Origin of the sequence: Halovivax asiaticus JCM 14624 (assembly GCF_000337515.1) — an archaeon.
In the GTDB taxonomy this organism is placed as follows: Archaea; Halobacteriota; Halobacteria; order Halobacteriales; family Natrialbaceae; genus Halovivax; species Halovivax asiaticus.
Genome location: NZ_AOIQ01000006.1, coordinates 6,265 through 63,582, shown reverse-complemented (window position 1 = coordinate 63,582; position 57,318 = coordinate 6,265). Strand labels below are relative to the sequence as shown.

At 63.6% G+C, this 57,318-nt stretch carries 54 protein-coding genes and 1 tRNA gene (2 of these 55 cut by a window edge); 26 read left to right on the top strand and 29 right to left on the bottom strand.

From position 1 onward, the window contains the following. Positions 1–1,618, bottom strand: partial view of a DNA topoisomerase VI subunit B gene (locus C479_RS01380; RefSeq protein ID WP_007696710.1) — the 5' portion only. Its footprint begins 806 nt before the window's first position; the window shows 1,618 of its 2,424 coding nt (coding positions 1–1,618); it begins with the start codon at positions 1,616–1,618; its stop codon lies off the left edge, out of view. A gap of 317 nt (positions 1,619–1,935) precedes the next feature. Here C479_RS01380 and gyrB point away from each other — a divergent pair, with 317 nt between their 5' ends. After that, positions 1,936–3,867 carry a DNA topoisomerase (ATP-hydrolyzing) subunit B gene (gene gyrB, locus C479_RS01375; RefSeq protein ID WP_007696706.1) on the top strand — a complete coding sequence of 644 codons (1,932 nt, stop codon included), beginning with the start codon at positions 1,936–1,938 and terminating at the stop codon, positions 3,865–3,867. Positions 3,868–4,102: 235 nt separating this feature from the next. Then, the gene (gyrA, locus tag C479_RS01370) at positions 4,103–6,580 is read left to right on the top strand and encodes a DNA gyrase subunit A (RefSeq protein WP_007696703.1); all 2,478 of its coding nucleotides are present in this window, start codon (positions 4,103–4,105) and stop codon (positions 6,578–6,580) included. A 164-nt stretch (positions 6,581–6,744) separates the two neighbouring features. Here gyrA and C479_RS01365 read toward each other — a convergent pair whose 3' ends face one another. Together C479_RS01365 and C479_RS01360 are read right to left on the bottom strand one after the other, a co-directional pair. Further along, entirely contained in the window at positions 6,745–7,275 is a 531-nt protein-coding gene (locus C479_RS01365) for an Rrf2 family transcriptional regulator (RefSeq protein ID WP_007696701.1), read from the bottom strand. A gap of 212 nt (positions 7,276–7,487) precedes the next feature. Then, on the bottom strand, positions 7,488–8,168 hold the full coding sequence (locus tag C479_RS01360; protein WP_007696698.1) for a metal-dependent transcriptional regulator: 681 nt from the start codon (positions 8,166–8,168) through the stop codon (positions 7,488–7,490). 127 nt (positions 8,169–8,295) lie between these two features. On the opposite strand from C479_RS01360, the gene rocF reads away from it, so the two are divergent. Continuing rightward, a complete protein-coding gene (gene rocF / locus C479_RS01355) occupies positions 8,296–9,216 on the top strand; it encodes an arginase (protein WP_007696695.1) in 921 nt (306 codons plus the stop codon). A 126-nt stretch (positions 9,217–9,342) separates the two neighbouring features. After that, positions 9,343–10,512 carry an NAD(P)/FAD-dependent oxidoreductase gene (locus C479_RS01350; protein ID WP_007696693.1) on the top strand — a complete coding sequence of 390 codons (1,170 nt, stop codon included), beginning with the start codon at positions 9,343–9,345 and terminating at the stop codon, positions 10,510–10,512. A gap of 57 nt (positions 10,513–10,569) precedes the next feature. On the opposite strand, the gene C479_RS01345 is transcribed toward C479_RS01350, so the two are convergent. The 4 genes from C479_RS01345 to C479_RS01330 form a co-directional block, all read right to left on the bottom strand. Beyond that, on the bottom strand, positions 10,570–11,154 hold the full coding sequence (locus C479_RS01345) for an acyltransferase (protein WP_007696689.1): 585 nt from the start codon (positions 11,152–11,154) through the stop codon (positions 10,570–10,572). Between the two features lie 140 nt (positions 11,155–11,294). Then, the gene (gene purD, locus C479_RS01340; protein ID WP_007696685.1) at positions 11,295–12,584 is read right to left on the bottom strand and encodes a phosphoribosylamine--glycine ligase; all 1,290 of its coding nucleotides are present in this window, start codon (positions 12,582–12,584) and stop codon (positions 11,295–11,297) included. A gap of 103 nt (positions 12,585–12,687) precedes the next feature. Continuing rightward, positions 12,688–15,402 (bottom strand): DEAD/DEAH box helicase, encoded by a 2,715-nt coding sequence (locus tag C479_RS01335; RefSeq protein ID WP_007696680.1) that lies wholly within the window; start codon positions 15,400–15,402, stop codon positions 12,688–12,690. Further along, positions 15,402–16,994, bottom strand: a complete 1,593-nt coding sequence (locus C479_RS01330) for a ribonuclease H-like domain-containing protein (RefSeq protein WP_007696678.1) — start codon at positions 16,992–16,994, stop codon at positions 15,402–15,404. Before C479_RS01330 ends, C479_RS01335 begins: the two co-directional genes overlap by 1 nt. A gap of 249 nt (positions 16,995–17,243) precedes the next feature. Here C479_RS01330 and thyA point away from each other — a divergent pair, with 249 nt between their 5' ends. From thyA to C479_RS01315, 3 genes are all read left to right on the top strand, one after another. Continuing rightward, on the top strand, positions 17,244–18,260 hold the full coding sequence (thyA, locus tag C479_RS01325) for a thymidylate synthase (RefSeq protein WP_007696675.1): 1,017 nt from the start codon (positions 17,244–17,246) through the stop codon (positions 18,258–18,260). Between the two features lie 2 nt (positions 18,261–18,262). Beyond that, positions 18,263–18,862: a dihydrofolate reductase gene (locus C479_RS01320; RefSeq protein ID WP_007696671.1), complete on the top strand. Its 600-nt coding sequence runs from the start codon at positions 18,263–18,265 to the stop codon at positions 18,860–18,862. Between the two features lie 83 nt (positions 18,863–18,945). After that, positions 18,946–20,157, top strand: coding sequence for a potassium channel family protein (locus tag C479_RS01315; RefSeq protein WP_007696668.1), 1,212 nt, complete (start codon positions 18,946–18,948; stop codon positions 20,155–20,157). Between the two features lie 40 nt (positions 20,158–20,197). On the opposite strand, the gene C479_RS01310 is transcribed toward C479_RS01315, so the two are convergent. Further along, positions 20,198–20,773, bottom strand: coding sequence for a magnesium transporter (locus C479_RS01310; protein WP_007696664.1), 576 nt, complete (start codon positions 20,771–20,773; stop codon positions 20,198–20,200). Continuing rightward, the gene (locus C479_RS01305) at positions 20,773–21,345 is read right to left on the bottom strand and encodes a magnesium transporter (protein ID WP_007696661.1); all 573 of its coding nucleotides are present in this window, start codon (positions 21,343–21,345) and stop codon (positions 20,773–20,775) included. The genes C479_RS01310 and C479_RS01305 overlap by 1 nt, the downstream gene beginning before the upstream one ends. 152 nt (positions 21,346–21,497) lie before the next feature. On the opposite strand from C479_RS01305, the gene C479_RS01300 reads away from it, so the two are divergent. Next, complete coding sequence (locus C479_RS01300; protein ID WP_007696658.1) at positions 21,498–23,780, top strand: thioredoxin domain-containing protein; 2,283 nt, start codon at positions 21,498–21,500, stop codon at positions 23,778–23,780. A gap of 65 nt (positions 23,781–23,845) precedes the next feature. On the opposite strand, the gene C479_RS01295 is transcribed toward C479_RS01300, so the two are convergent. Beyond that, positions 23,846–24,226 carry a TlpA family protein disulfide reductase gene (locus tag C479_RS01295; protein WP_007696655.1) on the bottom strand — a complete coding sequence of 127 codons (381 nt, stop codon included), beginning with the start codon at positions 24,224–24,226 and terminating at the stop codon, positions 23,846–23,848. A 175-nt stretch (positions 24,227–24,401) separates the two neighbouring features. Here C479_RS01295 and C479_RS01290 point away from each other — a divergent pair, with 175 nt between their 5' ends. Together C479_RS01290 and C479_RS01285 are read left to right on the top strand one after the other, a co-directional pair. Beyond that, a complete protein-coding gene (locus C479_RS01290) occupies positions 24,402–25,394 on the top strand; it encodes a PLP-dependent cysteine synthase family protein (RefSeq protein ID WP_007696652.1) in 993 nt (330 codons plus the stop codon). A 92-nt stretch (positions 25,395–25,486) separates the two neighbouring features. Further along, positions 25,487–25,897, top strand: coding sequence for a hypothetical protein (locus C479_RS01285; protein ID WP_152415776.1), 411 nt, complete (start codon positions 25,487–25,489; stop codon positions 25,895–25,897). A 141-nt stretch (positions 25,898–26,038) separates the two neighbouring features. Here the strand turns inward: C479_RS01285 and C479_RS01280 are convergent, their stop codons facing one another. Beyond that, positions 26,039–26,662 carry a hypothetical protein gene (locus C479_RS01280; protein ID WP_007696647.1) on the bottom strand — a complete coding sequence of 208 codons (624 nt, stop codon included), beginning with the start codon at positions 26,660–26,662 and terminating at the stop codon, positions 26,039–26,041. A gap of 716 nt (positions 26,663–27,378) precedes the next feature. On the opposite strand from C479_RS01280, the gene C479_RS01275 reads away from it, so the two are divergent. Then, positions 27,379–27,789, top strand: a complete 411-nt coding sequence (locus C479_RS01275) for a type IV pilin (protein ID WP_007696645.1) — start codon at positions 27,379–27,381, stop codon at positions 27,787–27,789. 786 nt (positions 27,790–28,575) lie between these two features. Here the strand turns inward: C479_RS01275 and C479_RS15955 are convergent. Both C479_RS15955 and C479_RS01270 read right to left on the bottom strand, forming a co-directional pair. Beyond that, positions 28,576–28,751, bottom strand: a tRNA-Trp gene (locus C479_RS15955). A gap of 60 nt (positions 28,752–28,811) precedes the next feature. Then, entirely contained in the window at positions 28,812–29,033 is a 222-nt protein-coding gene (locus C479_RS01270; RefSeq protein WP_007696644.1) for a hypothetical protein, read from the bottom strand. Between the two features lie 517 nt (positions 29,034–29,550). Between C479_RS01270 and C479_RS15950 the strand changes: the two genes are divergently transcribed. After that, positions 29,551–30,003 carry a hypothetical protein gene (locus tag C479_RS15950; protein ID WP_152415775.1) on the top strand — a complete coding sequence of 151 codons (453 nt, stop codon included), beginning with the start codon at positions 29,551–29,553 and terminating at the stop codon, positions 30,001–30,003. A gap of 247 nt (positions 30,004–30,250) precedes the next feature. Here C479_RS15950 and C479_RS01265 read toward each other — a convergent pair whose 3' ends face one another. Further along, positions 30,251–31,177, bottom strand: coding sequence for a DUF5794 domain-containing protein (locus C479_RS01265; RefSeq protein ID WP_007696643.1), 927 nt, complete (start codon positions 31,175–31,177; stop codon positions 30,251–30,253). A 327-nt stretch (positions 31,178–31,504) separates the two neighbouring features. Between C479_RS01265 and guaB the strand changes: the two genes are divergently transcribed. Together guaB and C479_RS01255 are read left to right on the top strand one after the other, a co-directional pair. Further along, positions 31,505–33,007 (top strand): IMP dehydrogenase, encoded by a 1,503-nt coding sequence (guaB, locus tag C479_RS01260; protein ID WP_007696642.1) that lies wholly within the window; start codon positions 31,505–31,507, stop codon positions 33,005–33,007. Positions 33,008–33,129: 122 nt separating this feature from the next. Further along, positions 33,130–33,540 carry a hypothetical protein gene (locus tag C479_RS01255; protein ID WP_007696641.1) on the top strand — a complete coding sequence of 137 codons (411 nt, stop codon included), beginning with the start codon at positions 33,130–33,132 and terminating at the stop codon, positions 33,538–33,540. A gap of 47 nt (positions 33,541–33,587) precedes the next feature. On the opposite strand, the gene C479_RS01250 is transcribed toward C479_RS01255, so the two are convergent. From C479_RS01250 to C479_RS01225, 6 genes are all read right to left on the bottom strand, one after another. Then, positions 33,588–35,321 carry a YcaO-like family protein gene (locus C479_RS01250; protein ID WP_007696639.1) on the bottom strand — a complete coding sequence of 578 codons (1,734 nt, stop codon included), beginning with the start codon at positions 35,319–35,321 and terminating at the stop codon, positions 33,588–33,590. Between the two features lie 98 nt (positions 35,322–35,419). After that, entirely contained in the window at positions 35,420–35,857 is a 438-nt protein-coding gene (locus C479_RS01245) for an RNA-binding protein (protein ID WP_007696635.1), read from the bottom strand. Positions 35,858–35,947: 90 nt separating this feature from the next. Then, complete coding sequence (locus C479_RS01240) at positions 35,948–36,139, bottom strand: hypothetical protein (RefSeq protein WP_007696633.1); 192 nt, start codon at positions 36,137–36,139, stop codon at positions 35,948–35,950. 167 nt (positions 36,140–36,306) lie between these two features. Further along, complete coding sequence (locus C479_RS01235; RefSeq protein ID WP_007696632.1) at positions 36,307–37,305, bottom strand: DHH family phosphoesterase; 999 nt, start codon at positions 37,303–37,305, stop codon at positions 36,307–36,309. A gap of 44 nt (positions 37,306–37,349) precedes the next feature. Next, on the bottom strand, positions 37,350–37,868 hold the full coding sequence (locus tag C479_RS01230; protein WP_007696629.1) for a hypothetical protein: 519 nt from the start codon (positions 37,866–37,868) through the stop codon (positions 37,350–37,352). A 104-nt stretch (positions 37,869–37,972) separates the two neighbouring features. After that, complete coding sequence (locus C479_RS01225) at positions 37,973–38,761, bottom strand: enoyl-CoA hydratase/isomerase family protein (protein ID WP_049907037.1); 789 nt, start codon at positions 38,759–38,761, stop codon at positions 37,973–37,975. Between the two features lie 135 nt (positions 38,762–38,896). Here C479_RS01225 and C479_RS01220 point away from each other — a divergent pair, with 135 nt between their 5' ends. After that, positions 38,897–40,273, top strand: a complete 1,377-nt coding sequence (locus C479_RS01220; RefSeq protein ID WP_007696622.1) for an NAD(P)/FAD-dependent oxidoreductase — start codon at positions 38,897–38,899, stop codon at positions 40,271–40,273. Between the two features lie 444 nt (positions 40,274–40,717). Here the strand turns inward: C479_RS01220 and C479_RS01215 are convergent, their stop codons facing one another. Then, positions 40,718–41,338 (bottom strand): plastocyanin/azurin family copper-binding protein, encoded by a 621-nt coding sequence (locus C479_RS01215; RefSeq protein WP_007696620.1) that lies wholly within the window; start codon positions 41,336–41,338, stop codon positions 40,718–40,720. Positions 41,339–41,524: 186 nt separating this feature from the next. Here C479_RS01215 and C479_RS01210 point away from each other — a divergent pair, with 186 nt between their 5' ends. From C479_RS01210 to C479_RS01200, 3 genes are all read left to right on the top strand, one after another. After that, positions 41,525–41,743 carry a hypothetical protein gene (locus tag C479_RS01210; protein ID WP_007696618.1) on the top strand — a complete coding sequence of 73 codons (219 nt, stop codon included), beginning with the start codon at positions 41,525–41,527 and terminating at the stop codon, positions 41,741–41,743. Between the two features lie 44 nt (positions 41,744–41,787). Next, complete coding sequence (hisD, locus tag C479_RS01205) at positions 41,788–43,065, top strand: histidinol dehydrogenase (RefSeq protein WP_007696615.1); 1,278 nt, start codon at positions 41,788–41,790, stop codon at positions 43,063–43,065. Between the two features lie 169 nt (positions 43,066–43,234). Beyond that, positions 43,235–43,603 (top strand): HesB/IscA family protein, encoded by a 369-nt coding sequence (locus C479_RS01200; protein ID WP_007696611.1) that lies wholly within the window; start codon positions 43,235–43,237, stop codon positions 43,601–43,603. A gap of 102 nt (positions 43,604–43,705) precedes the next feature. Here the strand turns inward: C479_RS01200 and C479_RS01195 are convergent, their stop codons facing one another. Genes C479_RS01195 through C479_RS01180 form a run of 4 tightly spaced genes read right to left on the bottom strand, consistent with a single transcriptional unit; the run spans position 43,706 to position 46,348 of the window. Further along, the gene (locus C479_RS01195) at positions 43,706–43,906 is read right to left on the bottom strand and encodes a dodecin (RefSeq protein ID WP_007696610.1); all 201 of its coding nucleotides are present in this window, start codon (positions 43,904–43,906) and stop codon (positions 43,706–43,708) included. Positions 43,907–43,954: 48 nt separating this feature from the next. Then, a complete protein-coding gene (locus C479_RS01190) occupies positions 43,955–44,605 on the bottom strand; it encodes a hypothetical protein (protein ID WP_049907003.1) in 651 nt (216 codons plus the stop codon). After that, positions 44,598–45,212 carry a hypothetical protein gene (locus tag C479_RS01185; protein WP_007696608.1) on the bottom strand — a complete coding sequence of 205 codons (615 nt, stop codon included), beginning with the start codon at positions 45,210–45,212 and terminating at the stop codon, positions 44,598–44,600. Before C479_RS01185 ends, C479_RS01190 begins: the two co-directional genes overlap by 8 nt. Before the next feature lie 53 nt (positions 45,213–45,265). Beyond that, positions 45,266–46,348: a metal-dependent hydrolase gene (locus C479_RS01180; RefSeq protein ID WP_007696606.1), complete on the bottom strand. Its 1,083-nt coding sequence runs from the start codon at positions 46,346–46,348 to the stop codon at positions 45,266–45,268. 234 nt (positions 46,349–46,582) lie between these two features. Between C479_RS01180 and C479_RS01175 the strand changes: the two genes are divergently transcribed. Beyond that, positions 46,583–47,788, top strand: coding sequence for a pyridoxal-phosphate-dependent aminotransferase family protein (locus tag C479_RS01175; protein ID WP_007696605.1), 1,206 nt, complete (start codon positions 46,583–46,585; stop codon positions 47,786–47,788). Between the two features lie 200 nt (positions 47,789–47,988). On the opposite strand, the gene C479_RS01170 is transcribed toward C479_RS01175, so the two are convergent. Together C479_RS01170 and C479_RS01165 are read right to left on the bottom strand one after the other, a co-directional pair. Further along, positions 47,989–48,294, bottom strand: a complete 306-nt coding sequence (locus C479_RS01170; protein ID WP_007696604.1) for a DUF7116 family protein — start codon at positions 48,292–48,294, stop codon at positions 47,989–47,991. Between the two features lie 74 nt (positions 48,295–48,368). Then, positions 48,369–48,608: a DUF5816 domain-containing protein gene (locus C479_RS01165; RefSeq protein ID WP_007696603.1), complete on the bottom strand. Its 240-nt coding sequence runs from the start codon at positions 48,606–48,608 to the stop codon at positions 48,369–48,371. 158 nt (positions 48,609–48,766) lie between these two features. On the opposite strand from C479_RS01165, the gene C479_RS01160 reads away from it, so the two are divergent. Next, on the top strand, positions 48,767–49,177 hold the full coding sequence (locus tag C479_RS01160) for a universal stress protein (protein ID WP_007696602.1): 411 nt from the start codon (positions 48,767–48,769) through the stop codon (positions 49,175–49,177). Positions 49,178–49,232: 55 nt separating this feature from the next. On the opposite strand, the gene C479_RS01155 is transcribed toward C479_RS01160, so the two are convergent. Further along, entirely contained in the window at positions 49,233–50,201 is a 969-nt protein-coding gene (locus C479_RS01155) for a mechanosensitive ion channel family protein (protein WP_007696601.1), read from the bottom strand. 183 nt (positions 50,202–50,384) lie between these two features. Between C479_RS01155 and C479_RS01150 the strand changes: the two genes are divergently transcribed. The 6 genes from C479_RS01150 to C479_RS01125 all read left to right on the top strand — a co-directional run bounded on the left by C479_RS01150 (position 50,385) and on the right by C479_RS01125 (position 56,833). Then, complete coding sequence (locus C479_RS01150) at positions 50,385–51,446, top strand: Gfo/Idh/MocA family protein (protein ID WP_007696600.1); 1,062 nt, start codon at positions 50,385–50,387, stop codon at positions 51,444–51,446. Between the two features lie 127 nt (positions 51,447–51,573). Beyond that, positions 51,574–52,551, top strand: a complete 978-nt coding sequence (locus tag C479_RS01145; RefSeq protein ID WP_007696599.1) for a sugar phosphate isomerase/epimerase family protein — start codon at positions 51,574–51,576, stop codon at positions 52,549–52,551. Positions 52,552–52,631: 80 nt separating this feature from the next. Next, positions 52,632–53,762 (top strand): Gfo/Idh/MocA family protein, encoded by a 1,131-nt coding sequence (locus C479_RS01140; protein WP_007696598.1) that lies wholly within the window; start codon positions 52,632–52,634, stop codon positions 53,760–53,762. Positions 53,763–53,838: 76 nt separating this feature from the next. Continuing rightward, on the top strand, positions 53,839–55,065 hold the full coding sequence (locus C479_RS01135; RefSeq protein WP_007696597.1) for an HD domain-containing protein: 1,227 nt from the start codon (positions 53,839–53,841) through the stop codon (positions 55,063–55,065). 139 nt (positions 55,066–55,204) lie between these two features. Continuing rightward, positions 55,205–56,248, top strand: a complete 1,044-nt coding sequence (locus tag C479_RS01130) for an amidohydrolase family protein (protein WP_007696595.1) — start codon at positions 55,205–55,207, stop codon at positions 56,246–56,248. A gap of 93 nt (positions 56,249–56,341) precedes the next feature. Next, entirely contained in the window at positions 56,342–56,833 is a 492-nt protein-coding gene (locus tag C479_RS01125) for a universal stress protein (protein ID WP_007696592.1), read from the top strand. A 117-nt stretch (positions 56,834–56,950) separates the two neighbouring features. On the opposite strand, the gene C479_RS01120 is transcribed toward C479_RS01125, so the two are convergent. Continuing rightward, positions 56,951–57,318: the final stretch of a biotin--[acetyl-CoA-carboxylase] ligase gene (locus C479_RS01120; protein WP_007696591.1), read on the bottom strand. Its footprint extends 550 nt past the window's final position; the window shows 368 of its 918 coding nt (coding positions 551–918); the start codon falls outside the window, past its right edge; it ends in the stop codon at positions 56,951–56,953.

Sequence of the window (57,318 nt, the reverse complement as noted above, 5' to 3'; positions counted from 1 at the left end):
AGAAGTCGGCGTCGAACTCCTTCTTGAGTCCGGCTTCGATCAACTCGTCCGTGATCGGGGCGAGGCATCGTGTCGGCGGGGCCATGATGTCGGTCGAGCGCATCGCCTCGACAAGATCGCTCGTGCCGTCTCGATCGTCCGCGAGTTCGCGCACGAGCGGCGGATCCGTTGGGACGGTCGCCATGAACTCCCAGAGTTCTTCGGTGACGTTCTCGCGTGCCGTGTCGCCGAAGCTCGTGTCGTCGCGATCTTCGGTCAACTCGGCGGCCCGGTCGACGTGCGAGCGAAGCGTCGCCCGCGTGAGTCGGTGGCGGTGGTCGTCTTCGTCTGCGAGCTTGCCGGCCAATCGTGTGGCAAAGGCGTCCAGCACGGCGTCGTCCTTGCGAGAACTGGTCGCGTCGTTGACTCGCCGGTAGAGATCAGCGGCCGTTCGCGTCTCGTCGATCGACAGGTCGTCGTCCGTCGCGACAGGTGCCAGTTCCAGCCACGTCGCTTCGACGGCGTTCTCCCTGACGGTCGTCCCGAACGTCGTACCGTGTGCCTCCTCGGCCGCTGTCGCCGCATCGTCGACGATTTCCTCGACATCGTGGTAGGCGACGCGTCCGGCGTCGTCGATTTCGGCGGCGATGGTCGTCGCGAATTCCTCCGTCGCGCTGGCACCTTTGTTCGCCGTCGCTTCTGTCACTGCAGCGACGACGTCGACGTCCTCACCCGAAACGGGTGCCGGCCAGGTCATCCCGCGACCGAAGTGCCTGTCGCGGAACGCCTCGATGACTGACTCCGCCGTCTTCTTGCCGACCCGGGTAAATTCGTTCTGGAGGAAGCCGGAGATGGAGTGGGAGTCGGTCGATTCGAGCATCTTGAGGACGGTCCCGAGCTCTACACCGTGTGGATGCGGTCGGATCTCCTCGGTCTCGTCGGGTAACTGGTCGGTCACCCGCTCGAATTTGAAGTGCTCGGACGGCTCCTTCAACTCAATCCGCGCATGGGGATTGACGACCGCCGTGTGTTTGATGTAGTCGTGGAGTTGCTGGCGGGCGCGCATGTTGGCTTCCATCTCGATTTCGATGCGCGTCCCGTGGGGCCGATCCCACGTTGTCTGCTCGTCGACGCTGATCTCCGGTTCGTTCTCGTCGGTGTCGACGATGAGTTCGTAGTACTGTGCGTCCGCCGATCCCTGTGTGCGGCTCGTGATCTTGGCTGGCTTCCCGCTGGTCAACTGCGAGTAGAGAACGGCGGCAGAGATGCCGATCCCCTGCTGTCCGCGGCTCTGTTCTCTGGCGTGAAAGCGAGAACCGTAGAGCAGTTTCCCGAAGACTTTTGGGAGGGAGTCCTTGGTGATCCCGGGACCGTTGTCCTCGACGATCAGCCGGTAGTACTGATCGTCTTCCTGGATCTCGACGTAGATATCCGGGAGAATAGCGGCTTCTTCGGCGGCGTCCAGCGCGTTGTCGACGGCTTCTTTCACAGCCGTGACGAGGCCCCGGGCACCGCTGTCGAAGCCGAGCATATGCTTGTTCTTCTCGAAGAACTCGGCGATCGAAATCGCCCGTTGGCTCTCCGCGAGCTCCTGGGCGATTTCTGATTCGTCACCGAGGGACGACTGAAGCGACGTCATTACGGAATCGATAGCAGTGGTACCCTTAAAACGTTCCCGCTACCCGGGTGAAAGTGAAATCTGGCTGGGATCCACCAATTCAGTGTGGTCTCGACGGCTGCTGAATCAGCTAGCAGAGAATTCTGGTGTGAGTGCCTCTACCAATTGATGTCGAGAATATGGGCCAAGAGATCAGGCCAGTTGTCTGGACGTGCGCGTCCTCCCAAAATCGCTCCGTGCTAGCAGGACATTCCGAAACGCGTCGGGCGGCTGACCCGCGCTCGCGCGCGTACGTGACTTTTATAACTACACAGCCGCTACCCGAAGACAGGTTTTCCATGTCACAGGAACGCGAGTACGGCGCTGGCCAAATTCAGGTCCTCGAAGGACTCGAGGCCGTGCGAAAACGGCCGGCGATGTACATCGGCTCTACTGACTCACGCGGACTCCATCATCTGGTCTACGAGGTCGTCGACAACGCTATCGACGAAGCACTCGCGGGCCACTGTGAAGATATCACCGTCACGATCCACGAAGACGGCTCCGTCAGCGTGGTCGACGACGGCCGCGGGATACCCGTGGACATACACGAAGAGTACGACCGTCCCGCCCTGGAGGTTATCCTGACGGTGCTTCACGCCGGCGGGAAGTTCGACAGCAAATCCTACCAGGTCTCCGGTGGCCTCCACGGCGTCGGTGTCTCCGTCGTCAACGCGCTCTCCGAACGACTCGAAGTAACCGTCACACGCGATGGGGGTATCTACGAACACGGCTTCGATCGCGGTGAACCCGACGGTGAGATGGAGCAGGTTGGCGAGCCCGACGCCTCGAACGAGACCGGAACGTCGATCCGGTTCTGGCCGGATGACCAGATCTTCGAGACGCTCGAGTTCTCGTACGCGACGCTCTCGAATCGTCTCCGGGAACTCGCGTTCCTCAACTCCGGCGTCGCGATCACGCTCAGAGACGAGCGCGAGGTCGACGACGAGGGCGTAATCGTTCAGGAGACGTTCGAGTACGACGGCGGCATTCGCGAGTTCGTCGAGTATATCAACGAGACTCGCTCACCGCTCCACCGTGACGTCGTCTACTTCACGGACGAGGACCAGAGTATCCAGGTCGAGGTCGCCATGCAGGCCACCGAGGAGCTGCAGGGCTCGATCCACGCGTTCGCCAACAACATCAACACACGCGAAGGTGGGACCCACCTCACCGGGTTCAAGACCGCGCTCACGCGCGTCGTCAACGATTACGCGAACGAGAACGACCTCCTCTCCGATCTCGACGAGAACCTGAAGGGAGAGGATATCCGCGAGGGGCTCACCGCCGTCATCTCGGTCAAGCATCCCGACCCGCAGTTCGAAGGCCAGACGAAGACCAAACTCGGCAACAGCGAAGTCCGCGGCATCGTCGAAGGGGCCATGCACGACGGCCTCGCGACGTACTTCGAAGAGAACCCCGACACGGCCCAGGCCATCGTCCTGAAAGCCGTCGAGGCGGCGAAAGCTCGCAAGGCCGCGAAACAGGCGGAGGAACTCACCCGCCGTAAATCCGCGCTGGACTCGACCGCGCTCCCCGGCAAACTCGCAGACTGCCAGACCCGGGACCCGGACGAAGCCGAACTCTTCATCGCGGAGGGTGACTCCGCGGGCGGCAGCGCGAAACAGGCCCGGAACCCGGATTATCAGGCGATCCTCCCCATCAAAGGGAAGATCCTGAACGTCGAGAAACACCGACTCGATCGCATCCTCGAAAACGACGAGATTCGAAACCTGATCACCGCGATCGGGGCCGGGATCGGCGACGAGTTCGACCTCGACGAAGTCCGGTACAAGAAGATCATCATGGCGACCGACGCCGACGTCGACGGAGCCCACATCCGTACCTTGCTGTTGACGTTCTTCTACCGCCACATGCGGCCACTGATCGAGCACGGGTACGTCTACGCGACCCAGCCGCCGCTGTACCGCATTCGCTACCGCGGTGAGACCTACGACGCGATGACTGACGCAGAACGTGACGAGATCGTCGCGGAGAAGTGCGACGGCAATCCCTCCCAGGTCCAGCGCTTCAAGGGCCTCGGGGAGATGAACCCCGAACAGCTCTGGGACACGACGATGAACCCGGAGAACCGCATCCTCAAACAGGTCTCCATCGAGGACGCTGCGGCCGCAGACCGCATGTTCTCGGTCTTGATGGGCGACGCCGTCGAACCCCGCAAACAGTTCATCAAAGAGAACGCCCCCGAGGCGGAGTGGGTGGATATATGACGACCTTCTGCCCTGCAAACTTTTGCGCTGCGTGCGGTCGCGAAGCGACCGCACTCGGCAAAACTTCGATGAAAAGCACTCCTCCCTCCCCTCCGGCGCGGCGAGGCCGCGCGCTCCTGGTCGGTCGTCGGCCCGCTCGCGCGGCCGCGAAGCGGCCACGCTCGCGGTGTGATGCAATGGTGACTACCGCTACCGCACGTGGGAATCTGACTATCGAACCCCTGGTAACTGAGACATGAGTTCTGAAGCCCCCGATCCGAGCGACGTCGAGGCGCGGACCGTCGAGACCGTTCGGATCGAAGACGAGATGGAGCAAAGTTACATCGACTACGCGATGAGCGTCATCGCGGGACGTGCCCTGCCGGACGTCCGTGACGGGTTGAAGCCCGTCCACCGGCGCATCCTCTATGCGATGCACGAGATGGGCGTCACCAGTGGGTCGAGTCACCGCAAGTCCTCGTCCGTCGTGGGCGAGACGATGGGTGACTACCACCCCCACGGTGACAGCCCGATCTACGACGCGCTGGTACGGATGGCCCAGGACTTCTCGATGCGCTACCCGCTGGTCGATGGCCAGGGGAACTTCGGGTCGATGGACGGCGATCCGGCTGCAGCGGCTCGGTACACTGAGGCCCGGATGGCACCCCTCGCGGAGGAGTTGCTGACCGACATCGAGAAGGATACCATCGACTTTCAGCCCAACTACGACGATCGCCTGCAGGAACCGACGGTCCTTCCGTCGGCGTTTCCCAACCTGCTCGTCAACGGGTCGTCCGGGATCGCGGTCGGCATGTCGACGAACATCCCGCCGCACAACCTGGGCGAGGTGATCGACGCGACGGTCGAACTCATCGAGAATCCTGAGGCCACTGTCGAGGACCTGATGGAGCACGTCAAAGGGCCCGACTTCCCGACGGGTGCCAACATCGTCGGTCGCGACGCCATCTATTCGGCCTACAAGACCGGCCGTGGACGCATTCGCGTCCGTGCCGAGTTCGAGGTCGAAGAGTGGAAGCCGGACCGTGACCGCATCGTCATCACCGAAATTCCTTATCAGCAGAACAAGGCGAAGCTAGTCGAGCGCATCGCCGAGGACGTCAACGAGGGCGAGATCGAGGGGATCTCCGACCTGCGCGACGAGTCCGACCGCAACGGCGTCCGTATCGTCGTCGAACTCAAACGCGGCGCGAACACCGAGATCGTCAAGAACCGTCTGCTGGAGAACCATCTGGAGCGGACCTTCGGCGTCATCAACCTCGCACTGGTCGACGGCCAGCCACAGGTGCTGACGCTGAAGGAGACGCTGGAAGAGTACATCTCCCACCGACGCGAAGTCGTTCGCCGGCGCTCAGAACACGACCTCGCCGAGGCCGAAGACCGTGCCCACATCCTTGAGGGACGGTTGAAGGCCCTGGACATCATCGACGACGTCGTCGAGCTCATCCGTAACTCCGAGGATCGCGACGAGGCCCGGACCGGCCTCGAGAACGAGTTTGCCTTCTCCGAGGCACAGGCTGCCCACATCGTCCGGATGCAACTCGGGAGCCTCACCAACATGGAGGCGGCCGAACTCGAAGCCGAGTACGAGGACGTACAGGACGAAATCGAGTATCTGACTTCCGTTCTCGAAAACGAGTCGAAGCTCCTCGGCGTGATCAAAGACGAACTTCGGGCGATCAAAGACGAGTACGACGACGACCGGCGCACGTCGATCATCGAAGACGTCGGTACCGTCACTCACGAGGACCTCATTCCGGAAGAGGAAGTCCTCGTCGTCATGACCGAAGACGACTACGTCAAGCGCATGCCCGTCTCGAACTTCGACCCGCAGGGTCGTGGAGGCAAGGGTATCATCGGCTGTGACGTCAAGGAAGACGATCGGGTGACGACCGTCTTCCAGGCCAACACGCACGACTACCTGCTCTGTTTCACCAATCAGGGCCAGGTCTACCAGCTCAAAGCCTACGAGATCCCGGAGATGGGTCGGACGGCACGCGGCAAATCCGCCGTCAACATCCTCGATCTCGATCCCGGGGAGGAACTCACCGCCATCGTCGACACCGACGCGTTCGGCGACGACGAGTTCGTCACCATGGTCACTCGCCACGGGTACGTAAAGCGGACCCGCGGTGACGAGTTCGACAACATCCTCACTACCGGCATCATCGCCGCCTCGCTGGAAGACGGCGACGAACTGGTCGACGTCGAGGTCACCGACGGCACGAACGATCTCGTCATCGGCACGGAACAGGGAATGACGATTCGTTTCGACGAGACTGAGGCCCGTGCGATGGGGCGCAACGCCCGCGGAGTCAACGGGATCAAACTCGAGGGCGACGACGCGGTAGCTGGCCTGGTCGCCACCACCGAAGCCGACGAACGGGCCCTGCTTACCGTCACGGAGAACGGCTACGGCAAACGGACCCTCCTCTCCGAGTACCGCACTCAGTCACGGTACGGCAAGGGACTCATCGACATCAAGACCGAGGAGCGAAACGGACCAGCCACCGCGCTGAAGGCGGTGGCACCCGACGACCAGCTCGTGATCATGAGCGAGCGTGGTCAGATCATGCGGACGCGCGCCAGTGAAATCTCGACGGTCAGCCGGAACACGATGGGAGTGACGGTCATGGACGTCGAGGCTGGCGACGCGGTCGCGAGCGTCGACGTCCTGTCCGACGAGGCCGAATCCGACACCGAGGAGTCTGACTAAGGCATCAGTCGGAGTCGTTTTCCTACGTACCGAAATCGAAAGACCAGTCGGCTTACTACTCCGTTGTCGGGACTCGTCGCACGCAGTGGGGACTCGGTGAACAGCTGTCCCAGTTCCAAGGGTACCTTCGCAAAATCGGCCGGAAGTGATGCTACCTGGATTAGTCAGTGCGTTGGCTCTTCAGCTGGGGCGATCATCTCCTCGATCTGAAGGATCAGTACGTTGTTCGTGTCGTCTTTACCGTCGAGCGTTCCCTCGACGACGAGTTTCGAGAGCGGCGTCGGCCCGACACGTATCAGATCCTCGTCGCTGACGTGGAGTGACCCCTGAATGTGGATCTCGGCTCGACACAGGTCGGGGTGGTGAACGCTCGAGAGGTCGATCTCTTCGACGACGATGTCCTCGACTGGTTCGCCGTCGACGGCGAGTGGGACCGAGGCTGGTTCGTCGAGTTGTTGCACGCCGAGGGCCTCGAATGCTTTCGCCGTCGGTTTGTACCCGCCCTTGGGGCCGGGCACACCTTCGACGAGCTGGAGGGCTTTCAGGCTCTGCATCTGATTCCGGATCGTCCCCGGGTTCCGGTCGACCTGTTCGGCGATGTCCTCGCCTTTGATCGCGTCCTCGGCTCCAGCGTGGAGGTTTGTCAGCGCCCGCAAGATCATCTTCTGGCTGGAGGTAAGCTCGATGGACGACATACCAGACGTTCGCAGCAGTTTTTCTTAAATCCGAGGGTCTCGGTATCGCCACGGGAGGCCGGCTGGGCCCCGGACCCCTCTCAATCTCGACAGCTCTCGGTCGTAGAAACTGACCACATTGGACAATCGCAAATTCCAGTTGACCAGGTCTTCGCCACTCGACTCGTTTCGTCTCGGTCCGTAACCGGATTTGGCCGTGCTGTCTGACCGGCTCAGTGTTCCGCGTCGACGGGCCGTCGGACGCGCACGTGTGCGGCGACATCTTCTGGCAACGAAATCGTTCGATCCGCGCCGGCAGCCTGGGCCGTGATCATCCCGAACGGGGCGCGTTCGATGATCTCGAGTTCGACGCCCGGTTCGACGCCGCGGTCGGCGAGGTACGACAGCACGTCCGGATCTTCGTCGGCGACCTCCTCGACGACGACGGTGTCACCCGGTTCGAACGCGCTCACCGACTCGCCGGGGCGCGCACAGGGAGCGTCGAGATCCGCGTTCGGGATGGGTGAGCCGTGTGGATCCACGTTAGGGTCGTCGAGGGCGGCGGCGAGGCGTGCCTCGAAGTTCTCGCTGATGTGGTGTTCGAGTCGGTCCGCTTCGTCGTGGACTTCCGCCCAGTCGTAATCCAGATGTTCGGCCAGGTAGGCTTCCAGAAGCCGGTGATGTCTGACAACCTCGATAGCGACGGTCTCGCCCTCCTCGGTGAGTGTGACGCCGTTGTACTTCTCGCGATCGAGCAAGCCGCGCTCGGCGAGGCTTTCGAGCATACTCGTCACGGTCGGCGACGTCACGTCCAGCTCGTCTGCGATCTCGGAGGTCCGGATCCGATCGTCGCGACCTCGTTCTAGCTGGTAGATCACCTTGAGGTAATCCTCCATGACGTCGCTCAGCATCATCCGGGTGAATCGTCGAGCCATCGAACCCTAAAGCTGTCGTCGTCCGACCCCGCCGTCGACCTTCCTCAGCCGTTCGAACGGGCAGCCATTCAGCACCAATTTAAGGTCACGCCACGGAGACGAACGTATGAGTCGAACCGTACGCATTATCGGTGCCCCGGTCGACTATGGGGCGAATCGGCGCGGCGTAGACATGGGGCCGTCGGCGATCAGATATGCGGGCCTGGCTGAGACGCTGGCGGCTGCAGGGATCGAAGCGCGAGACGACGGCGACCTCTTCGTCCCGCGGGCGGAAGAACGGGATCCGGACGCCGGCACGCTGGATCACGAGAATGCAAAATTCATCGACGAGGTCCAGCGTGCCTGCGAGCGCCTCGGTGATCGCGTCGAGGAAACGCTAGCAGATGGGGAGTTTCCGCTCGTTCTCGGCGGCGATCACTCGATTTCGATCGGTACGATGAACGGCGCTTCGAGAGACGCCGACCTGGGCGTCGTCTGGTTCGACGCCCACGCCGACCTTAACACGCCGTCGACCTCGCCGAGTGGAAACGTTCACGGGATGCCGCTTGCAGCCGCCCTCGGCTACGACGAGTTCGGCGACTGGGACTGGGCGAACGCACCAAACGTCCGGGAAGAGTCGGTCGCCTACGTCGGCCTTCGGAGCGTCGACGAGAAAGAACGCGAGGCGATTCGCGACAGCGAAATCACGGCCTTCACCATGGCGGATATCGACGAGCGGGGAATTACGGCGGTCGTTGAGGATGCGCTCGCCGCCGCGACCGACGGGACGGACGGCTTGCACGTCAGTCTCGACCTCGACTGGCTCGACCCGTCGGCCGCACCAGGGGTCGGCACACCGGTCCGCGGTGGTGTCACGTACCGTGAGGCACACTCGGCGCTCGAGGTTGTCGCCGAACACGCCGAGGCACACGACTCGTTGCGATCGATGGACGTCGTCGAAGTGAACCCGATATTAGACGAGTCGAACGAGACCGCCTCGGTTGCGACAGAGATCGTCGCCAGTGCGTTCGGAAAGCGGACTATCTAACGAGCCGTTCGGTATATTTGGGCGCTGAAGCCAGCCACTCAGTCGTCCTGGGCCACGCGAGAGATCCGCACACACAGCGCTGTGGCTTTCAACAGCTTTGTATTGGAGCTATCCCGAGTCCTCTGTATGAGTACCGACGTTGTCGTACTCGGATCCGGATACGCCGGAGCCGGTGCGGTCAAGTCACTGCAATCGTCACTCGGCTCGGACGCCGACCTGACCTGGATTTCCGACACCGACTATCACCTCGTGCTCCACGAGGTCCACCGCGTGATTCGTGACCCGGCAGTGCAGGCCGACATCACGATTCCGACCCGCGACATCGCCGATCGGTCCACGACGTTCGTCACCGACACCGTGGTCGCCGTCGACACGGACGACCAGACTATCGAACTCGAGGACGCCGAGGCTGTCTCCTACGATTATCTCGTCGTCGCACTGGGAAGCCAGACGGCCTACTACGGCATTCCCGGCCTCGACGAGCACTCGCTCACGCTGAAGAGTCTCGACGACGCGCTCTCGATCCACGAGGCCGTCGACGCGGCCAGCGAGGAGGCCACCCGGAGTGAACCCGCCCAGATCGTCGTCGGGGGTGCCGGGCTGTCTGGCATTCAGACCGCGGGCGAACTCGCCGAGTTCAGAGACGATCGTCGGGCCCCGCTCGAGATCCACCTCGTCGAAGCGATGGAGGAGATCTTCCCCGGTCACGATCCGTCGATCCAGGGCGCACTCCGCGAGCGACTCGAGGATGCGGGCGTGACGATTCACACCGACGATCCGATCACGGAAGCGACCGAGGATGCGATCAACTTCGACGAGGGCGACCCGCTCGAGTACGACGTGTTGATCTGGACCGGTGGCATCACCGGTCAGGACGCACTCGACGAGACAGCCCTCGACAACCAGCACAACCGGGTCGAGGTCGAGTCGAACTTCCAGACCTCGGACGAGAACGTCTTCGCCATCGGTGACTCTGCCATCGTCGATCAGGGAGACCAGCCGGCGCCGCCGACCGCCCAGGCGGCCTGGCAAGCGGCCGAGGTCGTCGGTCGAAATGTCGCTCGAGCAATCGAAGGACGTCCGCTCGAAACGTGGGAGTACGATGACAAAGGAACCGTCGTCTCGATCGGCGAACGGGCCGTCGCCCACGATGTCAAACCCGCGCTCGGCGTCGGGCTCCCTGTCTCGACCTTCGGCGGCTTCCCGGCGCGCAACCTGAAGAAACTGATCGCCGCCCGGTGGATCGCCGACCTGATCGGCTGGAACGCTGCCCGAAAACGCTGGTCGTCGCTGTAAGAGTTGTTCGTCCTTTTTCGCACCGAGTCGGTTGCCGGGTAGTACCACGCTGTCCGATCAGTCCGCTGAATGCGCTGAGTCGTCCTCGTCGTCACGATCGGTTTCGGTACCGTGAGTGGTCTCGCCGCCGTGGACGTCCCCGCTCGACATGGGGCGGGCGGGCACACCGGCGACGACAGTTCCTGCCGGAACGTCTCTGGTGACGAGCGAGTTCGCCGCGACGCTCGCCCCGGGACCGATTTCCACGCCCGGCAGGATGATCGCCCCTGCCCCGATCATCGCTCGTTCACGGACGACGACCTCGCCGGTCCGGTACTCGTCCTGGAGAAACTCGTGGCAAAGGATCGTGGCGTCGTACCCGATGAGTGCGTCGTCTTCGAGGGTGATGAGCTCCGGCCAGAAGACGTCCGGCGTCGCCTCCAATCCCCAGGAGACGCGTTCCCCGACGGTCACGCCGAGTCGGCGGAGGAGCCAGCGTTTCAGTTTCAAACTCGGAGAGAGTCGAACGAGCCAGACGACGACGTAGGAGACGGCGACACGAACGGGGTTGCGTTCGCCGGGCCAGCCGGACAGGGAGTTCCCGGGACCCGGTGTCGGGTGGCGATCGATCCGGTCGTGGCGTGAGGGATCGTCGGAAGGCACTGTCCCCGTGTTAGCTTCGCGGGTACAAGAACGTATTCGACGGTGACCGCTTCAATGTTTCACCACTATCGAAAACCAGCGGCCTCGATACGCGTTGGTCTTGCGTGACGAGCTAGATCCGCATTGTCTCGCGCGTCGACTTACTCGTCGCGGAGTTCGGTCATGTGGTCGATCCGCCGCTGCACTAGATCTTCGGTCCCGATGTCGTGGCGGATGTGCAGTCCGTCCTCGCCGGCGATGGCGAGGGCGTCCTCGGCGATGGTCTCAGCGTCGGCGATCGAGTCGGCACGGCCGACGACGGCGAACGATCTGGAGGTCGTCGTGTAAATGCCGTCGTCGCGCTCGTCGACGCTTGCGTAGTACAGCAGGGCGTCCGCGCTTTCTTCGTCGACTTGTACCTTCGCCCCGGCTTTCGGATCGGTGGGATAGCCTTCTGGCACGGCGTACTTACAGACCGTCGCTCGCTCGTCGAAGGAGAGAGCGGGAAGTTCCTCGCCGTTTCTGGCTGCGGTCAGGACATCGAGGAAGTCGGTTTCGAGGACCGGAAGCGTGTTCATCGCCTCCGGGTCGCCGAAGCGAGCGTTGAACTCGACGACCTTCGGTCCGTCGGCGGTGAGCATGAACTGGCCGTAGAGGATGCCCTTGTAATCGTCGAGGGCCTCGACCGTCGCCTCGACGATCTCGACGGCGCGGTCGTAGTCGCCCTCACGCATGAATGGGAGGTCCACGCCGGGCGCCGAGTAGCTGCCCATTCCGCCGGTGTTTGGTCCCTCGTCGCCCTCGTAGGCGCGCTTGTGATCTTGCACGGCGGGTGCCGTTCGAACAGACCCGTTGGCGACGAACGCCTGGACGGTGAACTCCTCGCCGACGAGGCGCTCTTCGAGGACGATCCGGTCGTAGTCGGACTCGCGGATGTACTCCTTCCCCTCCTCGGCAGTGACCTGATCGCCGATGACCTTCACGCCCTTGCCACCTGTGAGCCCGGCCGGCTTGATCGCGAGGTCGCCGTCATACTCATCGATATACTCGCAGGCGGCTTCCGAGTCGTCGAACGTCTCGAAGTCAGGGCAGCCGGGAATGTCCTGTTCGGCCATGAACCGGCGCTGAAAGGCCTTGTCCGTCTCGATCCGGGCGTCGGCTTCGCGGGGGCCGAACGCGTAGACGCCCGACGCTTCTAGCTCGTCGACGACGCCCTCGGCGAGCGGGCCCTCCGGCCCGACGACGGCGATCGTCGCGTCGATCTCGTCGGCATAGTCGACGACGGCGTCGGTGTCGCTGGTGTCGAGCGTCTCGAAATCCGTCGCCAGGGCGGCGATTCCCGGATTACGATTACCCGCACAGGCGTACAGGTCGACCTCGCTGTCGGCCAGACTGCGGGCGATGGCGTGCTCGCGGCCACCACCGCCGATGAGGAGTACGATGTCGCGCATATTTGACCACGGGAGCGGCCGCCGTGTAAACGTTACCGTTTCGATCACTGAAATTTCGATCGACGGCGGATGCTCGCGGTGTCGATCTCCGAGGCGGAATCACTCACGAGTAAAACAGGGTCGGCCGTCGCCCGCGTTCGTCTGCGACGGCGTCGGCCGACCCCGCTGACGTCGATTCCTGGTCAAGTAGTGCGTCGAGGACGTCGATCGCCGCCTCGCCGTGGAGCGGTCGGTTGTCGTTGCCGCACTGGTCGTCCATGATGCAGGCCGGACAGCCGTCGATCCGGCCGCAGTCACAGCCGGCGATCAGCGACCGTGCGCGTTCGGCGATCGCCTCGAACTCGTCGTATATCGCCCGCGAAAACCCGAGCCCGCCCTCGACGCCGTCGTAGATGAACCAGCCGCTGGCTGGCGGGCGATCGAGGTCGTCGGCGCGCGAGCGAATCGTCGCTTCGGCCGCCGCGATCGACTCCGGCGCTCGGGTCGTCTCTCCGACGGCGTCGTCTGATTCCGCAGGATCGTCCGTCGACGCCGCCTGATGGGCGTCGAGCGAGAGCGTCGCGAGCCCGCCGAGATCTCGTTTGTCGACCATTAGTTCGAGCGGTGCGACGCCGATGGTGGCGTGTTCGGCGGCGTGCAGTCCCCCAGCGTAGCCGACGTGGACGCCCTCGCCGAATTCGCCGTCGAGTTCGGGCACCGTGAAGTCGCTGTAGCGGTCGACGAGTCTGGCTTCGACGGCCGGCGGAACTTCGAGCCAGCAGAGCTGGGTCTCCATCGGGAGTGCCGGCAGACCGGTCGGGACGTTCTGGCGACGCTTCTGGCCGCCCTCGATTCGCACCTGATCGAAGGAACCGTAGTACGAGAGGACGGTCCCGGTGCCGTGGTGCAGGACGAAGTCGCCGATCTCCCGCGACCGTTTGGAGTCGGCGTCGATGACGGTCACCTCGCGGTTGGTCCGCGTGTAGTAGTCGACGTCGACCGGCTGGATCACGACGTGTGGCTGCGGACCGTCGTGGACGACATCCGTTACCTGGTACTGTCGGCCCTCGTGGAGCCTGACGGCGCCCTCGTGGAAATCGCGGAAGACCCGTTCGCGAGCGAGCGGCTCCATCTCGGGATCGTGCTGGGCGTCGACACCGTCGGCGAGGCGAACCTCGTACTCCTGGCCGGCGGTGGCGTACATCGACACCGACGATTGCGGTCGTGGCGGGCCGGTATAGGAGACGCCAGTCTCCAGTCGGCCGGAGAGGTCCCCTGCGCGTCGCCAGAGTTCGACGGCGGATTCCAGGCGCTCGCGGTCGGCGAAGTTCTCGGCGTCAGTCTCGTCGAGTGAGAGTTCGTCGGCCGCACAGCGGACGTGCGTCGCGAAGACGGCGTCGTTCTCCGTGTCGACGACGGCATCCTCCACGTCGGACTCGGTGAGGTACGAGGGGTTGGAGACGACGTACTGGTCCAGCGTCCGGTGGTCGGCGACGAGCACCGAGAGTGCGCGCTCTGTCCCCCGGCCAGCCCGGCCGATCTGCTGCCAGAACGCCTGACGTTGGCCAGGGTAGCCCAGCTGGACGGTCGCGTCCATCGCGCCGATGTTGAGCCCGAGTTCCAGCGCGTTCGTCGAGGCGACGCCGTCGAGCGACCCCGTCTTCAGCCCCTGTTCCGTCGCGTGTCGAGAGTTGCGCGCGTGGCCGGCGTGATAGGAACGGAGATCGCTGCCGCGGTCAGGTGCTGTATAGTAGCCCGACCACCGCTCTCGACCGCGTTCGGCGCGCTCGATCGAGAGTTCGGCGAGCTTTCGCGATGGGGTAAACAGCAGCGTCTGGGCGCCGTGGTAGGTGAGGTGGCTGAAGAGTCGCGGGGCTTCCACGGAGGCCGGGAGGCGATCGGCACGTTCCTCGTCAGCGTCGACCGAGTCGATATCATCGTCCCGCTCCACGGATTGATCCCCGTCGGCTGACGCGCGAGGCGGGTTCCAGAGTACCAGCTCCCGTGGGCCACGCGGCGAGCCGTCCTCGTCGACGACGGTGACGGGTTCGTCGATCAGGGCCTCGGAGTGGGCGGCCGGATTGCCGATTGTCGCACTCGTCAGGACGAATCCCGGGTCGGCCCCGTAGTAGGTGAGCACTCGTTTGAGGCGGCGGATCGTCCAGGCGACGTGCATGCCGTGGACGCCGGTGTACGTGTGGGACTCGTCGATCACGACGAGATCGCACGCGCCGTAGAAACTGGCCCAGCGATCGTGGTCGTGGAGGTAGGTGTTCACGCCCGCGAAGTTGGTGACGATCACGTCGGCCGTCTCGCGAATCTCGCGGCGGGCCTCTCCGTGGTCGGTGTCACCGTCGTAGACCCGGACGGTGACGTCGAGCCCGAGGGTCTCGTAGAGGTCGTTCAGTTCCCGTTCCTGGTCACGGGAGAGGGCCTTCGTCGGGTAGACGACGAGTGCGGTCGACCCTCGTTGACTGTGTTCCTCCCTGCTCTCATACGGTCCCGGGTCGCCAGCCAGGTAGTGTCTGGCGATCTGTAGGCCGTAGACCAGTGTCTTCCCCGAGGCAGTACTCGTGGTGACGCAGACGTTCTCGTCGCGGGCGAGTGCCACGAGTGCGTCGGCCTGGTGGGCGTAGAGGTCGTGATCGAGCGGGCTGGCGAGCGCCGCTTGGAGCACGTCGCGAGCGGGGATCGTCGTCGCCTCGCGTGCGGGAACCTCGACGACGGTCGCGTCGCCTGGCGCACCGGGATACGTCTCGACGACGCCCTTGCCCGTGATCGGGATGCCATCGCTGTCGGTCGATGCGTCCGTTTCGGACGTCCACTCGTTTCGGGTCATCAGGTAAAATCACCCAGGCCGGTCTGGCTGGCTGGTGTTCGATCGCAATCCTGTGCTGCTATGGGGGCGTCCATCAGTGCGTCGTAGATCGACCACAGCGCGCGGCAGTCGTCCTCGCAGTAGCGTTCGTGGCGATCCCAGTCGAGGGGTTCGCCCGTGCGGACGAACCGCGAGTAGGCGGCTGCCGTCGTCGCCCCGTCGAGACCGGTCCCTGCGCGCTCGTACCCCAGAGCCTCGGCGACGGCCGTCAGTTTGTTCGTTCGCCCCGGAAGTACGGCGTTTCCGTCGGTAACCGCCCAGCGGTACAGATCACGTTTCGCGAGCGATCCCCAGGAATCCCGGTACGCCGGTGCGTATCGCTCGGTGAAGACACCGAGGTGTTTGTAGTCGAACCGCCACCCGTTCCACGTGAGCAGGGTTCGATCCGCCTGGGACTCGACCAGCCACTCGACGAACGTTTCGACAACGGCTCCCGGGTCCGAGGGATCGCGTCGTTCGACGAACGCGCGATAATTATCTGTTGCAGGATCGTAGACGCCGATCTGCCAGATGATCGACGGCGAGAGACCGTCCGTCTCGATGTCGAGACACAGCGGCGGGTCAGCGTCTCCACTCCCCGGGAGCGGTTCTTCCGTCACACGACACGGTTCGCCGGTTTCTATGACGCGTGCGTGCTGTCGCATGCGATCGGCGGCACTGGCGCCGATTCCCGGGAGGGCTGTCAGTTCGGAGATCGGAGTCTCGAGGAGGTCGGCCCTGCTTCGAACGTCGCGGTCGACCAGCGCCTGCGCCGTCTTCGGACCGACGCCGTCGACGGCACGAATGCCGAACGCGTCGCTCCCGATCGAGTCGACGGAACGGATCGGCCAGTGGTCGGCGACCCCGGTTCCATCGGTTGCGTCATCGCCAGCGTATTCTTGGGGGGTATCGTGCCCGAGACGCATGGTAACGACGGTCCCGCTATCGCCGTAGTCGTCGATCGACCCGACACCGCGGAGACGCAGCGAGACGGTCGTGCTCCCCTCGTTTTCCGACCGGTCGTCGTCTAATCGGATCGCAGACGGTTCGCGAACGTCGCGAATCGTGCCATCTGCGCGGTCGAGTACCCAGCATCGATCGTATTCGGCAGGCAAGCGACCGGTCAGGATCGTCACCCGGGACCGACCGGCGGGAACGACGTCCGCGAGGGCGTCGGCGTGATCGAGCGATGCCTCGAGCGTCGTCTGATCGACCGAGACGCCGACGTCGTCGCAGACGAGAATCACGGGTCTGTTGGGCGCATCGGCGTGGATCTCGGCCACCGTCGAGGCGGCTTTCGAGAGTGCGGTGGCTCTCTGGACCGAGACGATCGAGGCGTCGCCGACGGCGTGGTGCTGTACGGCGCCGTCCGCACCGCCGAGTGGCGGGTGGATAACCGGTCCCTCGAACACCTGTCGTGCGCGAGCGACGGCCTGTGGGCGTCGGTCGGGGCCGGGGAGCAAGACGAGGTCGGGCTCGACGTGCGCTCGAACGTCGGTCAGGGCGGTTGAATCTCGCATTACCGCCATCTCAGCGGGTATAGCGAGCACGGTCGACCCGACGGCGGCATCCATCGCACGGGGGAAGGTGGGCCCGTCTCAAGAGGGTTCCGAGACCGGGGCGAAAGTGAACAAAGGGAGCGCCCAGTTTTGCCGTGTAGTTGGATCGATGGCGCGTTCCTCCCGGGCGTGACCAGCTAACCTTCGATATTCTCGCCGAGCCAAAATAGTTCTTGATAGGTTCTCCCTGCTCTTTTCCAGTGCTACAGGGCCCAGAAGGACGTATCATCGGACTTTATGCTCTCCCACGCAGAGTACCGCACAATGCAACAGTATCTGGATCTGGTTGACGACGTCCTCACCTCCGGGACGTACAAGCCTAACCGGACGGGCGTCGACACAATCTCGCGCTTCAGTCGCCACTACGAGGTCGACTTACAGGAGGGGTATCCACTCTTGACGACCAAGCAGATGGATGGCTACCGCTGGAACTCGATGATCCACGAGGTCTGCTGGTACCTCTCCGGCGAGGAGCACATCCGGACGCTCCGTGAGGAGACCAAGATCTGGGACGCCTGGGCCGACGACGAGGGGCGGCTAGACACTGCGTACGGTCGCTTCTGGCGTCGGTTTCCGGTTCCGGAGGAGTTGGCGCAACTGGACGGCGAGTCCTGGCCCGACGATGCACAGCGCTGGGTGACCGAGGAGGCCGACGGCCGGACGACGTTCGACCAGTTGCAGTACGTGATCGACACACTCTCGGACAGCCCGAACTCGCGCCGACTCGTCGTCAACGCCTGGCATCCGGCGAACGCGGCCGTCTCGACGCTTCCGCCGTGTCACTACACGTTCGTCTTCAACGTACAGGGCGACCGGCTCAACTGTCACCTGACCCAGCGCTCGGGCGACGTCGCGCTCGGCGTTCCGTTCAACGTCGCCGCCTACTCTCTGCTCACGAAAGTGATCGCCAAACAGACCGGCTTCGAACCCGGAACCTTTGGACACACCATCGTCGACGCACACGTCTACTGCGGAACGGGCGAGCGCGGCGAGTGGTACGCGGACAACCTGGACGCCTTGCAGGACCGACTGGGCGACGTGGACGACAGAGCGGCGTACCGAGACGTTCGTGAGTGGATCGAGTCGACTGCACCCGCAGAAGCTGCGGGTGACGAGAACATGGATCACGTTCCCGGATTGCTCGAACAGTGCGCCCGGGAACCGCTCTCGCGACCGGCGCTCTCGGTGGCCGACGTGTCGATCGACAACATCACCGCGGACGACGTCGAACTCCGCGACTACGAGAGCCACGACGGACTGACGTTCGGCGTGGCGGAGTGAGCATGCCTGAAACCGACGCTGGCGAGGACGACAACGGGTCCGAGGACGCCCACCGATCCGATCTCGGCGGACCGGCGATCGAGACGGCCCTCGAACTCGTCGCGATCGTCGCCGTCGCCGAAAACGGCGTCATCGGCGTCGACGGGGAGATGCCCTGGCACATTCCCGAGGATCTGGCGCACTTCCAACGAGAGACGACCGGGCACCCGGTTATCATGGGTCGAGTCACCTACGAGAGCATCGTCGCGGGACTCGGCGAGCCGTTGCCCGATCGCACCTCGATCGTCCTCACCTCCCGTCCGTTCGAGACGCCCGAGAACGTGCTGGTGGTCGGCGGGATCGACGAAGCCGTTCGCGCGGCCGAACGGGCCGACCGCGAGCGCCATGACGGATCGGGTCGCGCCTACGTCGCCGGCGGTGCGTCCGTCTACGAGCAGTTGCTCCCGGCCGTCGACCGGCTCGTCGTCACCGAGGTTGGTCGGGCGCCGGAGGGCGACGCTTTCTTCCCGGAGATCGATCCCGCCGTCTGGCGTGAGGTCGCGAGAGACGAACGCGAGTCGGTCACGTTTCTCGAGTACGAACGTATCGGCTCGAAAGCGTAGTATTGCGGGCTATCACGGCGTCGTCGCGGTCGTTCCAGTCCGTGTGAGGAACGTTTTTCAGCCCGCGAGTGTTCACTCAGGCTATGGACCCGTTCGAGGGCGAGATCTCGCCCGGTTCGATCGAGTACGAACCGGTCAGCGTGAAGGACGTCCTCGTCGAGATGAAGGATACCGCGGAACTGTTGATCGACCTCTCGTTTTCCGCCATCCTCCACCAGCATCACGATCTCGCCCGGGAGGTCCTTCGCTTAGAAGAGCGGATGGACCTTCTCGAACTGCGAGCCCGGATGAGCCTCCTGATGGCCGCTCGAAATCCGGACGACGCCGAACAGCTTGCTCCGGTGCTCGGGATCGTCGCCGCGACGGACCAGATCAGCGACGCGGCCGGCGACATCGCGAAGATCCTCGTCGAAGACGCCGGGTTACCGGACGCGATGCGAACGACGCTCCCGGAGGCGATCGAATCGCTCGAACGCGCCGACGTGACAGAGGCGTCGGCATACGCGGGGCGAACGCTGGTCGACATCGATCTCGAATCGGAGACAGGCGTCCGTGTCATCACGCTTCGGCGCGGCGACGAGTGGATTCTGGATCCCGGTCCGGAGACGGTCATCGAGGCCGGCGACGTGGCGTTCTTACGCGGGACCGAGACGGATCTTGGGCCGGTCGTCGCGACGCTCACAGGCGAACCCTACGAACTCCCGGATCCGGAACCACCCGCCATTGCCGACCTCGAACGAGCGATCGACACGATCGTGCTCATGAAGGATCTGAGCGAACTGGCCGTCGACCTGGCCTACAGCAGCGTCCTCTTCGACAGTCAGGACCTGGCGGAGGAGGTCCGCAATCTGGAGATCGAAGTCGACGCGTTACAGTCGCGCTTTTCGGCGTGGGCCCTGAAGGCCGCGAGCGAAGCCGACGATCCGGTTCGGATTCGGGGGTTGATGATCCTCGCGAGTGCCACCGAGGAGATCAGCGACGCGGCGATCGACATCAGCGAAGGGATCTTCCGCCAACTCGACGTCCACCCCGTCGTCCAGCTGGCCGTCCAGGAGTCCGACGAGATCATCACCCGCATCGCCGTCGAACCCGGCAGCGATCTCGTCGGCGTGGAGATAATCGACGGTCGCCTGGCAACTGACGCCGGAATGGGCGCCATCGCGATCCGTCGCCCGGACGACGGCTGGCTGCTGATCGCCGACGACGACGCGCAGCTACACGCCGGCGACGTCCTCATCGCGAAAGGGACGCGAAACGCGGAGGAGTCGGTCCAGTCACTCTCGCAGTCCGAGTGATCCATCGGAGTGTCGAGCGCTACGTACCGGCTTGGGTCTCTCACAGCCCAACGACGAGCGAAGCCACCGCGAGGAAGATGACGACGCCGAAGACGTCGATCAGGCTCGTGATGATCGGGATCGTCGTGTCGTCGGGATCGACGCCGAGTCGATACGAGCCGTAGGTCGCCGCGAAACTGAACACGACGACGAGTATCGCGATGGCGGTGCCGCTGCCGATCGAGATGGCGAGTAACACCGGGAGCGAGAGCGTCGATCCGATCATGAGTCCGACGAGGAACGCCCCCACGCCGAGGAGGGTGAAGATGGTGAGCGCTAGCGTGACGATCGCCACGACGTTCGCCCAGAGGTCGGGGTCGCGCACGTCGAGGTCGGTCATCCCCAGGTGAAACCGGGTCGTGAGCCGCGAGCTCAAGATGGCGCCGAGATTGCCGCCGGTCCCGATGATCGTCGGGACCATCACGGCGAGTAAGCCGTACTCCGCGAGGAGTTCCTCGGCCTCTTCGAGGGTGAGACCGGCCCAGAGGACGATCGCCGAGAGGACGACGAGCAGGGGAAACATCGTGCGGACGATCGATCGCGTCGACCAGGTATCGAGCTCGCCGTCCGCGCCCATCACGGGACGAGCACCTCCACGGCGACCACTGCGAAGAGGAGAAAGAGCATGCCGAAGATGTCGCCGAGAGTCGTCACGACTGGCCCGACGAGATTGTCGGGATCGTAGCCGCGTTCGAAGCCGACGAAGATAACTCCCAGCAGCCCGGCGACGAGGACGACGGCGGTCAGCACACCCGAGATCAGCATGATCGCAACGAGTTCGAAGAGTGTGGCGACCTCTCGGCCCAGCCCGTGGAGGACGAGCCACGTGAGGACCGCGATGACGATCGAGATGCCGATCGCGTTGACGAGCGAGGCCACGACCGCGTTGACGAGTCGATCGTCACGAGCGAACCGCGGTTCGATCACCCCCTGATGGAGGCCGCTCGAGATCCGCCCGCCGAGGGCGCCGTAGACGTTCCCGCGCGTGGCGAGGAACACGGGGATCATCACCAGCAATCCGGGAAAGTCAGCGACTTTCGGCACCATCTCCTCTAAAACCAGTCCGGCGAAGAGGCCGCCGAGCAGCGAGACGAGCAGGATCGGGAGTGCCTGGCGATAGATCGTCCAGGCCTCCGACCGAACAGACATAGCGGATTCACTCTCAGTCGGCTGTTAAACGTACCGGAGTCGAATGTCCATGTGCCCGTGAACGTGACCGGCGAAACGGTTTCACACGATCGTCGTCCGGTGGTGCTGGCCGCGAGGCCACTCCTTTTGAACGCGCTGCGTGTAGGGAGGATATGACCGATCCGCTAGCGCGTAATCGACTCGACGAGGAGGCGAGTCCGTATCTCCGCCAGCACGCCGACAATCCGGTCAACTGGCAGCCGTGGGACGAGCGAGCGCGTTCGGCGGCCCAGGAGCGCGATCGACCCATCTTCCTCTCGATCGGGTATTCAGCGTGTCACTGGTGTCACGTGATGGAAGCAGAGAGCTTCGCCGACGAGACCGTCGCCACGGTGCTGAACGAGGGATTCGTCCCGATCAAGGTCGATCGCGAGGAACGGCCCGACGTCGACAGCATCTACATGACCGTCTGCCAGGCGGTCACCGGTCGCGGGGGGTGGCCCCTCTCGGCCTGGCTTACGCCGGACGGCCGCCCGTTCTACGTCGGGACGTACTTTCCACGCGAGGCTCAGCGCGGTACACCGGGATTCCTCGAACTCTGCAGGCAGATCCGCGTTTCGTGGAGCGAGAATCGCGACGAGATCGAGTCTCGCGCCGACGAGTGGACGGCGATGGCGGCGGACCGACTCGATTCGGCGGCCGCTGCGGGGAACGAATCGTCGTCGACTCCGGCACCGATCTCGGCTGATACAGGTAGCCCGATCGATGGGGGACTCGACGCCGACGGGCCCGACGCACTGGAGCGAGTCGGTGAGGCGGCACTTCGGGCCAGCGACGACGAGCACGGTGGGTTCGGTCGTGGCGGGCCCAAGTTCCCACAGCCACGTCGCGTCGAATCCCTCCTCCGTCTCGATGCAGCTCACGACCGGCCGAACGCGCGCGAAACGGCGACGCGGGCGCTCGATGCGATGTGCTCGGGCGGCCTGTACGATCACGTCGGCGGCGGCTTCCATCGCTACTGCGTCGACGAAGACTGGACGGTGCCACATTTCGAGAAGATGCTGTACGACAACGCCGCGATTCCCCGCGCGCTTCTCGCCGGCTATCAGGTCACCGGCGACGACCGCTACGCGCGGACGGTTCGCGAGACCGTCGACTTCCTCGAACGGGAACTGCGCCATCCCGAGGGCGGCTTCTACAGCACGCTCGACGCCCAGAGCGAGACGGAATCGGGTGAACGAGAAGAAGGCGCGTTCTACGTCTGGACACCAGCCGAAATCGAGTCGGCGGTAGCCGAGGCTGGACTGTCGGACGAAAGCGGGGCGCTGTTCTGTAATCGGTTCGGCGTCACTGACTCGGGGAACTTCGAGGGGTCGACGGTGTTGACCGTCGAGGCGTCCATCGAGGACCTGGCAACCGACTACGGGTTGGCGCCATCGACGGTCGAGGATCGACTCGACGCCGCCCGGACGGCCGTCTTCGAGGCCAGAGCGACGCGACCGCGCCCACCGCGTGACGAGAAGATACTCGCCGGCTGGAACGGACTGGCGATCGACATGCTCGCGGAGGCCTCGATCGTCCTCGGGACCAGCGGACGCGAAGCAGCTACGAACGCGGCGTCGGCCGGCGGTGCGTCGGACGGACCGTCGGGTGACGACCGATACGCGCAACTCGCGACAGATGCGCTGGCGTTCGTCCGCACAAATCTCTGGGACGACGACACCGGCCGACTTGCCAGGCGCGTCCGAGATGGGGACGTGGGAATCGACGGCTACCTCGAAGACTACGCGTTCCTCGCCCGCGGTGCGCTTACGTGTTACGAGGCGACGGGTGAGGTCGAACCCCTCGCGTTCGCTCTCGATCTCGCCCGCGCGATTCGTCGGGACTTCTGGGACGAGTCAGCCGAGACGTTGTATTTCACGCCGGAACGCGGCGAATCGTTGCTCGTCAGACCGCAGGAACTAGGCGATCAGTCGACGCCATCACCGACCGGCGTCGCAGTCGAGATACTGGCGATGCTCGATCCGTTCACAGCCGAACCCTTCGGCGAGATGGCACGCCGAGTCGTCTCGACCCACGCGACCGAAATCGAAGAATCACCGTTCGAATACGTCTCGCTGTCACTGGCACAGGATCTCGTCACACACGGGCCACTCGAAGTGACGACCGTCGCGGACGGACGACCGATGGAATGGGAACGTACTCTCGGGCGGACGTACCTCCCTCGACGCCTACTCGCCCCCCGACCGGCGTCGTCGGCGATGCTCGACGACTGGTTGGACGTGATCGGGCTCGACACGGTCCCACCGATCTGGGCCGACAGAGAACAGCGTGCGGACGAACCGACGGTCTACGTCTGTGCGGATCGGGTCTGTTCGCCGCCGGAGCACGATCTGGCGACCGCACTCGCGTGGCACGACGGAGAGGAGTCCACGTCTGAGGGGGCACCGTTCTAATTTCCCCGTGCGACGTGGCACCGTTCTACCTTCCCCGTGCGACGGTACTCCGTTTTGAGCCAGTATCAGACTGGTTCGGCCCACTCCTCGATCGCGTCGGCGAGGTACGTCGCCGGGGGAACGGGTTCTGACTCGACGAAGCGGGCCACCTCGGTTCCGTCGTCCGTCTCAACGACGATCGTCGGTATGTACTCGATCCCGTACGCTTCGACCCCTTCCCCGGCTTTGTTCTGGTCGACGGGTCGTACGTCGATGCGGTCGTCGGGGACGGATGCGGCCTCGAGGGCTGCGCCGAAGTCGGGCAGGGTAGATCGGCAATCGCCGCACCAGTCGGCGCCCCAGATGCGGTAGGTCAGGTCGTCTCGGTGGGCTTCGATCGTCTCGACGACGTCCTCGTAGGACGCGTCGTCCCACGCCGGATTCGGGCGGAGCGTTTCGAGTTGCACGACAGGGACTACTGGACAGGCAGAGTTAACGCCCGCGGTTAGCGGAACTCGTTGCCGCGCATTGTGAGACCCCTACAGTGAGCGCTTTGCGAAAACCCCTGCTCGGCCAATGTCTCCATCGGCGATATTTCCGTCCTCCAGCAGTGGTTTACGTCTCCCGTCCGTACTCTCGCCGATGAGAAACGGTATCCTGGACACCATCGGGTCGCCGCTGGTGGCACTCGATAGCCCGCCGGGTGCGACGGTCGCGGCGAAACTCGAGTCGGCGAATCCGGGTGGGTCGGCCAAGGATCGGGCGGCGATGGGGATGATCCACGCGGCCGAACAGGCTGGCGAGATCGAACCAGGGGATCGACTCGTCGAACCGACGAGTGGGAACACGGGGATTGGACTCGCACTCGTCTCCGCGGCTCGTGGTTACGACCTCACGATCGTGATGCCGGCGGGCAAATCCGCGGAGCGCCGGCAGGTGATGGCCGCCTACGGGGCCGAGATCGAACTGGTCGAAGGTGACATGTCAGACGCGCGCGACCGCGCGGACGAGATCGCCGCCACGGGCGCCGTTCAACTCGGCCAGTTCGACAACGAGGCCAACCCCGATGCCCATTATCGAACAACGGGGGTCGAATTACTGGAGCAGATTGGCGACCGGTCGATCGACGCATTCGTCGCTGGCGTGGGGACCGGGGGCACGATCACCGGCATCGGTCGCCGCGTTCGGGAGCGGTTTCCGGACGCCGAGATCGTGGCGGTCGAACCGGAGCGAAACCCGGTACTCTTGACCGGTGAGTCCGGCGACGACGAGTACCAGGGCATGGGACCAGGCTTCGTGAGCGAGAACCTCGATCGGTCGCTGATAGACACGGTCGAAACCGTCGCGCTCGAGGACGCCGAGGACGAGTGTCGCCGACTCGCCCGAGAGGAGGGCATCCTCGTCGGCCAATCGAGCGGGGCCACCAGCCTCGTCTCGCGGGCCGTCGCCGACCGGATCGCGAACCCGGCCCAGCCTTGCCCCGAGCTTCCGGATGCGCTCGATAGCCAGTTCGGCGACTTCGAGGACGGCCGAGCTGCTCGCACCGACGGCGGTGACGGGACGGACTGCCCGCTCGTCGTCACGGTCTTCTGGGACAGCGGCGAGCGCTACTTTTCGACCGGTATGTTCGAGTGAGCAATGTGGCCGTCGTCACCCCTGGCCCGAGCACGGATGTCAGTCACACCGAAGGGTGACGGTTTTGGTCGATGACGTCGAACGACCGGGTAATGGTTGACGAGCAACTGGATGGGCCGCCAGTGGCCGTGCTTCCGGACGTCGAGACCGGCGACGAACTCGATCTGTACTTCGATCGGTACAACGAGGGGTACGACGAAACTCCCCAGTCGCCGGTCACTTGTACGGCTCTATCGATCGAGACGAAGGAATTGACGCTGGAAAACGCGCTGCTCCCCGGGACGTTGCGCTCGATCACACTTACAGTCCCTGAAGACGACGACACCGCGAACGAATACTGGATCGAACATCGGACCGAGTACGACGAGGACGGCGAGCGCCAGTCCGTCAGCGCGTTGCTCTACGAGGCCGACTTGCTCGGGACGATGACGACGACCGGTGACGTCGGCCACATCGATCGCGTAGTCGTCCACCGCGAAGTCGAATCCGAATCGGACGAGTAGGCAGGTGGGAACATTTGGAAAGAGGTCTTCGTGTATATGCCGCGGAAGTAGGTGTGGCGATCCTATCGGTCGAAAAGGGGGACAGCCGTCTCTGGGTAAGTTGGTGTCGAACTGAGAGACAAATTCGTCGCGAGTCGGTCGTTATCGGCTCGCCGTCGCGCGGCCGCTCTGTTCGGCGGCGTTCTTTCGGAACCCGAAGATGGCCAGCAGCGCGAGCAGGACAACGACAGCGCCGGCCACGGAGTTGACGATCTCGAGCGTTCCCGAGTGGACGTCGGTGAGCTGGGGCAGTGCGATGACCAGCACCCCCATGACGGCGGCCAGCAGCGGGAGGCCGATCGCCGCGGCGGCGCCCTCCCCGTGTTTCATGGCTGTGACGGAGCCGGCTACGGCGATGGTGAGGCCGAGGCCGAACTGCATCCACATGGTGAGACCTGCCCCGGTGAACAGCACCGGGCCCCAGAAAAGGAAGACGCCGAGGCCGGCGAGCAGTCCCGCCGCGCGGACGGCGTTGCGACCCGCGAACGTCGAGTCAGGGTCGGTCGTCGCGGCACCCGAGTCGGCGGCCGTCTGTTCGACGGACGTCGATTCGGGGGTGTGTTCGTCGTTTGTCGTGGCGACACTATCCCCATTGCTTGTCGAGGCAACGCTGCCCTCGTCGGTCGTCGAGTCGGCCGGGTGGTCACTCGATCCGCCGTCGGCGTCGAGCGTGCCGGTCGACGACTCCTCGTCTGAGACCGGGTCGCTGTTTTCGGATTCGCCCATACACGCCCGTTGGAACTGGGGGTATGTGAATTTGCCCACTTCGTCCCGGGAGACGGGAGCCGAGACGGAGGACGTCTCACACCCGCCAAAACGGGTTTCAACCGGCGGCTGAGCCACTGAATCGCCAACGGATGTCGGATCGAGCCGTGAGCGCTTGAGTCGGTTGGGGAAGCGATCGAAGTCGGATCTGCAACGTCTCACTGTTGGGCTTTTTCGCACTCGAACGGACGTCATCCCTACGCGACGTGGTGACACTGAATCCAGCCGGGCCGGACAGCGACCTATCCTGACAGCGATCGTGAGAGAATTGTGGTGCGTTCGAGGCGCGCGCCAGAACGGTCCACCCCGTCACGACATCCACACACGATTTCGACGCCGTGACGAATCGATCGTCGAAACGCCCATAACCTATATCTATCTGAACGAATAGCGGCGACCCCCTCGATATCGACGACCTCAGAGCCTTCAAGACTCGCTTGGAAAGGTACAATCGTCGTCGCAAACCTACAAGCAGTGCTACCAGATTTTCAGTGACAGTCACGAATTCTTGACTAGCAGATAGATTTATACGATCCCCGTGCCGTCACTTCGTCGTACCCGGCACTGGACAGAGAACGATGGTGTAGGGGGCACGGACCAGGCGTCCGCCACCCGCGGCGGACGGTCCATCTCCTCCGATATACGTTTTCTGTTCGTTCAGCCGTGGACGAACAACAATGATGGACGGAAAAACACTCCGCGACAAACTCGTTGGATCGGAAGACGAACGCGCCGTATCCCCCGTGATCGGCGTCATCCTGATGGTTGCTATTACGGTTATTCTGGCAGCTGTCATCGCAACGCTCGTGATGGACTTCGGTGACAGCACCGACAGTCCGATTAATGCCCAGGTAGATTATGACCTGGATACCGACAACGACAGCGTGACGCTGACTATTATGGAACCTGGTGAGGCTTCATCGTTCGATCTTCGTGGTGCAATGGATACGTCGGCTGGATTCTCCAATATTCAAACTGGTGAATCCGTAACGGTGTCGACTTCATCACTTAATTCCGGCGATGAAGTGAACATCATCGCAATTGATGGAGATCGGGAAGAAAATGCCGGTTCCTTCACCTGGCCCTAACGGCTAGGCACTGCGGCCTCGATTTATCGTATTGACTTTTTTGCCGTACTGCGATGGTCACTAGCCGTTAGTATTTGTCCGAATTCATAGCAGACATGGAGCATCTCTTACTAATTTCGAGATATTCATTATGCCTAAATTTTCTATGGCATATGTGTATTGAACCAAGGCCATATGAAACGAACTGTCACCGATATCGACAGTTCACAGCTGGGCTAGTTGGTATTAGTTTGGAGGTTGCATTGAGGCCACACCGACAATAGTGACACCGAGTCAGAAACAGTCCCCCTTGAAGGCGATAATCCGGCCGGTAGTAATAGGTGAAATGCCCTACCGATCAATGCACTGGTTGACTCTGCTGTGTCGGATGAGGAAGTTACGCCAACTGTAGTTGAATCAGGCGTTGCCTCACATTCATCCTTCGCGGTGAAATTGAGGGACTCGATGCGTATACCGAAGGTGATGAAATTCTGGATAGTGGGATTAGAACGATTTGGTCACCAAACTTGTCTGGGAGTGGTGAGGTCCCAGTAGTTGGTTCGCCGATGACAGTGATGGGAAAGAGCTGGTGAGGAGTTTTTATTATTGGGTACTGACAGTAATCATCTGGCTCTTCTCTGCTCGAAAACGGCTAGAGATCAGCAATTACACCGAACCCCTCAAACAGCACCGTCAAAACAGAGTTGAAGGGATTGTGAACCGCGAGAACATCTTTGTTCGTTGTCTGGGCTTATATCCCCTCTTGTTCAGGTTCTACTGCTTGCAACGTTGTTCACAGCAGAAGTATGGGGTCGGAGGGATTTGAACCCCCGATTGACTGATATCTCCGGACCCACCTCGGAACTCCAGAGGGTCATCACACGAGCGGTGATCAGCCACTCGATCAGTATATCAGCTGGAGTGTCGTCCCGGGCGGGTATGCCTCTGGAGTCAGTCGCCATGCCTGGCTTGGCCACGACCCCTCAAATCTGGGTAGGTGCAAGTGCCCTAAAGTGGTTTCGATTCGGGTGGCGACGAGTCGGTTAGTCGGAGCGGTTCTGTTCGACCGCTTCTCGGTCGAACTCCAGCATCCCCATAGCGGCGACGCAGTCGACGCAGACGAGCTTCTTCGAGTCGATGTAGTACTCTGCGTTTGTTCCCTGGTGGAGGGCCTCCAGGCGGACCCAATGGTCTGCCGTAAGCCCGACCTCGCAGCGCTCGCAGGCCGGATCTGGTGTCGGCTCGTCGTACTCGTACCGACCCATCTCAGATCACCTCCGGATTTTGCGATCGATGTCGCTCTCCGATGTGCTCCGTGGAATCTGAGGAATTGTGGGTGTACAGCGGGCGCTGGCAGTACGAAGGTCGTGCGAGAGCCTTTTGTCTCGGTGGTGTCTTTCGGAACATGGTAACCAAAGCGGTGGTCGCTTTGGAAGCCACGCCTCGGGTGCGAGGACACCCGGGGCATTTCTCTGCGCAGCCCTCTGCGACGGATGGAGACGTGGGCTTCCACTGTCAAGTACTGTGTGCTGAATATTATATTTATTGGATGTGGGTGGAATTTGAACCCTGATAGTGGATCTCCGCGACCTCCAAGTTCCCTAACTTTGCACCCTGGCATGGACATTGTACTGGAGAAAACTGGATAGACACACTGTTCTCGATAAATGGGGTGGTTGAGCGAATATCGCCCGCCTCACGTTAGCGCGACTGACCAACGAATAAACTGCCTCCTTAGGGTAAATCAAAGTGTTATTAATTGGAATCCGACTGATGATTCATATGGCATCACCAACTCGCTCAGGTGGACCGGACCGGCGTCGATACCTCCAACTCGCGGGCGCACTCGTTGGCGTCAGTACAGCGGGTTGCCTCGAATCCCTCGGTGGCGACAGCGACGAGCAGGAATCTGAGAGCCCAGAATCCGACAATTCGGCGGATGAAAACGACTCAGCGGAGGAATCGACTCCCGGTTCGCCGATCAACGCGATGGTCCAGTCGTCCGTATCAGATGGGGAGGTGACACTGAGCGTCGCCGCCGCAGGCGCTGCCTCACATTTTGTCCTCCGGGGAGATATTGGAGGTGTCGAAGACTATGCTGACGGCGAGGAGATTCTGTCAGGGGGGACAGGTTCGACGTGGTCGTCGCCGCTGCAAGGGAGCGGAACGGTTTCGGTGATCGGTGTCGCCGCTAATGGCGACGGGCGAGAGCTGGTTGGAAGCTTTACGTATTGAGGCGCGCTTGACTTTCTCGAGAACTCGGGTGAGTGTACCCAATCGAAGTCGCTCACCGCTGAATAGACTCATAGTTTCCCCGGACCACAGCGTTACCACTTCTGCTGACTCCTCGATGAGGACACGAGTAACGTGCACGACGGCCTCGTATCTGGACAGTCGGTGTGGACGTGGGATACGCGATTGGAAGAATGCATTCAGCTCTCATTCCCACATTGAGGCCCCTGATGAGATCCTCGTGTGCAACCTACATCCACGGCGCGCGGCCGGCCGTGTCTGTTCCGTCGTCGCTGGGGTAGGGATCGTAGGTGGCAGACGCCTCAGCTGGGGAATCTTCCTCACCGGTTCCTGTCGTGTCATCGCGCGGGCGACGAACGCCGCCGTCAGTCCGGTGCGCGCGATCGCCAGCCGACGCAGTCGGCTGCTTTGCAGCAGTGTCGCCCCCTTCTTCACCATCGGGATCGAGGGCGAACAGCCCGGCGACGACCAGGACGGCCAGCGGTGCCTGTCCGAAGGCCATCCCCAGCAGGGATAGCGGGAGGATCCCCAGCGCGAGGGCACAGCCGAAGCGGAAGCGATCCACGTCGACGTAGGCACGAAGCACCGGCCCGAAGACGGCCAGCGCGAGGGCGAAGCCGACGCCGATGCCGGCCGCCAGGAGCGCGTTTGCGACCAGCATCGGATCCGCGAGGATCTCGAACGTGGCGCCCGCTGGGTCCAGGCTCGCCAGCAGACCCAGGGCGATGATCACGCCGGGACCGGGCAGATACTCGCCGATGCGGGCGCTGGCCGTCTTGGCAGCGATGGCCGCGATGACGAGGGCAGCGAAGCGCTCGAAGGTCACCAGATCGAGAACGCTCGCGATCGACGGGGCGATGGCCGCCTGGAGTGCCGCGATCAGGATCAGTGGGATGCCAACGACGAGGACCGTCCGCGCCTGTTCGCGCGGCGTTCCGTCCATCTCGCCGAGGACGACAGCGACCGTGGCGCTGCCGCCGAAGATCAACAGGCCGATTTGGATCGCGTCGAGCGGGTTCTCCAGTGCTCCGGCGAGAACGAGCGCCGGGAAGATACCGTCGATCAGGGGCAGGCCCATCACGAGCGCGAGTAACGAGCGATCGGACTCGCCGAGGCTGGATAGGCGCCTGGCGATCGGATGCGTGGACGCACTCATCGGTCAGGGACGATGGCCATACCCCGTGGCCGATGGGTGGTGGGTGTCACGATCACGGACCTTCGAGAGCCGGCGGCAGAGCCAGTCTCGCCCGCGAATCGGTACCCGTGCTGTGAGCGGGTTCATCCGGAGAGCGGCGACGAAGTCAAAACTCGTCCAGCCAGCGTTTCCGGAATCTGAGGCCATCACAGCGTTCATGTGGGAAACGACGGGTCGTGTTTTAGTAAGCGTTGCGTGAGAGAGGATTTCACGTCACGTATCCCCACTATTCGAGTCGAGACGACCGAATCTCGCAACGTTTTTGGGTGGCCCAGTCGGACAGTTTACATGGCGAACGATCTTCCATCGGACGAGTTCTTTACGGACAAACTACGGGTACCCGAGGCGCTGACATTCGACGACGTGTTGCTCCGACCGAAAGAGAGCCACGTCGAACCCGACCAGGCCGATCTCACTTCGCAAATTTCGACCAACGTCGAGGTGTCGATCCCGATCCTCTCGGCGGCGATGGACACCGTTACGGAGAGCGGACTGGCCATCGAGATGGCCCGGCAGGGTGGCCTCGGTGTCTTGCACAGAAACATGACGATCGACCGGATGGTCGAAGAGATCGATCGCGTCAAGCGCGCCGACGAACTGATCATTTCCCTAGACGATGTCGTCACCGCCAATCCTGAGATGTCCGTCCGCGAAGTCGACGAGCTGATGGCCCGGGAGGGCGTCGGCGGCGCCCCCGTGGTCAACACCCGCGGTGAGGTTCTCGGCATCATCTCGAGCACTGACATCCGCCCGCATCTGGAAGTCAACGAGGACGACCCCGTCACGGAGGCGATGACCGACGAGGTCATCACGGCCCACGAGGACGTCGACTCCCGCGACGCGTTCGACTTGATGTACGAACACAAGATCGAACGGGTGCCGGTCGTCGACGACGAGAACCTTCTCGTCGGACTCGTCACGATGCAGGGCATCCTCCAGCGTCGCGAGTACAAAGACGCCGTTCGCGACGAGGATGGCCGCCTGCGTGTCGGCGTCGCGGTCAGTCCGTTCGAGCTTGATCGAGCCGAGGCCGCCGACGACGTCGACGCGGACGTCCTCTTCATCGACACCGCCCACGCGCACAACCGGAACGTCATCGAGGGGGCGAAGGAGATCAAAGAGAGCGTCGACGCTGACGTGGTCGTCGGAAACGTCGGCACGCGCGAGGCTGCTGCGGAACTCGTCGACTTCGCCGACGGGATCAAGGTCGGCATCGGCCCGGGCTCGATCTGTACCACGCGTGTCGTCTCCGGTGCCGGCATGCCACAGATCACCGCCGTCGCGCAGGTCGCCGATGTCGCCGCGGAACACGACGTACCTGTCATCGCCGACGGCGGCATTCGCTACTCCGGCGACGCGATCAAGGCCGTCGCGGCCGGCGCCGACGCCGTCATGCTTGGGTCGTACTTCGCGGGCACGGACGAGGCTCCGGGCCGCGTCGTCACGATGAACGGCAAGAAGTACAAGCAGTACCGCGGGATGGGCTCCGTCGGTGCGATGAAATCCGGCGACACGGAACGCTACCTCAAGGAGGACCCCGACGAGGAAGACGAGTACGTCCCCGAAGGGGTCGAGGCGGCGACACCCTACAAGGGAACGCTCAAATCCGAGCTTCACCAACTCTCCGGCGGCATGCAGTCCGGGATGGGTTACGTCGGCGCCGAAACCGTCCCCGAGTTCAAAGAGCGCGCCGAGTTCGTCCGGGTCTCCAGCGCCGGCCAGGCGGAGGGCCACGCCCACGACGTCGTCATTACCGACGAAGCGCCGAACTACTCGCCACAGTCTGAGTAACGCCACCGACACGCAATCGACGGCCACGTCATCCGCAGGTCGATTCTCACCGTGGGGCGTCCGGCGTCTGCCGCGGGGCCAAAATGGTAACACTAAGGGATTCTCGACGGCTAGGCCCCTGTGTGAACCGACGTACGCTACTTGCCGGGGCCGGTGGGATCTCTGCGTTCGGGCTCGTAGGCTACTTCATCTACGCGTTCTCGCTGAGCATGCCGATCTTGCTCACCGGACAGAACGAAACCGACTCACCGAAAGGCGTCGTCGTCACGGTGACCGAACTGGACTCGAACCGGAAGAACATCGACACGCCGGTGACGATTCCCGTCGACGCCACCGCAACGATCGGACGCGTCCCGAATTCCGATTCACAGGCCAGCGTCAAACTCGTCGAGTTGGCCGGCGACGGTGAGGAGGAACCGGACGAAGACGCGGTCATCGACGAGGCGACCGAACTGCTCGGACCCGAAACGAAACAGCTCACGATTACGGTCACCGACGACGGCCTGGATCTCGATCTCAGCCTTCGGGAGTGATCGAATCGGAACGATTGACGGAGAGAGTAGCCGACGGCTGCAGTGCGTCAGGGATACGGGTGTGGCGGCCCGTCGAGGCGTGGTTCGGTGCCCAGTGTTTCCGGCACGGTGCGCGCTCGTTCTCCAAAGTAAGGGTTTGCCGTAAACAGCGGCTGTGCAGTCGGAACGATCACGCGCACGGCTTCGAAGCCGAGCGCCGCGACGTCGCGTGTGGTGAGGCGGGCCGCGTACGGCGTGAGTCCTGCATCGGTGAGCCGTTCGACGAGAGTCTCGACGGCTTCAGTTCCGGACGGAACTGGGTCTGGTGACACCGACGCCGCGTCGACGGTTTCCGACGTGTCGAGAAATTCCCGGGCAGCAGCGGGGAACGATCCGTAGTGGCCGATCCAGGCGCCCGCGTCGGTCGCCTCGTCCGGGCCGATCGAGCGAAGTTCCATCCAGTTCTGCGTTGCTTCGGCGAGCGCACTCCGTGCAGCGGCCGTGGCGTCGAGGTCCGCTGCCGATCCGACTGCGAACGCCGGCCAGTCGCCGTCCTCACGATGGACGGCGACGGAGACGACCGGTACGTCGACGTCCTGTGTGACGAGGAGCGGTGTGACTGCCAGTCCCTCGCTTTCGACCCGGCGAACGACCGTTTGGAATCGCTCGTCGCTCACCGAAAGTTCGACGGGATCGGCCGTCGAGAACCACGAGAGCATCGTCGCGTCCCGTTCGACGATCTCGGTCAGGCCCGCCACGAGTGCGTCGGCGGTCGACGATCCGAGTCCGAGGCCGGTCGTGATCTGCGGGACGTAGCCCGGACCGGGTTGGGGGAAGTGGACCGCATCCGCCGGGAGGGAGGTCTGCTTGCCGGTCGAGAGATCCACGCCGTCGACCCAGCGCGAGTCGGTCGACGGATCGAACGCGGGTGTGTCGTCCGGGCTGACGATTGCCGTCGGTTCAAGGACGGCATCGAGCGTCTCGGCGGCCGCAACGACGAAGTCTTCCTCGCGGTAGACGCCTGCGCAGTACCGCTCTAGCCCCTCCCCGATCGCTTTGGCGAACGCCCGATTCCAGTCGTCGTCGACGCCGGCCGCGTTCGTGGGTGCGGTGGCGTCGCTATAGGCACCGGTATTCGCGAGCGTGGCAAGGTAGTACGGCACCGGATAGGAGTCGATCTCCCCGATCGATTTGCACAGACCGATCCGCTCGTCGATCGCCTGGTCCATCGCGTCGACGGTTTCGTCGAGCGCCAGCCCCGATTCGTCGGTCCGATCGATAGCGCGGTCTCGATCATCTGCCTGACACGCACAACCCGGGACGGGAAGCAGGACGCGTTCCGTGTAGGGCAGTTCGGTTACGGTCGCGAACGGTGCGTTCGTCCCCTGTTCTAGGGTTCGAACGCACTCGCTGCCGGCGATTGCGCCGGCCAAGCGGACGGTCCGACGGGAGCCGCTCGGTTTCGACCCGCCAGTGTCGCTCTCGCGTGTCGATCGAACCCGATCCCGGAGACACCCAAAGCAGGCCGTTTTCGGACCGAACACCGACACCGACGCATCGACGGTATCGATCGGCTGCCCGCCGACGCCGCCCACTTCGACGGCGATCCAGGTCGTTTCGCCGCTCCGGGCGTGCCGGTTCGCCGCTTCAAACGTCTCCGAACCGGCCACCCCGGCAACGACGCCGACGGGTGCCTGAGCCAGTTCGTCGACGGTCGCCGATCGCACGTCGATGTCCACGTCAGTCAGTGCTGCCCCCACTTCGTCTCGAACCGGATCGCCACCGACGACGGGTACGTCCATGTGCGCTCAATTCAACCGGTCGCGTCAAAAGTGCCGTGCTCCCAATCGACTCACGGGAACGAGGCGAGTGCACGTGACCGTGAGGGATGTCGACTCGCTCACTCGCTTTCGTCGAGGTCGGTGAGGATGTCACGGGCGTTCTCGATGGCGGCCTCTCTGGTCGCCGGGTAGGCCTCCAGCTTCCCGCGAAACGTGATGCCGTCGCCACGACTGACGGTGCCGTTGAACGCCGCCTGTTTGTCGAGCGTGAGGAACAGCTCCGTGTTGTCGGTGACGCGGTCGTCGAGTTCGTCTATCACCTGGGTAAGTGCTGGAAGTGACGCCAGTTGCGTCAGGACGTGACGAATCTCGTCAGCCCGTTCGACCCGAACGGAGTAGATCAGAATCCGGTCCCCGTAGTGGCCCGCCGTCTCGACCCTGTCGAGTTCGACGTCCTCGGGAAGGAACAGGCGGAGGGCCTGTTCGACGCGCTTGTCGTCCTCGGTAGCGTAACAGAACGCACGCAGATCGACGTAGTGTAGTGGAATGCTCGACATGGGTCGGTCAGTGGAAGTTGTCGACAGGGGGTAGCCGCTGGGGTGCGGTTATGCCCGGGCTGGGACCCCGTCAGTGATGGTCGGTCCGTGTTACTCGTCGGCGTCGTCGGCGGCCTCGAGGGCGTCTTCCGGGACGCCGGATTCCTGGCCGTCCTCGAAGCTGATCGTGTAGGTGACGTCACCGAACATCGATTCCATCGTCTGCGTGACGGTCCCCGTTTCGCCGTCGAACTCGCTGTGTTTATCGGAGAGTACGACCTGATCGTCTTCCTCGAAGCTCATACCTGCCATTTCGCGTCTGTCTGTAAAAAGGAAGTGATTCGACGTACGTCAAGACGCTCGCAGGGAAACAGCTGTGGTGGGACACCGCTCGAATATCCGCACAGTGTCCGTCCCACTACTCGAACATGTGACTATGCCCGATCGACCCGTCATACACCGTCACACGGTCACGCCGGTGCCAGTCGGAGTGCCTCGAAGAATCTGCGTTCGATTCGTGGTGAGAGCATGGAGATGAGCGCCTCGCAGTCGTCAGCCTCCGCATAATCGCTGAAAATTCCGAGGTCGATGTGGCCACCGCCCATATCGTGATGGCCGCCCGCTGTCCCCAGTGGATCGAACGCCTGGTCGAGCGTCCGCCCGACGTTGACACGTGGATCGACTGATCTGGCGGAAAGTCGGATCGCCTCCCCGACGATTCCGTACGCCAGGACCGTGTTGACGCCTTCGACGTTCAGCAAGTAGTCTGCGGCCTGCGGAAGCGCGTCCGTTTCCGGCGTTCGACCGACGTTGGCGACGAGTGCAGAGCCGCGTCGGGTGCGCGAGCGGATCGCTTCGCCGATCGCGTCGATCGTCGCCGGTGTGAACGCACTCCCGTACAGTTGTTCGAGTGAATCGAGATCCGCGTCGTCGTAGACGGCGAGTGCGGCTTCGTACTCCGCCCGCGTCGGCTCACGAACGAAGTCCAGTCGTTCACGGTGAAGGGCAAACAGCAGCGCCGTGGCCATTCGTCTGGTGAGTTCGATTTCGAGGGCCTGGAGATACTCGACGAAAATCGTCGCGGTCGCACCGTACGTCGGTCTGATGTCGACGAATGGCGCGTCCACGGCCGGTGCCGGGTGATGATCGACGATCGCGTCCGGTTCGATTCCCGCATCGACGGTCGAGACGCTGTGACGTGCGTGATCGACGAAGGCGACGAACCCGTCGGGGTCGACCTCGCCGTCGTGATCGACGGAGATGTCGAGCATGTTGACGAACGCCCGATTTTGCTGATGGGAGATCTCACCGCCGTAGACGATTCGTGAGGAGGGGACGTCCCGGGAGCGAGCGATGTGTTCGAACGCGAGGGCGCTCGCGAGGCAATCGGGATCCGGATTGTCGTGACAGACGATCGTGACGGTCGACTCGTCGACGAGCATCGCAGCCAACGTCTCCGCTCGCGACATAGGCCGTATACGCGATCGATGGCAATGAAACCCGAGTTGGTCGCTCACTCGGTGTGCTCTCGCTTCTCGGACCCGACGACACCACCAGTAACCTCGTCATCATCTCTATCTGCAGGGGCGTCAACCGAACGTGGGACCAGTTGACCGTCCTCAGTGACGAACTCCTGTTCGGGTGGCAGTTCCCGAGACACGTCGATCGGGGCCGTCACCGATAGTCTGGCGAAGCCCGCCGCGATCAGTGCTGACAGGAAGCCGAGGAACGTCAGCGCCGAGCCGATGTCGGGGTCGACGACGAGCGCCCCGAGCGGGATCGCGATCATCGCAATCGCCGCACACCACATCGAAAAGATGAGTCCCCGGCCGCTTCGGAGGGAGACCGACCCGCGAATCACCTGCACCAGGGTTCCGAACGCGGCGACGGGTGCGACGATCCAGAGCAGCCCGATCGCGATCGGCCGAGTCCCGTCGATGAGCGAAAAGAGCACGACCATGAGGGCGAAGACGAGGAGCCCGATGTGTCGGGACCCGATCGCCCGTCCGGCCGATTCGTCGTTCGCAGCCATACGGAGTGCAATTCACGGGGCCGACAAATACGCACTGGTCGGCAGTGGGCCAGATTCCCGCGACGCTGTTTCGTCACGTCGGCCCGCGTCCGACGGATTGGGCGTTAGTGGCCGGTGAACGTCGGTTCCTCGTCCTCGAAGAAGGTTCCGACGCCGGTGGCGTAATCGTCGGTCTCGGTGAGTCCGGTCACGCCGTCACGCTCGTGACGGAGGTGATCGTCGAGCGAGCGGTTCGCTCCCTCGAACAGCAGTTGGCGAATCGTCCCGAATGCCTTCGTCGGGCCCGACGCGAGCTCGGCGGCGACCTCGGCGAGCCGGTCGTCGAATGAGTCGCCGGGAACGGCTTCGGTAACCAGCCCCGCGTCGACGGCCTCGATCGCGTCGAATCCTTCGTTCAGCAACGCGAACCGCTGAGCGCGACGCAACCCGAGGAGTCGGGGGAGGAGCCAGGTGATTCCACCGTCTCCGGAGAGCCCGATCGACGGGTACGCGTACTGGATGCGGGCCTCCTCCGACATGATCGCGATGTCCGACGCGAGGGCCAACCCGAGGCCACCGCCGGCGACGATGCCGTTGATCCCGGTGACGACGGGTTTCGGCGCGCTCGTCATGGTCCGGACGCTGGCGTGGAGCGGGTCCGCGACCGAGTCGATGACCGCCTCGTCCCGCTCGTCACCTTCGAGGCCGGCCAGGTCGGCCCCGGTGTTGAACGTCCCGCCAGAGCCCGTCAGGACGAGACAGCGAACGTCGTCGTCCGCCGAGAGGTCCGCGAGAGCCGTCGCGATGGATTCGGCCATCTCCGGCGTCATCGCGTTGTGTTTCTCCGGCCGATCCATCGTAACCTGGCCGATCTGGTCTGTGATCTCGACGGTCACGTGCGGTGAGTCGGTCATACTACACGATCCGACCCGGTCCATAAAAAACGGCAGTGATTCGACGGTCCCGGCGACGGTTTTTGGGATGGATTAGGCGCCTCACCGTTGGGACGTTTCAGACTGCTTATTAGGGGTGATTGTGTGGTCCGCCGTATGGAACGCGTAGACGTCGCGATCGTGGGTGGCGGCCCAGCGGGCGCAGCAGCTGCGGAGCAGGCCGCTGCCCACGGTGCCGAGACGGTCTGTCTCGAACAGGGGGTTCCCCGGGAAGACCGCGAGGAACTCGGTCCCGATTCGACGGACGCAGCGGGGATGCTCGACTACTGGGTGGATATCATGGACGAGGACTACCAGGCAATTCCCGACGACGTCATCCTGCAGGAACTGTCGGGAACGGATTTCGTCGGTCCCTCGACCACTGTCTCCCTCGATACGACGGGCATGGACTCGTCCTATCCAGGATTCGGCTTTACCTTCCACCGCGCCCGGATGGACGACTGGCTCTACGAGCGAGCCCGCGACGCCGGGGCCGATATCCGCGTCGGCACGAGCGTCTCCGCTCTCGAAACCGACCTGTCGACGAGCGGCCCGACACACACGCTCACCCTCTCTGGCGGGGACGAACTGGAAGCCGACCACGTCGTGCTGGCCGACGGTCCGCAGCGTCGGATCACCATGGACGCGCTGGATCAGTTCACGCCACCGGGATCGAGTATCGCCGACCAGCTGTCGCCACCGACGGCCAATCATATCGCCTACCAGGAGTATCGTGAGTTCCCCGAGGAAATCTTCCCCGAAGACCGACTCAAATTCTGGTGGGGCTGGATGCCCGGCGAGACGGCCTACCCGTGGGTGTTCCCGAACGATGGGACGGTCGCCCGCGTTGGGCTGACGATGCCCATCGGCATGACCCTGGACGACGTCGCCCATCCCGAGTCCTATCGACTGCTGGATCCGTCGGACGACGGCATCCCGTCGGGGGCGACGTACGTCGATCGACTGCTCGAAACCGTCTACGGCGACGAGTACGACGTCGAATCCGACATTCCGCGCGTCGAAGACCGTGGGAAGTCGAAGGGAACCGAAACGTACCCGATCTCCTCGACCCGACCGATCGACTCACCCGTCGACGCCGGGATCGCCGTAGCAGGCGGTGCGATGGGGACCACCTCGGCGTTCCACGAGGGTGGCTACCACGTCGCCGTTCGTACCGGCAAGATCGCCGGTCGACTCGCCGCGAGGAAGCAACTCGGCACCTACAACGACGTCTGGAAGCGGGCCATCGGGAGCGAAGTGGCGCGAAACGTCTCCTTCGCCGACATCGTCGCCGACTACGCACCCGACGACTGGGACCGCGTCTTCGGCGTCGCGAACGGCATGATCGGCGACGGTGACGGTCGCAGTCTACTCTCGAGAGGCTATTCGGCCGGCATCGGCGCGAGCAAACTTCTCCTCGCGTACAAACGCCGAAAGTTCGGCTACCGAAACGGCGGCTACGTGCAGTTCGCCGAGGACGACTACGTCTACTGACATATCCCCGAGCGGCCATACCATCTTCGTCGAGCCTGCAATCGACCAACGAGAAACGTTTTCAGCACGTACTTCGTAGCACGACTGCGTACCTTAGTCCCCAACAGAGCGTATCCACACGGCAGCGATGACGGTATTGGAGAACCCGGGTACGCGACACACTGCTGGCGGCTTCCGCCGCCAACCCAGCGTGATTCCTGACGGAATCGCGCACGCCCGGCGGCTATCGCCGCCGTGGCATCCGGCGGTTCTTTCGAACCGCCCGCCCGGCACGAGGGTTAGCCAGCTAACACGGCACGCCGCCTGGGATGAGGCTGGACGTTAGTGTTCCGGGCGACATCTTCTACACGTAGAGAGTGGTGCCGCGGGAGTGCACTGGTCGGTTCTCACGACAGCGACCGGTGGGCGGGTTCACGATGCGATACCGGACGGACCCAAGATGACTTACTCGACCGAAATCTCGCCGACCATCGTCGTCTGATGGGGTTGACAGACGTACTGTGCCATCTCGTCGCTCGCCTCGAACTCCAGCCACTGATCGTCGCCGGGTTCCGTGACGACCTCGGTCGAGAGGTCGTCGACGACTTCGTCGTTCGAGTCGCGGATTTCGATGTTGTGGCCGGCGCCGTCGCCTTCGGACCAGCCAATCTCGTAGGTTTCGCCGCTCTGGAGAGTCAGTGGTGGATTCTCCTCGTCTGCTATCGAGTCCGGAGCGATGCCGACCCAGGCTGTCGTCTCGGCGCTGAAATCGATCGTCGTACCCGGTTCGATGGCGCCACTTGCACCACCGCCGCCAGTGTCGCTCTCGTTCCCCTCGGATTCGTTACCGGCTGTTTCGTTACCGTCCGTTTCGTTTCCACCGACATCAGATTCGTTGTCTCCGCCGCCGACCGTTTCGTTCTCGTCTGTGCCGGTATCGTTGCCGGTACCTCCGTTCGTGCCATCGCCGTTTTCGTCGTCTTCGGGCCCGCCGCCGTCCGAACAACCGGCCAACCAGGCGATCCCCATCGCCGCACCGATTCGTTTGAGTGTTTTTCGTCGTGACGACGGTGTTCGTGAAACCATGCCCCGTTCTATTTCATCGGCCCAGATAATGCCCTACTCAGGCCACGATACCAGTTTCTGGCGGACTGTCTTCGACCGGGACTGTTACGCCGAGCAATCGCCGGTTTCGAGGCCGTTTCCGATCGCTCAGATCGAACCGATGGCCAGATCCGCAGTTTCATACTGGGAGGGGCCATCGATACAGGTATGGACCGCGACGGGTTCGTCAAGACGGCCATACTGGCGTTCGGACTGGTCATCGCTAGTTTTTTCGTACGCGGATTCGGGCAACTGCTCGTCGGTCCCGACGCGGCCGATATCGCCCGAACACCGTTCTTACTGGGAGGGTTCTGTCTCGTCGTCTACCTGTTCGTTCGTGCGACGCTCGACTGGATCGGCCTCTGGTCGATCGACGACCCACAGTGAGCGCAGAGAGAAACCGTTTTTCCCGCCCTCGCCGAAGCACGGCCATGACCATCGACGTGCGGGAACTCGCCGATCTCGGGCCGACGGACCGGGCGGCACTGTTCGAACGGGACGCTGGAATCGACGCCATCCGCGCTGACGTCGCGTCGATCGTCGATCGGGTCCGGGAGGAAGGCGACGTCGCCGTCCGCTCGTTCACCGAGGAGTTCGACGACGTCACCGTCGGGAACATCGAGTGTACCGATCAGTGTGAACGAGCCTGGGAGTCGCTTCCGGCCGACGTCACTGACGCGATCCAGGAAGCGATCGAGAACGTGGAATCGTTTCACCGCGCGCAGGTGCCAGCGGACTGGCGCGAAGAGTTCGACGACGGGCGCGAACTCGGCCGGCGGTTTCGACCGATCGATCGCGTCGGGGTCTACGTCCCCGGCGGCGCGGCCGCGTACCCCTCGAGCGCGATCATGGGCATCGTTCCGGCGGTCGTCGCCGGCGTCGATCACATCGCCGTCACGACGCCACCCGCAGACGAACCGAACCCCGTCACGCTCGGAGCGATACACGCGGCCGGTGCGGATGCGGTGTACAGCGTCGGTGGCGCACAGGGGATCGCCGCCCTCGCGTACGGAACGGAGTCCGTCGATCGGGTGCAGAAGGTCGTTGGGCCGGGCAATCGCTGGGTGACGGCGGCGAAAGCAGCCGTGCGCGGTGACGTGGAAATCGACCTCCTGGCGGGACCGAGCGAGGTGCTGGTGCTGGCCGATGAAACCGCAGACCCGGAACTGGTCGCGAGTGAACTACTCGCCCAGGCCGAACACGACCCGAACGCATCAGTCGTCGCGGTGACAGATGACGATGAGACTGCTGTGGCCGTAACCGATGCCATCGACGCACAGCTCCCCGACCGAAGCCGGTCCGACATCATCGAGGAAGCCCTCTCCAGCGACGCCAGCGGGGTCCTGCTCGCACGCTCGATGAGCGAGGCCATCCTCTTCGCCGAATCCTACGCGCCCGAGCACCTGGCCATCCTCGCGGCCGACGACGAGGCGATCCTCGACCGCATCGATAGCGCCGGGAGCGTCTTCCTCGGGCCGCACACGCCCGTGGCCGCGGGTGACTACGCCAGCGGCACGAATCACGTTCTGCCGACAAGCGGCGGGGCACGGGTGACCGGAGGCCTTTCAGTTGACACCTTTCTCAGGGCGACCACCGTCCAGCGGCTGTCTCGAGACGGCCTGGACGACCTCTCGAAGACAATCACCACGCTCGCTGATGCCGAGGGGCTCGAGGCGCACGCCGAGAGTGTTCGTCGTCGAACCGACTGAGTCGCCGGTCTGGTCTCGACCGACTCATTTTGCTCCGCAACAGCGGTGAGCCCGTTGCATACCGTTTTTCGGGGCACTTTGACGACCAGCCTCAGAATGTACGGATTTGACACGCTGGCGAACCACCGGAGGCGTCACTGTTAACATCGTTGCCGCTGTACCCCAATCCATGAGTACCGAACCGGCCACGAGCGGGGAAGCCACGGCCCGGATCGAGGTCACCGAGGAAGCGGCGTCGCAGGCGCTCGCACTGCTGGAAGACGAGGGCCTGGATACAGACATCGCGGGGCTTCGACTGTTCGTCCAGCAGGGTGGCTGTGCGGGGCTGTCCTACGGGATGCGGTTCGACGACGAACCGGACGAGGACGACACCGTCTACGAGCACCACGCCCTTCGCGTGTTCGTCGATCCGGCGAGCATGAAGTACATCGAGGGCTCCGTCCTCGACTACGAGGACGGATTACAGGCAGAAGGGTTCCACGTGGACAACCCGAACGTGGTCAGCGAGTGCGGCTGCGGCGAATCCTTCCGAACGTAGTTGGCCATCCTATTCTTCGTCGTTTCCAGTCCGCTTCTCCGTCGCTGACGGTCCTGTTCGCTATCGTTGGCAGTCCTATCCTCCATCGTACGGCCGGCGTCCTCACCCTTCGAGTTCGAACGCGACGGTGACTTCGGCCTGGTACTGCCGGTCGTCGACCGACGCGACTTCGACGCCGAGTTCGTCGACCTCGACCCACTGGACGTTCTGGAGGGTCGACTCGGCGCGATCGACGGCATCGTCGGTCGCCGCCTCGAAGCTCTCGTCGCTCGTTCCGATCAGGGTAATCTTCTTGAAAACCATTGCGTCTCGGACTACCAGCACGAGCGACATAAATCCACACGACCGTTGCTAGTGCTCGAACCGTCCGCGGAGGGCACTCACGACGTCAGACAGGTACACGCCACCCCAGAGCGCGACGAGGAGGCCGCCGATCGAATTGAAGACCAGATCGAGCATGGTGTCTTCGAGTCCGTACTGCGTGAGGACGGCCTCGATGCCGAATTGCTCGGCCGCAAGGGCGATCGTGAATTCGAGAACTTCCCAGAGCACGCCGAACGCGAGGACGAACAGAAGGATGAACACGGAGATGAACTTGTCCGGAAAGTGGATGCCCTCTGCGTGTTCGTGGAGCGCCCGGACCGTCGCGTAGCCGACGGCGGCGACGACCGACGCGGAGAGGGCGTGCGTGAGGTGGTCCCACCACCAGGTCTGGCTGTAGAACGTCGCCGAGGCGCCCGGTTGGCCCACCGTTCCGAGCGCGTGAAGGAAGACGGCGGACGTGATCCACAGCGTCAGGCGAGGGTCCATCGGGATATCGTAGTCCCGTCTGAGTATCGGCGGCAACTGGGTGACGGCGATCGCGACGCCGGTGTTGATGAGGATGCCCACGTCCCCGCGGTCGATCCCGATAAAGAACATGCCAACGAGGCTCAACTCCATCAGGTAGGTGAGTTGGCGCTGCCGTCGCTGTGAGGTGAGCGCATGCCGTACCTTACTCATGGGGCTCACCTGGTGGGCTGTCGATCTCGGCTAGTCGCCCGTCGATACGTGCGAGCCGGCGGAAGTACACCTCGAAGATCGCACCGGCACCGAGCCCGGCACCGGTCGAGTAGACGAATTCCCACATCACAACGTCGTGATCGGTCGGAAACGGCACGCCGAGGAGGCTCGCGAGCCACCACCGAAAGAGGGCCCAGATCGCCGCGGCGGCCATCGTCGTGATCGCGACGAAGACGATCGCGAACCCGGCCGTCATCTCGACGCTGGTGAACGCCTGCAGTTCGACGGCCAGGACGAGCGCGACGGCTGCGACCGACAGATACGCAGTGAAGTGACCGGTCGTTCGTGGGCCGCCCAGTGCCAGTCCGAACATCGGCAACGCAGCCAGGAAGAGTACCTCCCAGGGGAGCATCACTCGCCAAGAGCGAAAACTCACGGGCGGGATAACGGCGAGTGACAGCAACACGATGGCGAACGCGATCCAGAGCGGTCGACCTGCCGCGAGGGCTCCTCCCCCGCCGACGCCGATCGCCCCCACGACGAGCCAGGAGACGATCGCGTTCTCGCGTCCGTCGGCGAGCAATCGATCGAGACCGATCTGAGACACGGACTGACCTCTCTCCCGTTCGCCTAAAAACGTATTCCCCGGCGAGTCGTCCGTTAGCTGACTAACAGGTATCCCATCGTGTAGGTCAGGAGGGCGGCGGAAATCGCGCCGATTGCGGTGAGGACGCCAGCGAGGACGTCGTCGAGCGTCGGCGGTTCGAGCTCGGTCGATGCTGATGGGGGCAGAGTACGCCGGATAGAGCAGAGCCGTGACCAGCCACCATCGCCGTTCGGTTCACCCATCGACCACCCGAATGGTCCCGAACGTGATCCACCGAGGCCGAGGGAGAACGGAACCGTCCGAATCGTGCCGACGAGAACCCCGACGCCGAGGATGGAGAAGACGAAGTGATAGGAGACGTCGAGTGTGGGCGGGGTGAGGAAGAGGACCGAGACGCCATAGAGTGCGCCGACGCTCCCTCGTACGTCGAACGCTACTACTGGGTCCCGTTCCGTCAGGTAAAAGACGGTGAGTGTGGCGAACACAATGGCGCCGAGTTCGACTGCGAACGCGGACAGGAGGTGGAGCGTGGGGTCCGAAGAGACGATCACGCGTGCCTCGAAGAGCGTTCGATCGAGCGGGAACAGGAACGCGGGCGGATCACCGGTCAACAAGTCCCCCCACGGATGCGACCACAGCCCCCAGAGCGCGGCGATTCCGATCCAGGCAGGGGTGAGAGTCGTTTCACGCGTTGCGACGACGGTGACGAGCCCACCCGCGACGAGGAAGACTGTCAGAACCATCGCGGTGAGCGGGCCTGCGGCGACTGCGAGTACAACGAGGCCGCCACTGAGGACGACTGCCGCTCCGAGGGCGACTCGTCGGGACGGTCCGCTGATGGCGGCGGCGAGGAATCCGAACGCTGGCGCCGCGATCGTCGCGACGAGGAGCGAGTGAGTAATCGAGCGATGTGTCGCCCGACTGGCGTCCCAGAACGCGGTCGGTGCCGAAACTGATCCGTCGGCGGTGACCCAATGGGCCAGCCCGACGAACGCGTACGCCACGTCGACGTCGGGAACGGCGGCGAACGCGCCGGCGACGATGCCGAACGCGAGCGCCGTCCGGACCCTCCAGCCACGCCAGTCGGCGAACAGGGCGGCAACGGCGAACGCGAAGAGGGCGTGTCCAACGAACACTGGATGGGACGTACGTAGTCGAACGAGATAAGCGATTCGTGAATTGGTGATAGGGTGTGTCATACCTTCTGGTCGCCTCTCGCGTGCAGGTACTACTCGCGAGCGGTGACCCATCGGGAGTACCCGTGGTGGGTGGTCCACTTGGAGGACTCGTGGCTGTTGTTCCAGCGGCAGTACCGGTACCGACTCGCCGGGGTCGGTAGGCCTTTGGGCGTTCCCGCGGAGAATGTGCGCATGGATCACCACTCCGCTGGCGAGGCCACTGCGCCTGCTGTCTCAGAACTCGATCCGCCGAATCGAACGCTGATGGGCCCGGGTCCGAGCGACGTGCATCCGCGCGTCCGGCGGGCCATGAGTACGCCGCTCGTCGGCCACCTCGATCCGTCGTTCGTCGATCTCATGGACGAGGCGCAGGAACTCCTGCGGTACACCTTCCGCACGGGGAACGAGTGGACGATCCCCGTCTCGGGGACCGGCTCGGCCGCCATGGAGGCCGCCATCGGCAATCTAGTGGAACCCGGTGAGACGATGCTCGTGCCCACGAACGGCTACTTCGGCGGTCGGATGGCCGAGATGGCACGACGGGCGGGCGGCGACGTCGTCGAAGTCGACGCGCCGTGGGGCGAACCGCTCGATCCGGCCGATGTCGAGTCGGCGCTGTCGACACACGACCCCGACATCTTCGGCTTCGTCCACGCGGAGACGAGCACTGGCGTGTTACAACCGAACGTGCCAACATTAACCGAGGCCGCACACGACCACGGTGCCCTCGTCGTCGCCGACGCGGTCACCTCACTCGGCGGCGTCGAACTTCGGGTCGACGAGTGGGACATCGACGTCGCGTACGCGGGTCCGCAGAAGTGTCTGTCCTGTCCACCGGGCGCGAGTCCGCTGACACTCTCCGACGAGGCGATGGAGAAGGTCCTCTCGCGTGAGGAGGCACCGCGATCGTGGTATCTCGATCTGTCGCTGCTCGAAGGCTACTGGGGCGATGAACGCGCCTACCACCACACGGCGCCGATCACCAACGTGTACGCGCTCCGTGAGGCACTGCGACTCGTCGCCGAAGAGGGGATCGAATCTCGCTGGAGACGACACGAACGCCTCGCAAGCGCGCTAAAAGCTGGCGTCGAGGGGATGGGGCTCGAGATGAACGCCCCGGACGCCTACTGGCTGCCCAGCCTGAACGCCGTTCGCGTCCCCGACGGCGTCGACGACGGGGAGATCTGCCAGACAGTTCTCGACGATTACGACCTCGAGATCGCCGGCGGTCTCGGTGACCTGGCCGGCGACATCTTCCGCATCGGCTGCATGGGTCACGCGGCGAGCCCGGCAAACGTTGTCCTCACGATCACGGCACTCGGCGACGCCCTGGCCACCGCCGGTGCCGACGTCGATCCGGACGCCGGCGTCGCGGCCGTCCGCGAAGCGCTGCGATAGGCGGTCGCTTCTTGACGCGTCACGACGACAGGACCTGTCACGAGACCGGTCGCAGTTTTCCGGTCCATTCGCGGGCCTACGTCGGTCCCACTGAGACGGACACCGGTCTCTCATTACGAGCGGCAGATCTGTACAGGGAAGTTGTGATCTGAAAACGGAGATCCGAGCGACGAACCGGTAGGGTGGCGATCGAATGACGCTCAGGTCAGGACGGGCGGCGCCCGTTCGACCTGGTACTCGTCGCCGTCGGCCACGATGATCGCCCACTCGTAGGCTGGCTGGTGCCGTTCGAGGCGCCGTTCGAGGGCGTCGACGTCCGCTGGTTCGGCGACGAAACAGCGGTATTCCGCCATCTCCTCGTCCTCGACCGTCTGTGTCGTGCTCACGTGGACGACTTTCCACGCGCGTTCGGCACGAAACTCGGGTCCGTCGCCGTCGACGACGTAGCCGAGGTCGGTGAAAATCGATCTGGCCTGTTCTGCGAGCGGCGTGGTACCAGAACCCATTCCGGTTGATCGTACGGGCGCAAGTGTGATAAGCGTTTGCACGGTGCCGAATCGCCGTGTAAATTGCCACGCGATCACTCGTGAGCCGCGTCCCACTCGGTCGGTTTCCGCTGATTACCGCACCGATTGCACTGGATCCGTCCCATCGCGTCCATGGCCGTGTCCACCGATTCACACGCACTACAGAACCAGCCGAATCTGTCGTCGCCGGATCGAGTCGCGTAGGCGACGAAGAACGGCCCCTTCGAGCCGCGGTCGCCCTCCGATCTCGAGAGATACAGGGTACCGGCGAGTTCCGTATCGATCGGTTCCATGAACGGATGATGGGGGCCCGTGCGTAAAGTCGTGTCTTTCCACGACGCATCCGTCGTGTTCGGCACGTGATGAGGTCACTCAGTCGACGGTAGCCAACGCCGCCGAACGACCCCGACAACTGAAAGGTTTACCACTGACCGTGCCGTTTTTCTCGTTGATGACACTGATCGTGGCCCCGGTTCGGTACCCGCTCGACCATCGGTCCAAGGCCACACTCACGCGAGCGATCCAGTTGATGGAGGACCGAGATGCCGATCTGACCGTCCTTCACGTCAATCTCTATCAGAACGGCCACCGCGTCACCCGTCGAGACCTGAAGGAAGCGGTCGAACGGGAGTTCGGCCGCGTCACCAACGGTCGTTTCGTCGTTCGAACCGGGTTCCTAGTCGAAGAGAGTATTCTTGACGAAGTTGCTGCCGAAAACGCCGACGTCGTCGTCGTGGGTCGGGAGCAGTCGAGTCTGTGGCGTCGTCTCCTGCGTCGACTAACGAGCAATCCCAACATCGACGAGTACCTTCGCAGTAACCTCGATTGTGAAATCGTCACGGCCGAAGCGACGCCGTCCTGAAAGGACACCGGATCCGTTCTCTGCAAGCTGACCGATCGTTCCCGTGTGCCGCTCGTTACTGTTCGCTATCCGCCCGCTCTGCGTCCCGTGAACGCGTCGGGGTGTCAGTTTGCATTGCCCCGTGTTCGACCGCATCGTTGAAGACGAGTTCGCGATGCGGATACGCGAATTGGACATCGGTGTCGGCGTAGCGTTCGCGGACGCGCTGGGCAACGATCGACCGGGCGCGCGTGAGTTTGTACGGCTCTTTCACCCAGAATCTGAGGACGAGCCTGACGCCGCTATCAGCGTAGGCCTTGACGTCACAGAGCGGCGAGGCCGTGTAACGTGCGCTGCCGACACGGACGTCGGGCCCACCACCGACGACCTCGTCGACCGACCGGGCCGCCCGTTCGGCATCGCGAATCGCCTGGTCGAGATCGCTCTCGTAGGTGACGTCGTACTCGATCGAGACGCGCGTCCGTTCGTCTTCGGCGGAGTAATTGAGCACGTCCCGTTCGTGTACGTCGCTGTTTGGAACGACGAGAATCGTGTTCTCTAGCGTGACGATCTTCGTGTACCGGATCGTGATGTCCTCGACGAAACCGACGTGATCCTGATCGACGATTTCGATCATGTCGCCGATCTCGAACGGCTTGTCGGTGAGGATGAACAGGCCGTGGATGAGACTGCCGATAAGGGGCGCGAGGACGACGGCAACCACGGCCGATAACACACCGACCGAGAGGAGTATCTCGACGTTGCCGATGCCGAGCACGAGCGCGGCGGCCATGAACGAGACGAGCAGTACAGAGAGGCGAATCGTGCGAAGCACGGACCGGGTTACGCTCGGTCGCTCGATCCGCTGGGCGACGGTCCGACCGGCGAGTCTGACCACGAGTTTCGATCCGTACCACCCACCGACGAGGATGATGAGGGCGATCGCGACGCTCGTGAGCATCTCGTTGTCCCTCGACCAGTCTCGTATCGACGTGAGCAACGGCGAGGAGACGACGTCGGCGACGACCCGCTCGACGACTCGCATGACTTGCCCGTTGCCGTCTCGTGGGTTAAACGTTCTGACCGACCCCGTTGCTCACCCAGTAGCGCCCGCAGCGACGAGCGATCGATGCGATGAACGCGACTCTCGTCTCGTGCGATCGCCCACCGGTTCAAAGACGGTCGGGTGCGTATGTCCGTCTGTCGCGCAGTCCATAGTGGGGCTACCATGACACGTGATCGCTCGTCTATCCGGACGGGAATCGTCGGCCTGGGGAACATCGGGCAGTACCACGGCCAGCGATTGCTGGATACGGGCGTTTCGCTCGTCGGCGGGGTCGATATCGATCCACGCGCTCGCGAACAGTTCGAACGTCGGTACGACGCGCCGACGTACGACCGCGGCGACCCACTTTACGAGTCGGTCGACGCGCTGGTGGTGACGACGCCCAACGAGTATCACGAACCGTACGCGGTCGAGGCGCTCGAACGCGATATCCACGTCCTGATCGAGAAACCGCTCGCACACACCGTCGAGAGCGCGGAACGCATCGTCGAGGCCGCTGCCGACTCCGAGGCGGCCTGTATGGTCGGGTTCAACAACCGCTTTTCCAACACGGTGGCGGTCATCAGGGATCGAATCGATCGTGGCAAGCTCGGCGACGTGAGACACGTCGAGGCCAACTATGTCCGCCGACGCGGCGTTCCCGGACGGGGAACATGGTTCACTCATCGGGAACGAGCCGGTGGCGGTGCGTTGATCGATCTGGGCGTCCACGCCATCGACCTGGCTTTGTACGTCCTCGACTTCCCGGCCCCCACGGTCGTTCTTGGGAGGACCAGATCGGACTTCGGGCGGCGCGACGACTACGTCTACCTCGAAATGTGGGGCGAGGACGCGGGTCCGGAATCGTTCGACGTGGAGGACTCGGCGAGCGCGTTCGTCCGGACTGACACCGACCAGACCATCTCGCTTGAGGTCGCCTGGGCGACGAATCGGCCGGCGACCCACGAGTTCGTCGTCCACGGCACCGAGGCCGCCGCCAAGTTCGACCTCATCGAACACGATCTCACGATCCACCGCGCGCGGACGAACGGACCGGCCGCGCTAGAGGATACGTCCGTCAGAACCCGCGACGTCGATACTCATCGCAAAGAACAGCAAGTGTTCTTCGATGCGATTCTCGACGGGGAAGATCCCTCGAACGTCGCCGAAGCGTTCACCGTCCAGCGCATCATCCAGGCGATCTACCGGTCGAGCAAGCGTGGCGAGGCGGTTTCGCTCTCCTGATCGATCGTTCCGGCTATCGATCGAGCGCAGTTCGAATGTGAGTCGCCGCTTGCGTTGCCTCGCGGGAGAGCCACGCGCTACTCGGACCGTGTCCTGGTTTTATCGACGCGGCTGTGGTCGATGGGCCATGGATCTGGGTGTACACACGCCGGCGCTGGCAGATCGATCGTTCGAGGATGTCCTCGAATATCTGTCCGACTTCGGTGTCTCCGCCGTCGAACCCGGTGTCGGCGGCTTTCCCGGAGACGACCACGTGGCGCGAGCGACGTACCTGAACGACGACGAAGCGCAGATTGAACTTCGGGACGCCCTCGATCGTTACGGGATACGAATCAGTGCCCTTGCGACGCACAACAATCCACTCCACCCGGACGAGGCACGTGCATCACGGGCCGACACCGAACTTCGGGAGGCGATTCGCCTGGCTGCCCAGCTCGATGTCTCGACGGTGACGTGCTTCTCCGGGCTTCCGGCGGGGAGCCCGGACGACGAGACGCCGAACTGGATCACGGCACCGTGGCCGCCCGAACACGAATCCGCGCTTTCCTACCAGTGGAACGTCGCGATCGAGTACTGGGAAGAAATTGCCTCGGTCGCCGACACCCACGGCGTCGACGTGGCGATCGAGATGCATCCGAACATGCTCGTGTACGAGCCGACGGGACTGCTGCGACTACGTGACGAAACGGGTCCGCGAATCGGTGCCAATTTCGATCCCTCGCACTTCTACTGGCAGGGTATCTCGATCACCGACGCGATCCGGGCGCTCGGGGAACACGACGCGATCCACCACGTCCACGCAAAGGATACGCGCCGGTACGACGCCAACGTGCGAGTGAAAGGGGTCCTCGACACGACGCCGTTCGACCGAGAACGCGACCGTTCGTGGCTGTTTCGCTCCGTCGGCTACGGCCACGGCGCTCGCCACTGGAAGGACGTCGTCTCGACGTTGCGCCTCGTCGGCTACGACGACGCCATCAGCATCGAGCACGAGGATTCGCTAACGAGTTCCGAAGACGGTCTCGAGAAGGCCATCGAGTTTTTGGCGCCGATCGTCTTCGAGGGCGAACCCGACGCCCCGTTCTGGACCGAAGGCATCGACTGAGGGCGTCGGACGAAAGGCGGGAAATAGACTGGTTGCCGGCTGTGAATAATTGCTAACTGTCGCGTCGGCGAAGCGTCCGCATGGCACTCGACGTCGGCGTCCTCGGCTACCGGTTCATGGGTACCGCCCACGCCAACGCGTTCGCCCGGCTCCCGATGTTCTTTCCCGACACACCGGCCGTCACGCGTGACGTCTTGATCGGGCGTGACGAAGAGGCCCTGGAGAACGCGCGGACGCGACTCGGGTTCGATCGGACGGCGACCGACTGGCGATCGGTCGTCGACGAGGTCGACGTCTTCTACAATCTCGGACCGAACTTCCTGCACGCTGAACCGTCGATCGCGGCGCTCGAGGCCGGCGTCTCGGTCTTCTCAGAGAAACCGCTGTCGGCGACGCTCGACGGCGCCACTGAGATGGCAGCAGCCGCCCGTTCGGCCGGTGTGCCGACGGCGTGTGGCTTCAACTACCGGTTCGTTCCGGCGATTCGATACGCGCGCGAACTGATTCAGTCCGGCACGCTCGGCGACATTCGGACCTTCCGTGGACGCTACCTGCAGGACTGGCTCGTCGATCCGGAGGCACCGTGGTCCTGGCGGCTCGACGCGGAGTTGGCCGGTTCCGGTGCGCTCGGTGACCTTGGCGCACATACGGTCGATCTCGCCCGATTCCTCGTCGGAGATGCACCCGGTGCCGGTCGGATCGAACGCGTGAGCGGGCATCTGCGAACGGCCGTGACGGAACGACCCGTGGAAGACGCTCCTGGCGAAACCCGACCCGTGACCGTGGACGACGAGTACACCGCCCAGCTCGCGTTCGAAGGCGGCGCGACCGGCATCCTCGAAGGCTCTCGGATCGCTCCGGGTCACAAGAACGACCATACGATCGAAATCCACGGGAGCGAGGGAAGTCTCCGATTCTCGCTCGAGCGACTCAACGAGCTAGCGGTGCTCGGCCAAGACGACCGAGGGTACGAGACCGTTCTCGTCACCGACGAAAGCGATCCCTACATCGATCACTGGTGGCCACCGGGCCACGTCCTCGGGTGGGAACACACGTTCGTCCACGAGAACGCATCGTTCTTGCAGGCCATCGCCGATGGAGCGGCGTACGAGCCGTCGTTCGCGGACGGTCTGGCTGCCCAGCAGGTCCTCGCCGCGATCGAAGCCAGCGACGAGTCGGGATCCTGGGAGCGGGTTTTACGAGACGAGTGAGTCGTCGCAAGCGTGATGCTGTCCATCGCGAGCCACTCCGGTGACAATTTTATGGGTGCCCCTCGATGAACCGACAATGAAAGTGATCAAAGACAGCGTCCACGATCACATCGCCGTCGACGGCGTGGCCAGGGCGCTGCTCGATACGCCGGCACTCCAGCGGTTGCGCCGCATCTCCCAACTGGGGACCGTCTCACTCGTCTATCCGTCGGCGAATCACTCCCGGTTCGAACACAGCCTCGGCGTCTACCATCTCGCCTGTGAAGCACTCGAGCAACTCGGGATCGAGGGAATCCAGGCCGATCGAATCAAGGCTGCGGCCATGGTGCACGACGTCGGCCACGGGCCCTACAGCCACAACGTCGAGGATCTCATACAGCGACGGACCGGCCGGTACCACGACGACGTCCACGACCTGCTCGCCGACGGTGAGATCGGCGACGTCCTCCGTGATCACGGCCTCGAACCGGATCGAATTGCCGACCTCGTTGCGGGCGACGGGGAGTTCGGCCAGCTCGTCTCCGGGGAACTGGACGTCGATCGGATGGACTACCTCGTCCGCGACGCCCACCACACCGGTGTCCCCTACGGCGCGATCGACCACGGTCGGCTGGTTCGAGAACTGCGCTACGTCGACGGCCAACTCGTCCTCGGTGAGGGGAACGTCCAGACGGCCGAGAGTCTGCTCGTCGCCCGGGCGCTGATGAACCCGACAGTCTACAGCCACAGCGTCGCCCGTATCAGCAAGGCCATGCTCAGACGGGCGACCGAAGCGCTCCTCGACGCCGACGGAACCGACGCCCGGACGCTCGCCTGGATGGACGATGCCGAACTCGTGGTTGCCCTTCGCGAGTGCGAGGCCAGTCACCCGATCGTCCGGCGCCTCGACGAACGGCGACTCTACAAGCGGGCGATCTGGGCGGAGATCGACGACGTGCCGGGCGGTATCATCGAAGCCTCACACGACGATATCGTTCGATTCGAACGCGAGATCGCAGCCAGAACCGACGTTCCCGAAGATCACGTCATCCTCGACGTGCCGAGCCGTCCGTCGATGGCGGAATCTACCACGCGCGTAATGGTGAACGGCGAGGTTCGCCAACTCGGCCACCAGTCACCGCTCGTCGACGCACTCCGGTCTGCACAGTACGCCCAGTGGCGCCTCGGCGTCTACAGCCCCGCCGACGAACGCGATCGGGTCGGCCGTGCAGCGGTCGACGTGCTCGGGCTGGACATCGACGGGCCCCTCGTGAGCGACGTTCGAGACGGGCTCTACACCACGCTCGATCATTTCGCCGAGTGAGCTCGCTCCGCCGCATCGGATTCTCGTCAGTTGCCAGGACGCCGAATGGATTCTCGTCCGTCGCGATAACCTGAGTGCGATCGGAATAACGCATCCTCGCCTTCGAACGCTTCAAGGAGAGACCGGTCGAATCGTCGCTATGGAACTCGCCGGAACGATCCTTCGCGGTCCGGATTTTGAACCGATCGAGGGGCGGATCGTGATCGAAGACGGTCGAATCGAAGCGATCGAGGAGGCGACGAACGTTCCCGATCGCATCGTGTCGCCAGCGTTCGTCAACGCCCACACCCACCTCGGCGATTCGATCGCGAAAGAGGCCGGTCGCGGCCTCTCGCTCGCGGAACTCGTCGCACCACCTGACGGGCTGAAACACCGACTTCTCCGCGAGGCCGATCGTGACGAGATGGTTCACGCGATGAAACGGTCGCTCGAATTCGCCCTGGCAACCGGGACGGTCGCGTGTCTCGACTTCCGCGAAGGCGGCGTCGAGGGTGTCTCACGACTGGAGGAGGCCGCGAGTGATCTTCCGATCGACGCCTACGCGTTCGGACGCGAATCGGTCGAGGCGATGGAAGCAGGCGACGGGTTCGGCGCCAGTGGGGCGAACGACGCCGACTTCGAGCGAGAACGGCGCGCGACTGCGGCAGCGGACAAACCGTTCGGCATCCACGCCGGCGAAGCCGATCCGAGCGATCTCGACCCCGCGCTCGACCTCTCGCCGGAGTTTCTGGTCCACGTCGTTCACCCTGAACCCCGCCACCTGGAGCGGATCGAATCGGACGCGATCCCGATCGCCGTCTGCCCACGCTCGAACCTGGTCACGGGTGTCGGCGTTCCCCCGGTCGACGAACTCGCTCGCCGGACGACGGTCGCGCTCGGCACCGACAACGTGATGCTCAACTCGCCGTCGATGTTCCGGGAGATGGAGTTCCTCGCGAAACACACCGCGTTAGTAGCACCGGCGATCCTCCGGATGGCGACCAGAAACGGGGCCGACCTCCTCGGCCGCGACGACGGTCTGATCGAGCAAGGACGGCCGGCGAATCTCCTCGTCCTCGACGCCGACACACCCAACCTCGCTGGCGTTCTCGACCCCGTCAGGGCTGTCGTCCGTCGAGCTGGACAGGGTGACGTCGCCGACGTGATCGTCGACGGTCGGTCCGTCGAGATGAGTGACTGGTAATCCGCCCAGGTAGCTCCGCTCGCACCCGATATGCTTCGGTTCGAAACCGCGATACGCCTATTAGGATAGAGAGTTACATGGTACCATACCACGATGTACGACCGTCTTCTCGTCCCGACCGATGGATCGTTCGCCGTCGAACGAGCCATCTCGCACGCGATCGACCTCGCCGAGGTTCACGACGCGGCGATCGATGCGCTCTACGTCGTCAACGCAACCAGTTACGGCGGTCTCCCGATGGAGACCGCCTGGGACGGGATCGGACGCGCACTCGAGGACGAAGGAGCGGCGGCCGTCGAACGCGTTCGAGAACTGGCCGCCGAGCGGGAGGCAGACATTCCTGTCCGAACCTGCGTCGTCAACGGTTCTCCCAGCCGATCGATCGTCGAGCACGCACGATCGAACGAGTGCGATCTGATCGTGATGGGGACCCACGGACGCGGCGGGATCGACCGACTCTTGCTCGGCAGCGTCGCCGAACGCGTCGTCAGATCCGCCCCGATCCCGGTGACGACGGTTCGCGTCGGTGACGACGAGGGAGACGAGGCGGAGGGGCGGTCCGAGGCGGTCGCAACCGCCGAGTGACACCGAGACGGGCGTGAGTCCGTTCGCTGAATGGACGTAGCAGAGAGGACATAGCGGGTTGGCTGCGAACGGGTGTGAATACCAATTGTGCGGGGACGGGCACCTGGACAGGCCGGATCAGGACTGATCGGGCGCCGGCCTCAGGTGCTCGCAGTCGCCCGCCGTCACGGTAACCCGGTCGTCGTCCGTCTCGAGAACGAGCGCGCCCGACTCGGTGACGGCGACGGCTGTTCCCTCGATCGTCCGCTCCCGGTGGGTGACGCTCACCCGCTGACCCAGCGTCACGGCGAGTTCGCGCCAGCGGTCGAGCGTGGCCGAAAGATCGTTGCGCCGCGCGTCGAAGCGTTCGAGCAATCGCTGGAGAAACGCCCGCCGGTCGACCGCACTCGCTTCCTGGGCGATCGAGGTGGCGCCAGCCGGAAGGGCCGACGGGTCGACGTTCGCGTTGACGCCGATGCCGCAGACGAGCCACGAGATACGGTCGG

Coding starts and splice junctions, on each gene's coding strand:
- C479_RS01335 (WP_007696680.1), bottom strand. CDS start 15,402: ATGACCCGAAACGAGTGGACGTCCGAAACGGACGCATCGACCGACAGC.
- C479_RS01285 (WP_152415776.1), top strand. CDS start 25,487: ATGGTTGACGAGCAACTGGATGGGCCGCCAGTGGCCGTGCTTCCGGAC.
- C479_RS01250 (WP_007696639.1), bottom strand. CDS start 35,321: ATGGACGTACCCGTCGTCGGTGGCGATCCGGTTCGAGACGAAGTGGGG.
- C479_RS01135 (WP_007696597.1), top strand. CDS start 53,839: ATGAAAGTGATCAAAGACAGCGTCCACGATCACATCGCCGTCGACGGC.
- C479_RS01300 (WP_007696658.1), top strand. CDS start 21,498: ATGACCGATCCGCTAGCGCGTAATCGACTCGACGAGGAGGCGAGTCCG.
- C479_RS01220 (WP_007696622.1), top strand. CDS start 38,897: ATGGAACGCGTAGACGTCGCGATCGTGGGTGGCGGCCCAGCGGGCGCA.
- C479_RS01245 (WP_007696635.1), bottom strand. CDS start 35,857: ATGTCGAGCATTCCACTACACTACGTCGATCTGCGTGCGTTCTGTTAC.
- C479_RS01160 (WP_007696602.1), top strand. CDS start 48,767: ATGACACTGATCGTGGCCCCGGTTCGGTACCCGCTCGACCATCGGTCC.
- C479_RS01265 (WP_007696643.1), bottom strand. CDS start 31,177: ATGAGTGCGTCCACGCATCCGATCGCCAGGCGCCTATCCAGCCTCGGC.
- C479_RS01315 (WP_007696668.1), top strand. CDS start 18,946: ATGGACCCGTTCGAGGGCGAGATCTCGCCCGGTTCGATCGAGTACGAA.
- rocF (WP_007696695.1), top strand. CDS start 8,296: ATGAGTCGAACCGTACGCATTATCGGTGCCCCGGTCGACTATGGGGCG.
- C479_RS15950 (WP_152415775.1), top strand. CDS start 29,551: ATGGCATCACCAACTCGCTCAGGTGGACCGGACCGGCGTCGATACCTC.
- gyrA (WP_007696703.1), top strand. CDS start 4,103: ATGAGTTCTGAAGCCCCCGATCCGAGCGACGTCGAGGCGCGGACCGTC.
- C479_RS01215 (WP_007696620.1), bottom strand. CDS start 41,338: ATGGTTTCACGAACACCGTCGTCACGACGAAAAACACTCAAACGAATC.
- C479_RS01240 (WP_007696633.1), bottom strand. CDS start 36,139: ATGAGCTTCGAGGAAGACGATCAGGTCGTACTCTCCGATAAACACAGC.
- purD (WP_007696685.1), bottom strand. CDS start 12,584: ATGCGCGACATCGTACTCCTCATCGGCGGTGGTGGCCGCGAGCACGCC.
- C479_RS01210 (WP_007696618.1), top strand. CDS start 41,525: ATGGACCGCGACGGGTTCGTCAAGACGGCCATACTGGCGTTCGGACTG.
- C479_RS01275 (WP_007696645.1), top strand. CDS start 27,379: ATGATGGACGGAAAAACACTCCGCGACAAACTCGTTGGATCGGAAGAC.
- C479_RS01155 (WP_007696601.1), bottom strand. CDS start 50,201: ATGCGAGTCGTCGAGCGGGTCGTCGCCGACGTCGTCTCCTCGCCGTTG.
- C479_RS01320 (WP_007696671.1), top strand. CDS start 18,263: ATGCCTGAAACCGACGCTGGCGAGGACGACAACGGGTCCGAGGACGCC.
- hisD (WP_007696615.1), top strand. CDS start 41,788: ATGACCATCGACGTGCGGGAACTCGCCGATCTCGGGCCGACGGACCGG.
- C479_RS01165 (WP_007696603.1), bottom strand. CDS start 48,608: ATGGAACCGATCGATACGGAACTCGCCGGTACCCTGTATCTCTCGAGA.
- C479_RS01310 (WP_007696664.1), bottom strand. CDS start 20,773: ATGGGCGCGGACGGCGAGCTCGATACCTGGTCGACGCGATCGATCGTC.
- C479_RS01360 (WP_007696698.1), bottom strand. CDS start 8,168: ATGATGCTGAGCGACGTCATGGAGGATTACCTCAAGGTGATCTACCAG.
- C479_RS01270 (WP_007696644.1), bottom strand. CDS start 29,033: ATGGGTCGGTACGAGTACGACGAGCCGACACCAGATCCGGCCTGCGAG.
- C479_RS01130 (WP_007696595.1), top strand. CDS start 55,205: ATGGAACTCGCCGGAACGATCCTTCGCGGTCCGGATTTTGAACCGATC.
- thyA (WP_007696675.1), top strand. CDS start 17,244: ATGCAACAGTATCTGGATCTGGTTGACGACGTCCTCACCTCCGGGACG.
- C479_RS01200 (WP_007696611.1), top strand. CDS start 43,235: ATGAGTACCGAACCGGCCACGAGCGGGGAAGCCACGGCCCGGATCGAG.
- C479_RS01125 (WP_007696592.1), top strand. CDS start 56,342: ATGTACGACCGTCTTCTCGTCCCGACCGATGGATCGTTCGCCGTCGAA.
- C479_RS01225 (WP_049907037.1), bottom strand. CDS start 38,761: ATGACCGACTCACCGCACGTGACCGTCGAGATCACAGACCAGATCGGC.
- C479_RS01195 (WP_007696610.1), bottom strand. CDS start 43,906: ATGGTTTTCAAGAAGATTACCCTGATCGGAACGAGCGACGAGAGCTTC.
- C479_RS01230 (WP_007696629.1), bottom strand. CDS start 37,868: ATGGCTGCGAACGACGAATCGGCCGGACGGGCGATCGGGTCCCGACAC.
- C479_RS01190 (WP_049907003.1), bottom strand. CDS start 44,605: ATGAGTAAGGTACGGCATGCGCTCACCTCACAGCGACGGCAGCGCCAA.
- C479_RS01365 (WP_007696701.1), bottom strand. CDS start 7,275: ATGTCGTCCATCGAGCTTACCTCCAGCCAGAAGATGATCTTGCGGGCG.
- C479_RS01280 (WP_007696647.1), bottom strand. CDS start 26,662: ATGGGCGAATCCGAAAACAGCGACCCGGTCTCAGACGAGGAGTCGTCG.
- C479_RS01350 (WP_007696693.1), top strand. CDS start 9,343: ATGAGTACCGACGTTGTCGTACTCGGATCCGGATACGCCGGAGCCGGT.
- C479_RS01330 (WP_007696678.1), bottom strand. CDS start 16,994: ATGGATGCCGCCGTCGGGTCGACCGTGCTCGCTATACCCGCTGAGATG.
- C479_RS01235 (WP_007696632.1), bottom strand. CDS start 37,305: ATGTCGCGAGCGGAGACGTTGGCTGCGATGCTCGTCGACGAGTCGACC.
- C479_RS01290 (WP_007696652.1), top strand. CDS start 24,402: ATGAGAAACGGTATCCTGGACACCATCGGGTCGCCGCTGGTGGCACTC.
- guaB (WP_007696642.1), top strand. CDS start 31,505: ATGGCGAACGATCTTCCATCGGACGAGTTCTTTACGGACAAACTACGG.
- C479_RS01140 (WP_007696598.1), top strand. CDS start 52,632: ATGGCACTCGACGTCGGCGTCCTCGGCTACCGGTTCATGGGTACCGCC.
- C479_RS01150 (WP_007696600.1), top strand. CDS start 50,385: ATGACACGTGATCGCTCGTCTATCCGGACGGGAATCGTCGGCCTGGGG.
- gyrB (WP_007696706.1), top strand. CDS start 1,936: ATGTCACAGGAACGCGAGTACGGCGCTGGCCAAATTCAGGTCCTCGAA.
- C479_RS01175 (WP_007696605.1), top strand. CDS start 46,583: ATGGATCACCACTCCGCTGGCGAGGCCACTGCGCCTGCTGTCTCAGAA.
- C479_RS01170 (WP_007696604.1), bottom strand. CDS start 48,294: ATGGGTTCTGGTACCACGCCGCTCGCAGAACAGGCCAGATCGATTTTC.
- C479_RS01305 (WP_007696661.1), bottom strand. CDS start 21,345: ATGTCTGTTCGGTCGGAGGCCTGGACGATCTATCGCCAGGCACTCCCG.
- C479_RS01145 (WP_007696599.1), top strand. CDS start 51,574: ATGGATCTGGGTGTACACACGCCGGCGCTGGCAGATCGATCGTTCGAG.